The following is a 56,208-nucleotide window of genomic DNA, read 5'->3' as shown; positions in this document are numbered from 1 at the left end:
CAGCGAACTGCGCACCGAGACCGGCAAGTTGATCGGTACGCCGCCCTTCATGGCGCCCGAGCAGTTCCGGCGGCCCCGGGAGGTGGGACCGGCGGCGGACATCTTCGCGCTGGGGTCGGTGCTGGTGCACGCGGCCACCGGGCGCGGGCCGTTCGACTCGGACAGCCCGTATGTCGTCGCCTATCAGGTGGTGCACGACGAGCCCGATCTGACCGGGGTGCCGGAGGGGATCGCCGCACTGGTGCTGCGCTGTCTGGCCAAGGAGCCCGAGGACCGGCCGACGCCCGACGAACTGATGCAGGAACTGCGGTCGGTCGCGGCCTCGTACGACACGCAGGCGTTCATACCGGCGCAGCGTACGGGCGGCTGGGCGGCGGACCCGCGGTCCCCTGCCGAGGAGCGGGCCGGTACCGAGGAGCGGGCCGGTGTCGAAGCGCGGCCCGCACTGGCGGGCGGGAGGCGCGTCGGGCGGCGGGTCGGCAGGAGGGTGGCCGTGGGAGCCGGGGCGCTCGCGCTCGTCGTGGCCGCCGCACTGGCCTCGGTCCAGCTGATCGGGGGCACCGGTCCCCGGCCGGCCGGTACGAGCCCGCACACCAGGGCCGCCGCGTTCAGCTCCTGGCACACCGAGCCGGCGCCCGGGGCCACGGGGATGCCGCAGTGTGCGTACGGGGCGGGGACGGTGCTCTGCGCGCGGACCGGTGCCGCCTTCGCCCTCTCCCCCGGCGACGGAAAGCTCCTGTGGCGCCGTTCCACCGCTGCCGAGCCCGTCTGCGGACCACCGGTGCTCGCCGACTCCCTCGTGCAGTTCTGCACAGCCGGCGCCTCCCTGCTGACGGCACGCGACCCGCGCTCCGGCGACCAGGCGTGGAGTCGGCGTCTGCCGCGCGGAACGACGGTCCGGTACGCCGGCGCCACGGCCCTGATCGCGGGCGCCGACGGGACGGTCACCGGCGTGGACGGCAGGTCGGGCCGTACGACATGGCACCGGCGCCTGCCCGGCTTCAGCACGCCCTCCCTCGCCTCGTTCCCCGGGGATCCGGCGGCGTACGCGACCGGCCTGTCCCTGGACGGGACGCACACGCGCGTGGCCGCCGTGGACCCGGAGACCGGCGCGGTGCGGTGGGAGACGACGCTGAACGGGGTGTTGGAACCCGTGGGCAGCCAGGGCGGCTCCCTGTTCCTCCTGTCCGTCGACACGGCCTCCGCGGCCACGAACGCCGTGGTCCGCTACACCCCGGACGCGAAGACGTCGCGTCGGGTGGCGCTGCCGGTCCCGCGCCTGTCACCGCAGGCCACCGCGTACGGCGACACGGTGTACCTGCTGTCCGCGGGTGGCGCGCTGGAGGCCGTCGACCTGGCCGCGGGCAAGCAGCTCTGGCATCTGGAGACGTCCGTCAGCCGTGGGTCGGCCCCGGTGTCCGACGGCGCGCATGTCTACTTCACCGCGGCCGACGGGCGTCTGCTGGCCGTCGACGCGCGCGGCGGGCGCCTCGTCGGGCAGACTCCGGCGCGGCTCGGCGCCGACGCGGGCGTGGTCACCGCAGACCTGCCGGCGCCTGTGGTCGTCGGCGGTCACGTCTACGCCGGTGCCCCCGACGGAACCGTGTTCGGGGTGGCCGCGCGCGATCCGGCCGGGTGGTGAGCCGTACCGGCATGCGAAGGGGCCGCCCCACCGGGAGCGGCCCCTTTTCCGTGTCTTGCGTACGCGGCCTTTCGTACGGGGCTCAGCCCGGCTCGGTCACGCCAGCTTGGTCACGTCGCGCACCGCGCCCCTGTCCGCGCTGGTCGCCATGGCGGCGTAGGCGCGCAGGGCGGCCGAGACCTTGCGTTCGCGGTTCCGGGGGGCGTAGGCGCCGTTCAACGCCTGCTCGCGGCGGGCCAGTTCGGCCTCGTCGACCAGCAGCTCGATGGTGCGGTTCGGGATGTCGATGCGGATGCGGTCGCCGTCCTGGACCAGGGCGATGGTGCCGCCGGAGGCCGCCTCGGGGGAGGCGTGGCCGATGGAGAGACCGGACGTGCCGCCGGAGAAGCGGCCGTCGGTGATCAGGGCGCAGGTCTTGCCGAGGCCGCGGCCCTTCAGGTACGAGGTCGGGTAGAGCATCTCCTGCATGCCGGGGCCGCCCTTGGGGCCCTCGTAGCGGATGACGACGACGTCGCCGTCCTTGACCTCGTGGGTGAGGATGCGCTGGACGGCCTCCTCCTGGGACTCGCAGACGACCGCCGGGCCCTCGAAGGTCCAGATCGACTCGTCCACGCCGGCCGTCTTCACCACGCAACCGTCGACCGCGAGGTTGCCCTTGAGGACCGCGAGGCCGCCGTCCTTGGAGTACGCGTGCTCGGCGGAGCGGATGCAGCCGCCCTCGGCGTCGTCGTCCAGGGACTCCCAGCGCTCGGACTGCGAGAAGGCCTCGGCGGAGCGGACGCAGCCCGGGGCCGCGTGCCACAGCTCGACCGCCTCCGGGGAGGGCGAGCCGCCCCGGACGTCCCAGGTCTTCAGCCAGTCGGCCAGGGACGGGCTGTGGACCGCGTGCACGTCCTCGTTGAGCAGGCCCGCGCGGTGCAGCTCGCCGAGCAGGGCGGGGATGCCGCCGGCGCGGTGCACGTCCTCCATGTAGTACGTGCGGTTCTTCGCGACGTTGGGAGCCACCTTCGCCAGGCACGGCACCCGGCGCGAGACGGCGTCGATCTGCTCCAGGCCGAAGGGGACGCCCGCCTCCTGGGCGGCGGCCAGCAGGTGCAGGATCGTGTTGGTGGAGCCGCCCATCGCGATGTCCAGGGCCATGGCGTTCTCGAAGGCCTGGAAGGTGGCGACGTTGAGGGGGAGGACGGAGTCGTCGTCCTGCTCGTAGTAGCGGCGGGTGAGGTCCATGACCGTGCGCGCCGCGTCCTCGTAGAGGCGGCGGCGGGCGGTGTGGGTGGCGAGGACCGAGCCGTTGCCCGGGAGGGAGAGGCCGATGGCCTCGGTCAGGCAGTTCATCGAGTTGGCGGTGAACATGCCGGAACAGCTGCCGCAGGTCGGGCAGGCGCTCTCCTCGATGCGGAGGATGTCCTCGTCGGAGATCTTGTCGTTGACGGCGTCGGAGATCGCGTCGACCAGGTCGAGCGTGCGGACCGTGCCGTCGACCAGCGTGGCCCGGCCGGACTCCATCGGGCCGCCGGAGACGAAGACGGTCGGGATGTTGAGGCGCAGGGCGGCCATCAGCATGCCCGGGGTGATCTTGTCGCAGTTGGAGATGCAGACCAGGGCGTCGGCGCAGTGGGCCTCCACCATGTACTCCACCGAGTCCGCGATCAGGTCGCGGGAGGGCAGGCTGTACAGCATGCCGCCGTGGCCCATGGCGATGCCGTCGTCGACCGCGATCGTGTTGAACTCGCGCGGGATGCCGCCCGCCTGCGTGATCGCCTCGCTGACGATCCGGCCGACCGGCTGGAGGTGGGTGTGGCCCGGCACGAACTCGGTGAAGGAGTTCGCGACCGCGATGATCGGCTTCCGGCCGATGTCCGCACCGGGTACACCGGAGGCGCGCATCAGGGCGCGGGCGCCCGCCATGTTGCGGCCGTGGGTGACTGTGCGGGACCTCAGCTCGGGCATCGTCGCTCGCTCCTTCAGTGACCTTCTGGTTCTGCGTCCAGAGAGTGTCCAGAGAGTTCTGGCTGCCTATGAGCCTACGCCGACGCTCCAAGGGATGGACACGGTTGTCCGGAATACGGGACGCCCATTTCACCCGTCGGTGCGTCTCACCCGTTTGTGAGGTGGTGCTGTACGACGGGGGCGACGCGGGCGACGATCTGCTCCAGGTCCGCCGACGCCAGCGGTTCCAGCTTGACCACGTAGCGCATCATCGCCACGCCCACCAGCTGGGCGGCGGCCAGCTCGGCGCGCAGCTCCCGGTCCGGCAGGTCCACCTGGGCGGCGATCCGGCGCATCAGCTGGGTGGCGATCAGGCGGCGGAACACGGCGGCCGCGGTGTCGTTGTTGACGGCCGAGCGGAGGATGGCCAGCAGCGGGGTACGGGACGTGGGGTTCTCCCAGACGCCGAAGACGAAGCGGGTCAGCCGCTCCCCCATCCCCTCCAGGGAGCCGGCGGCCACCGCGTCGGGGGCGTTCAGCGCGGGCGCGAAGGCGACGGCGACGGCCGCCTCGAAGACCTGCTCCTTGGTGCCGAAGTAGTGGTGGACCAGCGCGGAGTCGACGCCGGCCGCCTTGGCGATGCCGCGGACGGAGGTCTTCTCGTAGCCGCGCTCGGAGAACTCCTCGCGGGCCGCGCCGAGGATGCGGTCGCGGGTGCCGGCGGACTCCGTGCGCGGGGGACGGCCCCGTCGGCGGGCAGGCGGTTCGTCCGCCGTGGAGGAGCCGGCGGGAGGTCCGCCGGAGGGGCCGGTGGGAGGTCCGGCGGAAGGGCCGGTGGGGGGCTCGGCCGGGGATCCCGCTGGGGGCTGCTTCTCGCTCATCGCCGGGGCACCCGTACCGCCGAGGCCAGGTGTTTGCGGGTGAAGGCCAGGGCCTCGGCGAGATCGGCCTCGCGCTCGGCGCCGGACATCGCCCGGCGGGTGTTGACCTCGATCACGACATGGCCGTCGAAACCGGAGAGGACGAGGTGTTCCAGCAGCTCGGCGCAGGGCTGGGTGCCGCGGCCGGGCACCAGGTGCTCGTCCTTGGCGGAGCCCCTGCCGTCGGCCAGGTGGACGTGGCCGAGCCGGTCGCCCATGCGGCCGACCATCTCCAGCGCGTCGGTGCGGGCCGTCGCCGTGTGGCTGAGGTCGACCGTGAAGTGCCGGTAGTCGTGCTGGGTGACGTCCCAGTCGGGGGCGTACGCGAGCATCTCGCGGTCGCGGTAGCGCCACGGGTACATGTTCTCGACCGCGAACCGTACGTCCGTCTCGTCCGCCATCCGCCAGATCCCGTCGACGAAGTCGCGCGCGTACTGCCGCTGCCAGCGGAAGGGCGGGTGGACGACGACGGTGGAGGCACCCAGCTTCTCGGCGGCCGCCCGGGCCCGCTGGAGCTTGACCCAGGGGTCCGTCGACCAGACCCGCTGGGTGATCAGCAGACAGGGGGCGTGCACGGCCAGGACCGGGATGCCGTGGTAGTCCGACAGGCGGCGCAGCGCCTCGATGTCCTGGCTGACCGGGTCGGTCCACACCATGACCTCGACACCGTCGTACCCGAGGCGCGCGGCGATCTCGAAGGCCGTCGCCGTGGACTCCGGGTAGACGGAGGCTGTCGACAGCGCGACGGGGACGTCCCTTGGTTCGGCCACGTCGGTCACCTTACGGGGTTCGACCTTGAGGGTGCCGGGTGCCTGTTCGCCGTTGTGAGGTTTGCCATTCGGGCGGGTGCGGGTGTGTGGTGGGTCGCTCGCGCTCACGCGGCGGAGCCGCACATCGGCACAGCCCCGCGCCCCTCACGGGGCGCTATGCGGATCCCATGTGATCCAGGCGTCGCAGGATCACGCCCTCCCGCAGGGCCCACGGGCAGACCTCCAGGCTCTCCACGCCGAAGAGATCCATCGCGCCCTCGGCGACCAGGGCGCCCGCCAGCAGCTGGCCGGCGCGGCCCTCCGAGACTCCGGGCAGTTCGCCGCGCTGTTCCGCGGTCATGGAGGCCAGCCGGGGGACCCAGGCCTCCAGGGACTCGCGCTTGAGCTCGCGCTGGACGTAGAGGCCCTCGGCGCTGCGGGCGGCGCCGGCGATGCGGGCGAGCTGCTTGAAGGTCTTGGAGGTGGCGACCACGTGGTCGGGGGTGCCGAGGCGGCTGAATTCGCCGACGGAGCGGGCGATCTCCGTGCGCACATGGCGGCGCAGGGCGCGGATGTCCTCGGCGGCGGGCGGGTCGCCGGGCAGCCAGCCCGCGGTGAGCCGGCCGGCGCCGAGCGGCAGGGAGACGGCGGCGTCCGGCTCCTCGTCTATGCCGTAGGCGATCTCCAGGGAGCCCCCGCCGATGTCCAGGACCAGCAGCTTCCCCGCCGACCAGCCGAACCAGCGGCGTACGGCGAGGAAGGTGAGGCGGGCCTCCTCGGCGCCGCTGAGGACCTGGAGTCGTACGCCGGTCTCGGCCTCCACGCGCGCGAGGACGTCGTCCGCGTTGACCGCCTCGCGGACGGCGGAGGTCGCGAACGGCAGCAGGTCCTCGACGCCCTTGTCCTCGGCGGCCTGGAGGGCGTCCTGTACGACGGCGACGAGCCGGTGGATGCCGTCGTCGCCGATGGCACCGCTGTCGTCGAGGAGTTGGGCGAGCCGAAGGTCGGCCTTGTGCGAATGCGCGGGCAGCGGGCGCGCGCCGGGGTGGGCGTCCACCACCAGCAGATGCACCGTGTTCGAACCCACATCCAGGACACCGAGTCTCATATACGGAACGCTACTGCCAGATCCGCGGTCGACGGTCCCCGGAGCGGGCGTGGGCCACTTACCCTGGTCATGTGCCAAAGACGAAAAAGGCGAAGGACCCCAAATCCTCCAAGGCATTGAAGGATGAGGAGTCCGCGCAGGCGAAGGCGTCGTCCATGTCGAAGAAGTCCAAGAAGTCCAAGACGTCCGATCAGGCCGCGAAGGCGAGCGACGAGAAGGGGCTCGACTTCGCGCGCGCGTGGGTGGAGTTTCCTGACCCGGCGGACGACGAGCAGATCTTCCGCTGTGATCTGACATGGCTCACCTCTCGCTGGAACTGCATCTTCGGCAGCGGCTGCCAGGGCATCCAGGCGGGCCGCGCGGACGACGGGTGCTGCTCGCTGGGCGCGCACTTCTCCGACGAGGACGACGAGAAGCGGGTCGCCGAGCATGTGGCGCGGCTCACTCCGGACATCTGGCAGCACCACGCCGAGGGCACGCGGAACGGCTGGGTGTCGAAGGACGAGGAGGGCTCCCGGCAGACCCGGCCGTACCAGGGCTCGTGCATCTTCCAGAACCGGCCCGGCTTCGCGGGCGGCGCGGGCTGCTCGCTGCACATCCTGGCGCTGAAGGAGGGCCGGGAGCCGCTGGAGACCAAGCCGGACGTGTGCTGGCAGCTGCCGATCCGCCGGACGTACGACTGGATCGACCGGCCCGACGACACGCGCGTGCTCCAGGTGTCCATCGGGGAGTACGACCGCCGGGGCTGGGGTCCGGGCGGCCATGACCTGCACTGGTGGTGCACCTCGGCGACGTCGGCGCACGGCGCGGGCGAGCCGGTGTACGTGTCCTACCGGCCCGAGCTGACCGAGCTGATGGGCAAGGCGGGGTACGACCGTCTCGTCGAGCTGTGCGAGGCGCGGCTGGCCTCGCAGCTGCCACTGGTCGCCCCCCACCCCGCCGACCCGGCCCCGTAACGCCACCGCCACCCCCTAGCTGCCCGACGGGCTCGGCGTGTCGCTGCCGGAGGCTGTCGGGGGCGGTGACGGCGAGGCCGGGGGCGTCGGTGTGGGGCTCGGGGCCGTCGGAGGGGTGGACGGCGGAGTGGCCGGTGGAGTGGAGGGCGGGGTCGTGGGGGGTGCGGTCGGCGGGGTGGGCTGAGCGGAGGACGGCGGGGGCGCGGGGGGTGTCGGGCGCGTCGGGGCCGTGCCGTAGCCGTCGATCGTGACCACCGTGCCCGCCGGGGCGACCGCCACCTGTGCGTGCCAGTGGCCGGAGGGCTCGCGGAGGTGGTCGACGTAGACCTTGATCGTCGACGTCCCGCCGGGGGCGAGGGTTCCCGAGGACCGGCTGAGGTAGAGCCAGCCGACGGCGGTGGACGCGGACCAGCGGACCGGGGCGGTGCCCGATGCCGCGAGGGTGATCAGCGTGGTGTCGCCGTCGTTGGCGGCGGTCACGTCCAGGCGGCCGGCGCCCTGCCGCCCCGCTCCGGTGACGCTGACGACCTCCACCGAGACGTCCGCCTTGCCGTTCCTGCCGCCGTGGGCGCCGGGCCGCACGCTGGCGTTCCCCGCGTTCTCGTAGCCGCCGCCCGCGTCGTCGGCGAGGGCGTCGGGACCCTGCGCCTCGCTCGTGGAGGGCGAGCGGCCCTCGCCCTCCGCCGTGGGGGCACCCCGGTAGGCGGCCCACAGGGCCAGGACGGGGGCGGCGACCACCGTGGCGACGACCGTCGTCGTCACGGCACGCGCGCGGAGCCGGTCGCGGCGCGCCGCGCGGTCCTTGGGGTCCATCGGGAAGCCGCGCCGGTCGAACCGGGGAACGTCGGCGCCACGCGCGCGTGCGTGGTGCGCGAACGCCCTGTGCAGGTCCGCGCGGGGTGCTTCCAGGACGGGCAGCTCGGCGGGGGTGACCGTGGTGCCGGGCCAGCGCCCGGGGGCGGCGGCGCGCTCGGCGGTGCGGCGGCAGCGCGGGCAGTCGTCGACGTGCCGGACCAGCTCGCGGCGCAGCGCGGTGCTCAGGACGAGCCGGCTGTCGCCGGTGAGGTGGGCCACGCCCGGACAGCCGCCGGCCTCGACCACGGCCAGGGCCGCGCGGGTGCGCTCGACCTCGCAGGCGGCGGAGGCGAGCAGCTCGCGCGCGGCGGCGACCGCCATGCCGAGGACGGCGGCGACCTCGTGGGCGCCGAGGTGGTGGCGGACCGCGAGTTCCAGGGCCTCGCGCTGCTCCGGGGTGGTGCCGGCGGCCTCCGGCCAGGCCAGCAGGGCGAGTTCGCGGCGCCGCTGCTCCTGGGGCTCCGGGGCGAGGGCCGGATCGGAACCCTGTCCCGCCGCCGGGCCGGCGGCCCCTTTCCCCGCGGCTCCTTTCCCCGCGGTCCCGCCGGCTTCGCCCGCGGCCGCCCCGCCCGCTCCCGCCGGCGCCGGGCGGCCCGCCGCGTGGGTGGCCTGACGTTTCTCCTTGGCCTCGGTCAGCCCGCGCAGGCACGCCCAGCGGGCCAGTGCGTACAGCCAGGCCCTGCGGTCGGCCGCGGCCTCCGGGACGCGGTGCGCGCGCCGCTCGGCCAGGGCGAGGACGTCGCGGAGGGCGGCGGTGGCGGCGTCGTGGTCGCACAGCACCGACAGGCAGTAGGTGAACAGTCCGTCCAGGTACGGCTCGTAGCGCGTCGGCATGCGGTGGGCGAGGGTACGCGCGGCGGCACGGTCGCGCCCCTCCCGCTCCTCGCGTGCCTCGCGTGTTTCGCGCGCCGCGTGGTGCGTCCGGTGCGCTCCGGTGGTGCGGGTCGTGGTCTCCGGACTGCTGCTCATCACCTGTGCGACCGTAGGCGGCCCCGGAGTGCCCCTCCTTTATCCTTGAGCTCTTTTAATCCGTACGGGTGAAACGATCCCTCATAAGGGGACAGGAACCCTTTGTTCCGCGACTCGGGGAGGTCCGCGGCCCGGTCCGGAGGCGTCCGTGGCCCGGTCCCGGGACCGGTTGTCAGTGCCGCGGGCTACGGTTTCCGCATGGCTGCCCGTACCAAGACGACCAAGGACCGCCCGTCCTACCGCTGCACGGAGTGCGGCTGGCAGACGGCCAAGTGGCTCGGCCGCTGCCCCGAATGCCAGGCGTGGGGCACCGTCGAGGAGTACGGCGCGCCCGCGGTCCGTACGACGGCACCGGGCCGCGTCACGAACTCCGCGCTGCCCATCGGCCAGGTCGACGGCCGCCAGGCCACCGCCCGCACGACCGGCGTGCCCGAGCTGGACCGGGTGCTCGGCGGCGGCCTGGTGCCCGGCGCGGTCGTGCTGCTCGCGGGCGAGCCCGGCGTCGGCAAGTCCACCCTGCTGCTGGACGTGGCCGCCAAGTCCGCGAGCGCCGAGCACCGCACGCTCTACGTCACGGGCGAGGAGTCGGCGAGCCAGGTGCGGCTGCGCGCGGACCGCATCGGCGCGCTGCACGACGAGCTGTATCTGGCCGCCGAGACCGATCTGGCCGCCGTCCTCGGCCACTTGGACGAGGTGAAGCCCTCCCTGCTGATCCTGGACTCGGTGCAGACGGTCGCCTCCCCTCAGATCGAGGGTGCGCCCGGCGGCATGGCCCAGGTGCGGGAGGTGGCCGGGGCGCTCATCCGTGCCTCCAAGGAACGCGGCATGTCCACGCTCCTCGTGGGCCACGTCACGAAGGACGGCGCGATCGCGGGCCCCCGCCTCCTCGAACACCTCGTGGACGTCGTCCTGCACTTCGAGGGCGACCGGCACGCGCGCCTGCGCCTGGTGCGCGGGGTGAAGAACCGCTACGGCGCCACGGACGAGGTCGGCTGCTTCGAGCTGCACGACGAGGGCATCACCGGCCTGGCCGACCCCAGCGGCCTGTTCCTGACCCGGCGGGCCGAGCCGGTGCCGGGCACCTGCCTGACCGTCACCCTGGAGGGCCGCCGCCCGCTGGTGGCCGAGGTGCAGGCCCTGACCGTCGACTCCCAGATCCCCTCCCCGCGCCGGACGACCTCGGGCCTGGAGACCTCCCGGGTGTCGATGATGCTGGCGGTGCTGGAGCAGCGCGGGCGGATCAGCGCGCTCGGCAAGCGGGACATCTACTCGGCGACGGTGGGCGGGGTGAAGCTGTCCGAGCCCGCCGCCGACCTCGCCATCGCGCTGGCGCTCGCCTCCGCCGCGAGCGACACCCCGCTGCCGAAGAACCTGGTGGCCATCGGCGAGGTGGGCCTCGCGGGCGAGGTCAGACGGGTCACGGGCGTGCAGCGCCGGCTCACCGAGGCGCACCGGCTGGGCTTCACGCACGCGCTCGTGCCGACCGATCCGGGCAAGGTGCCGCCCGGTATGAAGGTCCTGGAAGTGGCGGACATGGGGGACGCGCTGCGGGTCCTGCCGCGCTCGCGTCGCCGAGAGGCCCCGCGGGAGACGGAGGAGCGCCGGTAGACTTTGCCCAGGTCTCGCCCGTCCGTGCGAACAGAGTACGGGTGCGGGGGCGCGTCAGAACCTGCGACCGGAGGAGTGCAGTGGCAGCCAACGACCGGGCAGCAGCTCCCGGAAAGATCGGTGGGAGTGCCGGTTCCGATGGCCTGATGCGCGCCTCGCTGAGCGCCGTGGCTCCCGGTACGGGCCTGCGCGACGGCCTTGAGCGCGTGCTGCGCGGCAACACCGGCGGGCTGATCGTCCTCGGCTCGGACAAGACGGTCGAGGCGATGTGCACGGGCGGTTTCGTGCTGGACGTGGAGTTCACCGCGACCCGGCTGCGCGAACTGTGCAAGCTGGACGGCGGCATCGTGCTCTCGTCGGACCTGTCGAAGATCCTGCGCGCGGGCGTGCAGCTGGTGCCGGACCCGACGATCCCGACGGAGGAGACGGGCACACGGCACCGTACGGCGGACCGGGTGAGCAAGCAGGTCGGCTTCCCCGTGGTCTCCGTCTCCCAGTCGATGCGCCTGATCGCCCTGTACGTCGACGGTCAGCGCCGCGTTCTGGAGGACTCGGCGGCGATCCTGTCCCGTGCGAACCAGGCACTGGCCACGCTGGAGCGGTACAAGCTCCGCCTGGACGAGGTGGCGGGCACGCTGTCGGCGCTGGAGATCGAGGACCTGGTGACGGTCCGGGACGTCTCCGCCGTCGCCCAGCGGCTGGAGATGGTCCGCCGCATCGCCACCGAGATCGCCGAGTACGTGGTCGAACTGGGCACGGACGGCCGCCTCCTGGCCCTCCAGCTGGAGGAGTTGATCGCGGGCGTCGAGCCGGACCGCGAGCTGGTCGTGCGGGACTACGTCCCCGAGCCGACGGCGAAGCGCTCCCGCACGGTCGAGGAGGCGCTGTCCGAGCTGGACGCGCTGACCCACGGGGAGCTGCTCGAACTGGGCACGGTGGCGCGTGCGCTGGGCTACACCGGGTCCCCCGAGACGCTGGACTCGGCGGTCTCCCCGCGGGGCTTCCGGCTGCTGGCCAAGGTCCCGCGGCTGCCGGGCGCGATCATCGACCGGCTGGTGGAGCACTTCGGCGGCCTGCAGAAGCTGCTCGCCGCGAGCGTCGACGACCTCCAGACCGTGGACGGCGTGGGCGAGGCCCGCGCCCGGAGCGTGCGCGAGGGCCTGTCACGGCTGGCGGAGTCTTCCATTCTGGAGCGGTACGTCTGAGTCGCCTGACAGCTCAGCGGGTTCCGCCGGGTCACGGCTACCGGTCCGTCGTGGTTGCGCGCGCCCACGCGGCGGAGCCGCATGCCGACACAGCCCCGCGCCCCTGACGGGGCGCTGCGGGCGCCCTAGTCCGCCGACAGCACGAACGAAGCCTGCCGCTTGCCGAAGCCCGGGGCGCTGGCCTCCAGCAGATACGTGTCCGCCTTCGCCGAGCCCGCCGCAGGCGTCGCGCACTGCGCGGCGCTCGGCTTGCGGTCCCACGTCACCGTGTACGTGATGCTCTGCCCCGCCGGCACCCGGAAGACGAGGCTCGCCGCGCCCTTGGGGCAGTCGGACGACGTCCAGAACGCGTCCCTGCCGGACGACGGCGTGATGGTCAACACCGCGTTCTTCGGCCCGAGATCGATCTTGCAGTCGGCCGATGAGCTGTTCTTCGCGGTGAGTTCGAAGGTCGGCGTCTGGTCCGGCGAGTAGGAGTTGTGCAGGCTCTTCAGGCTCAACGCCACTGCGGAGGACGTGCAGTTGGGCAGCGAGGAGGACGCCGGGAGCGCGTCGCCCGCGACGACCGTACCGCCGCCCGCCGCGCCCGAGGACGAGCCGCCGCCGGACCCCGGGCCGCCGGAGGAGTCCGCGGATCCGGAACCGCCGTCGCCGCCCGACCCGGAGTCGCCCGCGCTGCTGCCGCCGCTCGACTCGTCGCGCCCGCCCGGGTGTTGGCTGATCGCGGGCCCGGACGAGGAAGGGCCCGGCGTGATGGTGTTCGCGGGATTCTTGCCGTTGGACGCGTCGCTGTTCTTCTTGCCGCCTCCGCCGCCGGCGGTGACGACCAGCGTGATCACCAGCGCCAGCACGGCGACCACGGCCAGCATGACGGCCCTCCTTCGCCAGTAGATGGAGGAGGGAAGCGGCCCGACCGGATTGCGCAGAGATCCCACGGCCCAAACCTTACGAGAGAACGGCGCACTGTCTTGTGCCACCCGCCGCTCCGGTACCAACTTTTCCGGATCATCATCCCGGTAACTGCCGTAACAGTCAGGGTTCTTCACCTTTCGGTACGCTCGGTGATCGCGCCGTCACCCACCCTGCCCGCTCAGGCGTGGCAGGATCGGAAGGCCATGACTGAGAAGCTCCACACCCCCGTGATCGCCTGGTTCGACACCCACGCCCGCGACCTCCCCTGGCGCCGCCCGCAGGCGGGTCCGTGGGGTGTGATGGTCAGCGAGTTCATGCTCCAGCAGACCCCGGTCAGCCGGGTGCTGCCCGTCTACGAGGAGTGGCTGGCCCGCTGGCCGCGCCCGGCCGATCTCGCCAAGGAGGCGCCGGGCGAGGCGGTGCGCGCCTGGGGCCGCCTCGGCTATCCGCGCCGGGCCCTGCGGCTGCACGGCGCGGCGGTGGCCATAGCGGAGCGGCACGGCGGGGACGTACCCACGGACCACGCGCAGCTGCTGGCCCTGCCCGGGATCGGCGAGTACACGGCCGCGGCCGTCGCCTCCTTCGCGTACGGTCAGCGGCACGCGGTGCTGGACACGAATGTGCGCCGGGTCTTCGCGCGCGCGGTGACCGGGGTGCAGTACCCGCCGAACGCGACGACGGCCGCCGAGCGCAGGCTCGCGCGCGAGCTGCTGCCGAAGGACGAGGGGACGGCCGCACGCTGGGCCGCCGCCTCCATGGAGCTGGGCGCGCTGGTGTGCACGGCGAAGAACGAGGGGTGCGCGCGCTGCCCGATCGCGGCGCAGTGCGCGTGGCGGCTGGCGGGCAAGCCGGAGCACACGGGGCCGCCGCGGCGCGGACAGACGTACGCGGGGACGGACCGCCAGGTGCGCGGCAAGCTGCTGGCGGTCCTGCGCGAGGCGCACGCGCCGGTGCCGCAGGCGACGCTGGACCGGGTGTGGCACGAGCCGGTGCAGCGGGCCCGCGCGCTCGACGGGCTCGTCACGGACGGTCTGGTGGAGCCGCTGCCCGGCGGCCTGTACCGGCTGCCGCTCAGCTGACGGACAGTCACATCACAGCGACCGCCCCCCGTTACCGAGCACCAATCCCCACAAAGCACCCCATAAAGGGACATAGCGAACACCCCTTTTACCCCCCACCGCCTTCCGTTACACAACCGACGGATAGCCGATTGCTAGCCGAAGGCTGGCTCGCACAGCGCCGTGACAACCACTGCCTAACTTCGTTTCTGTGCCCGGCAGACCACCGGGACACGGGGAACGCAAGACGCAGGACTTCAGGCGCGAGCCGGAGTGAACGGGGAACGGAGGCGGTTGATCATGGCGCAGGGCGAGGTGCTCGAATTCGAGGAGTACGTCCGCACCCGGCAGGACGCGCTGCTGCGCAGCGCGCGCCGACTGGTTCCGGACCCTGTCGACGCACAGGACCTGCTCCAGACCGCGCTGGTGCGCACGTACGGCCGCTGGGAGGGCATCGCCGACAAGCGGCTCGCCGACGCCTATCTGCGCCGTGTCATGATCAACACCCGGACCGAGTGGTGGCGGGCGCGCAAGCTGGAGGAGGTCCCGACCGAGCAGCTGCCGGACGCGTCCGTGGACGACTCCACCGAGCAGCACGCCGACCGGGCCCTGCTGATGGATGTCATGAAGGTGCTCGCGCCGAAACAGCGCAGTGTTGTAGTACTGCGACACTGGGAGCAGATGTCCACGGAGGAGACGGCCGCCGCCCTCGGCATGTCGGCCGGTACGGTCAAGAGCACGCTGCACAGGGCGCTCGCCCGGCTCCGCGAGGAGCTGGAGGCCCGCGATCTGGACGCACGCGCGCTGGAGCGTGAGGAGCGGGAGCGTTGCGCGGCCTGACACAGGCCGGGCCCGAGCGGGCCCCAGGCGGTGCACAGGCGGTGATCACGGTGGGGGCCGTGCTCGCCGCCCTCGCCCTTTTGGTCGCCGCGTGCGGCACGGGGGGCACGGGCGCCCGGGACGAGGGCCCGGCACATGCCTCGGCGGTGGCGGGGGCCGTCGCCTCGCCGTCGGCGAGCCCGTCCGGCACGTACAAGCGGGTGGACGCGGTGACGCTGGTCAAGGACGACCCCCAGGTCTCCACGACGGTCAAGAGCGAGCTGAAGCCGTGCAGCGGCGAGGAGTACCCGGTCGACGTCACCTACGGCCAGCTCACCGGCGGCTCGACGGACGACGTCGTCGTGAACGTGCTGACCTGCGCCGACGCGGTCGGCATCGGGTCGTATGTGTACCGGGACGTGGGCGGGACGTACAAGAATGTCTTCAAGACCGAGGAATCGCCGGTCTACGCGGAGGTCGACCAGGGCCTGCTGACCGTCACCAAGCAGGTCTACAAGAAGGGCGATCCGATCTCCAGCCCGTCCGGCGAGGATGTGATCACCTACGACTGGACCGGGGGCCGCTTCGTCGGACGGCCACCGGTGCACACCGACTACGGCAAGACCGGCGCGGGCACCGAGTCGACACCCCCGCCCGACAACTGACCACGACCACCGACCGCCCACGACCACCGACCGAGCACGAGGACTGAGAGCACCGGGATGGCAGACCAGACCCACGTCCTGTTCGTCGAGGACGACGACGTCATCCGCGAGGCCACCCAGCTCGCCCTGGAGCGCGACGGCTTCGCGGTCACCGCGATGCCCGACGGCCTGTCCGGCCTGGAGGCGTTCCGGGCCGACCGTCCCGACATCGCGCTGCTCGACGTCATGGTCCCGGGCCTGGACGGCGTCAGCCTGTGCCGCCGCATCCGCGACGAGTCGACCGTGCCGGTGATCATGCTGTCCGCGCGCGCCGACTCCATCGACGTCGTCCTCGGCCTGGAGGCCGGCGCCGACGACTATGTGACCAAGCCGTTCGACGGCGCCGTCCTGGTCGCCCGGATCCGGGCGGTGCTGCGCCGCTTCGGGCACGCGGGCGGGGGCGCGCAGGGCGAGCAGCCCGCCGACGAGGTGACCGGCGGTGTGCTCAGCTTCGGCGACCTGGAGATCGACACCGAGGGCATGGAGGTGCGCCGGGCCGGGCAGCCGGTCGCGCTCACCCCGACCGAGATGCGCCTGCTGCTGGAGTTCTCCTCCGCGCCGGGCACGGTGCTCTCCCGCGACAAGCTGCTGGAGCGTGTGTGGGACTACGGCTGGGGCGGGGACACCCGGGTCGTCGACGTGCATGTGCAGCGGCTGCGCCAGAAGATCGGCCAGGACCGGATCGAGACGGTCCGCGGCTTCGGCTACAAGCTGAAGGCCTGAGCGAGGCGCACATGTGGGGGTTCCTTCGGCGACCGATGCTGCGCATGGAGCGCATGGACCTGCGCACCGGGCTCAGATGGAAGCTCAGCGCGGCCATCGCCCTGGTGGCCGGGCTCGTGGCGATCGTGCTGAGCCTGGTCGTGCACAACGCGGCCCGGGTCTCGATGCTGGACAACGCGCGTCAGCTGGCCAACGACCGCGTCCAGATCGCCCAGCGCAACTACGAGCTGAACCGTCGCCCCAACTTCCCCAACATCAAGCTCGACGACCCCGACCTGCCGGACGCGCTGCGCGAGAAGCTCGAAGAGGGCCGGATGGTCAGCGACGTCTCCGACCACGCCGGCCGGGCGGACATCTGGGCGGCCGTGCCGGTCAAGGACGGGCACGTGCTGTCGTACCACAGCCATCTGCCGGATCCCTCGGCCGAGATGCTGAACGATCTCGACCAGGCGCTGATCATCGGCTCGGTCTCGGTCGTCCTCGGCGGCAGCGCGCTCGGCGTGCTGATCGGCGGCCAGCTCTCCCGGCGGCTGCGCAAGGCGGCGGCGGCCGCGAACATGGTCGCCAAGGGCGAGACCGACGTGCGGGTGCGCGAGGCCATCGGCGGGGTCGTACGGGACGAGACCGACGACCTCGCGCGCGCGGTGGACGCCATGGCGGACGCGCTGCGCCAGCGGCTGGAGGCCGAGCGCCGGGTCACCGCCGACATCGCGCACGAGCTGCGCACCCCGGTGACCGGCCTGCTCACGGCCGCCGAACTGCTCCCTCCCGGCCGCCCGACGGAACTCGTCCTGGACCGGGCGAAGGCGATGCGCACGCTGGTCGAGGACGTGCTGGAGGTGGCCCGCCTCGACGGCGCGTCGGAGCGGGCCGAGCTCCAGGACATCATGCTCGGCGAGTTCGTCACCCGGCGTGTGGCGGCCAAGAACCCGGACATCGCCGTACAGGTGGTGCACGAGTCGGAGGTCACCACGGACCCGCGTCGCCTGGAGCGGGTGCTGTTCAACCTCCTCGCCAACGCGGCCCGGCACGGCCGCCCGCCGGTCGAGGTGACCGTCGAGGGCCGCGTCATCCGCATAAGGGACCACGGCCCCGGCTTCCCCGAGGAACTCCTCGCGGAGGGCCCGAGCCGCTTCCGCACGGGCAGCAAGGACCGCGCCGGCCAGGGCCACGGGCTGGGCCTCACGATCGCGGCCGGCCAGGCCCGCGTCCTCGGCGCCCGCCTGACCTTCCGCAACATCCGCCCCGCCGGCTCCCCGCCCCACCTCCCGGCGGAGGGCGCGGTGGCGGTGCTGTGGCTGCCGGAACACGCGCCGACGGCGACGGGGAGCTATCCGATGCTGCCGCTGTCGGGGGGAAGCAGCTGATTCGGCGGTACGGCGCCCCTGGCGACGGGCCGCCGAGCGGAAAGGGAAGCTGAGCGGAAAAGGAAGAAGACCCCGGGGCGGACACCGGCCGGGGTCTTCGGTTCAGGGTGAGGCGGGTGGGATCAGACGGCCTCGACCATCACCGGCGCGGCGGCGTCCTCGCCCTCCGGCGACGGCTTGGCGCCTGCGCCCCGCAGCGGGACCTCCTTCACGAACACCGCCGCGGCCAGCACGAGGACCGCGATCGCCGCGCCCAGCAGGAACGCCGAGTGCGTACCGGCGGAGACGGCGTGCTGGTAGGCCTCCCGGATCATCGGCGGCAGCTTCTGCAGGCTCTTGGCGTCCAGCGCCGCGCTCTTCTCGGTCATGTGCTTGCCGGCCGTACCGGCCCGCTCGGCCATGACGTGCTTGACCCGGTCGTTGAACAGCGCGCCCATGATGGCGACACCGAAGGACGAGCCGAGCGTACGGAACAGGGTGGTGGACGAGGACGCGACGCCCATGTCCTTCATCTCCACGCTGTTCTGCGCGACCAGCATGGTGATCTGCATCAGGCAGCCCATGCCGAGGCCGAGGACGGCCATGTAGATGCCGGAGGTCAGCCGGGTCGTACCGGTGTCCATGGTGGACAGCAGGTACAGACCGACGGCCATCAGGACACCGCCGACGATCGGGAAGGCCTTGTAGCGGCCGCTGTTGGTGGTGACCCGGCCCGCGACCATCGAGGTCACCAGCATCGCGCCGAGCATCGGCAGGAGCAGCAGACCGGAGTTGGTCGCGGACGCGCCCTGCACCGACTGCTGGTACAGCGGCAGGTAGAGCGTCGCGCCGAACATCACGAAGCCGGTGATGAAGCCGATGAAGGACATCAGCGTGAAGTTGCGGTTCCGGAAGATGTGCAGCGGCAGCACGGGCTCGGCGGCCCTGGTCTGCCAGAACACGAACCCGACCAGCGAGGCCACGCCGATGGCGATCAGCTCCATGATCCGCGCGGAGGTCCAGGCGTACTCGCTGCCGCCCCAGGTGGTGACCAGCACGATCGAGGTGATGCCGACGGTCAGCAGGACGACACCGAGGTAGTCGATGCCCGCCTTGGCCCGCTTCTTCGGCAGGTGCAGCACGGCGCTGACCAGCGCGAGCGCGACGGCGCCGAGCGGCAGGTTGATGTAGAAGGCCCAGCGCCAGCCCCAGTTGTCGGTGATGGTGCCGCCGACCAGCGGGCCGCCGATCATCGCCAGCGCCATGACGCCGGCCATCATGCCCTGGTACTTGCCGCGCTCCCGCGGCGGGATCAGGTCGCCGATGATCGCCATGACGCCGACCATCAGACCGCCGGCGCCGAGGCCCTGCACGGCGCGGAAGCCGATCAGCTGCCCCATGTTCTGGGCCATGCCGCTGAGGGCGGAGCCGGCCAGGAAGATCACGATCGAGCTGAGGAAGGACCCCTTGCGCCCGTACATGTCGCCGAGCTTGCCCCAGATCGGGGTCGAGGCCGCGGTGGCCAGGGTGTAGCCGGTGACCACCCAGGACAGGTGCTCCAGGCCGCCCAGTTCACCCACGATCGTCGGCATCGCCGTACCCACGATCATGTTGTCGAGCATCGCGAGCATCATCGCGATCATCAGCGCGAGCAGCACGACCCGCACGCTCTTGGGCTGTTTGCCCTCGATTGCGGGCTGTTGGCCCGCGGTGGCGCTTTCTACGGTGTCCGCCATCTTTCTTTCCATTCCCCCTGCGGCTTCTACTTACTTGCCGCCCGGCTAGTTGACTACACTGTGGAAGGTAGACCTGTCACTAGCCGGGCGTCAAGTAAGTTTCGTGGGAGCGCAAGGAGTACGAGGATGGGCGGCACGATGGACGGCACGAAACAGCAGCGCCGCGGCAACACCCGCCAGCGCATCCAGGACGTGGCGCTCGAACTCTTCGCGGAGCAGGGCTACGAGAAGACCTCGCTGCGCGAGATCGCCGAGCGTCTCGACGTCACGAAGGCAGCCCTGTACTACCACTTCAAGACGAAGGAAGAGATCATCGTCAGCCTCTTCGAGGACCTGACGAAACCGATGGCGGAACTGATCGAGTGGGGCCGGGGGCAGCCGTCCACCCTCGACACGAAGCGGGAGATCATCCGCCGCTACAGCGCGGCCCTCGCCGAGGCGGAGCCGCTGTTCCGCTTCATGCAGGAGAACCAGGCGACGGTACGGGAACTGCGCATCGGCGACATCTTCAAGGACCGGATGCGGGGCCTGCGGGACATCCTCATCGACCCCGGCGCCGACCTCGTCGACCAGGTGCGCTCCGTCAGCGCGATGTTCACGCTGCACGCCGGGATGTTCGCGATGCAGGACCTGGAGGGAGACGTGGAGAAGAAGCGCGCGGCCACGCTCGCGGTCTCCCTGGACCTGATCACCCAGGCCCACGAACACGCCTGCCGGCGCACGTAGGCGGTGTCGCCGCTCAGAAGGTGACGCCCTTGCCGCGCAGGAAGGCGGCGGGGTCGACGGCGGAGCCGTGGTTCGGGGTCGTACGGATCTCGAAGTGCAGGTGCGGACCGGTGGAGTTGCCGGTGGAGCCGGACAGCGCGATGCGCTGGCCGGCCTTGACGGCATGGCCGGCCTTGACGTCGATCCGGGACAGGTGCGCGTACTGCGAGTACGCGCCGCTGCCGTGCCTGATCACGACGGCGTTGCCGTACGCGGGGCCGTCGCCGGCGCCGTTCGGGCCGGCCTTGACGACGGTGCCGCCGTGCGCGGCGGCGACGGCGGTGCCGGTCGGCACGGCGAAGTCCAGACCGCTGTGCTTGGTCTGCCACATGCCGCCGGCCTGCATGAAGCGGGCCGACAGCGTGTACTTCTTCACCGGGTCGACCCAACCGGCCGACGGCGCGGCCGCGCTCGCGACCCCGGTCCCCACGACGGCCAGGGACCCCACCGCGGCGGCCAGGACGGTCACGCGGGCGCGGAGCGAGGACGTACGGGAAGAACGGGACGTGACGCGCTGGAACATCGAAACCTCGTGACCTCGGGGACAGAGCGGCCACCCGGCGAACGGACGTCCCTCCGGGCGGCCACTCCTTGGTAGCCCAGCACCCCGCCCACCCCAGAACGCCTCTCCTACGGCGCCCGGTAGTAGATGCCACCGCCCCGAGGCCGCCGTTCTTTACCCACGAGCTCCGGACATGACGTTCTCTTTGTCGGCCCTTTACCCGTCCGGCCGGCTCCACTGTCCGGGCTAGTAGCGGGCGAATCGCCTGTGCGGCTTATCACCGGGTTCCCCGTCGGCGATCACGTGAATGTGACGCACACCCCCTGGGCGCCTACCGTTCAGTAACCCTACGGTTCCCCTCACGCCACCCTCGCCTCAGATCATGCCCCTGACATTCAGGACCCGTCCGCGTGAGAGGACCCCCACCGATGACCAGAGGCTCCTGGGCTCGCCGTATCTCCGCCACCGCCGTCTCCGTGGCCGCCTTGGCCGCTCTGGCCGCCCCGGCCCAGGCCGCGACCACGAGCAGCACCGCGGCCGACACCACCGCCACCGCGACGGCCACGAAGGTGGACTACGCGACCTGGCAGAAGGACTGCCAGACGGTGATGGACCAGGCCCTGCCGTACCTGAAGGAGCGCATCGCCGCCGCCGAGCCGGGCGAGAAGCAGGCGATCGTCTTCGACATCGACAACACCACGCTGGAGACCGACTACGGCTTCAGCTTCCCCCAGCCGGCCAACAAGCCCGTGCTGAACGTCGCGAAGTACGCCCAGGAGCACGGCGTCTCGCTCTTCTTCGTCACGGCCCGCCCGGGCATCATCGAAGAGCCCACCGAGTGGAACCTGAAGTACGACGGCTACGACGTCTCCGGCCTCTACGTCCGCGGCCTGTTCGACCTCTTCAAGGACGTCGCCGCCTACAAGACGGCCCAGCGCGTCGACATCGAGAACAAGGGCTACACGATCATCGCGAACATCGGCAACAGCGCCACCGACCTCTCCGGCGGCCACGCCGAGAAGACCTTCAAGCTCCCCGACTACAACGGGCAGTTGTCCTGACGACCGTCGGCGCTTGATCTCCGGATGTGCTGAAGGGGCCGGTGCCAAAGGCACCGGCCCCTTCAACTCGGCTGGTCCGCCGGAGGCTTACGCCTCCTTGCTCAGGTTCGGCCCGGCACCGCCGGCCGCCTGCTCGATCGGCGGGACGTCGGGCAGCGCCGACTTCTCCTCACCGCGGAAGGTGAAGGTCTGGGCGTCGCCCTCGCCCTCGGTGTCCACGACCACGATGTGACCGGGGCGCAGCTCACCGAAGAGGATCTTCTCCGAGAGCGTGTCCTCGACCTCGCGCTGGATCGTGCGACGCAGCGGACGCGCGCCCAGCACCGGGTCGTAACCCTTCTTGGACAGCAGCTCCTTGGCGGACTGGGAGAGCTCGATGCCCATGTCCCGGTCCTTCAGGCGCTCGTCCACCTTGCTGATCATCAGGTCGACGATCCGCAGGATGTCCTCCTGCGTCAGCTGCGGGAAGACGACCACGTCGTCGACGCGGTTGAGGAACTCGGGCCGGAAGTGCTGCTTCAGCTCGTCCTGGACCTTGTTCTTCATGCGCTCGTAGTTGGTCTTCGTGTCACCCGAGGCCGCGAAGCCCAGGTTGAAGCCCTTGGAGATGTCCCGGGTGCCGAGGTTGGTCGTCATGATGATGACCGTGTTCTTGAAGTCCACGACCCGGCCCTGGGAGTCGGTCAGGCGACCGTCCTCCAGGATCTGCAGCAGCGAGTTGAAGATGTCCGGGTGGGCCTTCTCGACCTCGTCGAACAGGACGACGGAGAACGGCTTGCGGCGCACCTTCTCGGTGAGCTGGCCGCCCTCTTCGTAGCCCACGTAGCCGGGGGGCGAACCGAAGAGCCGCGAGACCGTGTGCTTCTCGCTGAACTCCGACATGTCGAGGGAGATCAGCGCGTCCTCGTCACCGAAGAGGAACTCGGCGAGGGCCTTGGAGAGTTCGGTCTTACCGACACCGGACGGGCCGGCGAAGATGAACGAACCACCGGGGCGCTTCGGGTCCTTCAGACCGGCACGCGTACGACGGATCGCCTTCGACAGCGCCTTGACGGCGTCGACCTGGCCGATGACCCGCTTGTGGAGCTCGTCCTCCATGCGCAGCAGACGCGAGGACTCCTCCTCGGTCAGCTTGAAGACCGGGATGCCGGTGGCGGTCGCGAGGACCTCGGCGATCAGCTCGCCGTCGACCTCGGCGACGACGTCCATGTCGCCGGCCTTCCACTCCTTCTCGCGCTTGGCCTTGGCGGCCAGGAGCTGCTTCTCCTTGTCGCGCAGGGAGGCGGCCTTCTCGAAGTCCTGCGAGTCGATCGCGGACTCCTTGTCCCGGCGGACGGCGGCGATCTTCTCGTCGAACTCGCGCAGGTCCGGCGGAGCGGTCATCCGGCGGATGCGCATCCTCGATCCGGCCTCGTCGATCAGGTCGATCGCCTTGTCCGGCAGGAAGCGGTCCGAGATGTACCGGTCGGCCAGGGTGGCCGCCTGGACCAGGGCCTCGTCCGTGATGGAGACGCGGTGGTGGGCCTCGTAGCGGTCGCGCAGACCCTTGAGGATCTCGATCGTGTGCGGCAGGGACGGCTCGGCGACCTGGATGGGCTGGAAACGGCGCTCCAGGGCCGCGTCCTTCTCCAGGTGCTTGCGGTACTCGTCCAGCGTGGTCGCACCGATGGTCTGCAGCTCACCGCGGGCCAGCATCGGCTTCAGGATGCTCGCGGCGTCGATGGCGCCCTCGGCGGCACCCGCACCGACCAGCGTGTGCAGCTCGTCGATGAACAGGATGATGTCGCCGCGGGTGCGGATCTCCTTGAGCACCTTCTTCAGGCGCTCCTCGAAGTCACCGCGGTAGCGGGAGCCGGCGACCAGGGCACCGAGGTCCAGCGTGTAGAGGTGCTTGTCCTTGAGCGTCTCGGGCACCTCGCCCTTGACGATGGCCTGGGCGAGGCCCTCGACGACGGCGGTCTTGCCGACGCCGGGCTCACCGATCAGGACCGGGTTGTTCTTCGTACGGCGGGACAGCACCTGCATGACCCGCTCGATCTCCTTCTCGCGCCCGATGACCGGGTCGAGCTTGGACTCACGAGCGGCCTGGGTGAGGTTCCGGCCGAACTGGTCGAGGACGAGGGAGGTCGAGGGGGTGCCCTCGGCCGGGCCGCCGGCGGTGGCGGTCTCCTTGCCCTGGTAACCGGAGAGCAGCTGGATGACCTGCTGCCGCACCCGGTTGAGGTCTGCGCCCAGCTTGACCAGGACCTGGGCGGCGACGCCCTCGCCCTCACGGATCAGGCCGAGCAGGATGTGCTCCGTGCCGATGTAGTTGTGGCCCAGCTGAAGAGCCTCACGGAGCGACAGCTCCAGGACCTTCTTGGCACGGGGAGTGAAGGGGATGTGCCCGGACGGGGCCTGCTGGCCCTGGCCGATGATCTCCTCCACCTGCTGGCGGACCGCCTCAAGCGAAATGCCGAGGCTCTCCAGGGCCTTAGCGGCGACACCTTCGCCCTCGTGGATGAGACCCAGGAGGATGTGCTCGGTGCCGATGTAGTTGTGGTTGAGCATCCGGGCTTCTTCCTGAGCCAGGACGACAACCCGCCGCGCGCGGTCGGTGAACCTCTCGAACATCGTTAATCGCTCCTCAGAGCGGTCAGGCAGTGGGGGGAACTTCCCCTCCCTGTCCTTCCGCAGCTTAGTCCCGCAAGCGGGGACCGCTCATTCCAACTGCCGACACCGTCCTTGGCCTCCTGACCCCGAACGCCGACATCTGTCCCAACCTGATGGTGCGAGACGATGTTCCCGCAGGCCAGGCAGTTACCCTCATCGCCAGTACGCCGATGGCGAACGTGAGACGGGCCGTCCTGCGTGTCGCCCCCTCCCACTAGGCATGTCTTACCCGCGGGGACTGACACTCCATGCCGCAGGGCCCCGTTCCCTCCGCTATGGGCGAACAACCTCGCGCTCCCCCGGACCCCCACACGCCTCCCCTTCCGAAACCATGAGCAACCATTCGAGTACTCAGCGTAACCGTCAGGTCACTCGGCCGGTTGCACCTGGCATGGCTGGCCCGGCCCGGGAGCACCGCATGACTCACCCTGTCCACACCGTCCCCTTTCCCCGCCGGCCCCTCGACCCGGGCGACGGCCTCCTCGACCCTCCTGCCCCGGAATCGGGGCCGTGCTCCGCAGCGGGCGGCCCGGAGGCGCGAATCCGCCACTGGTACGAGAACGATCTGGGGTGGGCGACCGTGCCCGGACGGCCGCTGTGGCTGCTCACCGGGGTGCGGTTCGACGTCCTGGACGTGCCGGCCGAGGCGGGCGCGCGGGCGCTCCGGCATCTCGCGCCGGGCTCTCCGGTGGCGCTGCGGGGCGACCGGATGCAGCTGCTGGTGGCCGCGGGCGGCGCGGAGGAGCTGCCGGGGCTGCTGGACTGGCTGGAGTGGAGCGCCGTCCCCCTCGACCTGCGGGCCCTGGGCGCGGGCGGCGCGGTGGAGGCGCCGGGGCCGCCGCCGGAGGCCGGTGGTGCGCCGGAGGCGCCGAGGTCATCGCTGCCTGAGGCCGGTGCGCCGGAGGCCCGTGTGCCGGATGCCGATGTGCCGACGGCCGGCCTGCCGACGGCCGGTCCGGCTTTCGGCTCCGTGCCTTTCGACTCCGTGCCTTTCGGCTCCGTACGGGGGGCCGCCGTGTGGCTGCGGCCCCCTCGGCCGGGAGGCGAGGCCGAGGCCTCGCTGCCTGCACTGTCGGCGATGGGACGCGAGGGGAGCGCCCCCGATCTCGTGCGACTGGTGGACACGGTGGCAGCGGAGTGTCACCGCGTCCGGCTGCGGCGCGCGTGCGCCGGGCCGTCGCCCGCCGTGCGGCGGGATCAGCCGTTGGCCTTCTCGTAGGCTTCGCGGATGTTCCCCGGAACACGGCCGCGGTCGTTGACCTCGTAACCGTTTTCCTTCGCCCAGGCGCGGATCGCCGCGGTGTCCTGGTTGCCACCGGAAGCGGCGCGGGCCTTTCCGCGTCCACCAGAGGCACGGCCTCCGGTACGACGGCCGCCCTTCACATAGGGCTCCAGAAGCCCACGCAGCTTGTCCGCATTGATGGTCGTGAGATCGATCTCGTACGTCTTGCCGTCCAGCGCGAACGTCACCGTCTCGTCCGCCTCGCCGCCGTCGAGGTCGTCGACAAGAAGGACCTGAACCTTCTGTGCCACCGGATTTCCTTTCATCGATAACGTTGAGGGCCAGGGGTGTGCGGCGTCCGCCGTTTCGCCGCCCCTGTTATATGCAGTACTGCACTACGCCGGAAAGCAAACCGCTTTTGCCGGAAAAACACAAACCCCCGGGAGAGCACCGGTGGACCCCCTAGACCCGGAAACATGCGCGTTTCGGACATAGGGCACTCGGGCAATGGCGATCACAGATGCAGAAGCATCCGGCTGTTGCCCAAGGTGTTCGGTTTCACTCGTTCGAGACCGAGGAACTCGGCGACGCCCTCGTCATAGGAACGCAACAGCTCCGCGTAGACATCCGCGTCGACGGGCGTCTCACCGATCTCCACGAAGCCGTGCTTCCCGAAGAAGTCCACTTCGAAGGTGAGGCAGAAAACGCGGCGAACGCCGAGCCGGCGTGCGGTCTCGACGAGCTTCTCCAGCAACTGATGGCCGACGCCGGCGCCCTTGAGGCCCGGCTTCACCGCGAGAGTGCGGACTTCCGCGAGGTCCTCCCACATGACGTGCAGCGCACCGCAGCCGACCACCTCGGCGTTGTCGTCGCGTTCCGCGACCCAGAACTCCTGGATGTCCTCGTAAAGCGTGACGGTGGCTTTGTCGAGCAGGATGCGGTCACGCACGTAGGCGTCGAGGAGGTGGCGTACGGCCGGGACATCGCTCGTCCGCGCCCGGCGGACGGTGATGTCTTTTGCGGAGACTTCGGGGCGCTCGGCTGACATGAGCGGACGCTATCGCCCGGCGGCGTCCTCTGCCGAGCCGGGGTTCTCCTCTTGGCGAGGTTCGGCGGGTTCCTGTCGCGGAGCTTCCTGTTGCGCGGCTTCCCGTTGCCGGGGTTCGGGAGCTTCGGGGGCTGCGGAAGCTTCCGGGGTTTCCGGTCCTTGGACGATGCGTACCGCGTCGCGGAGGGCGTGCCGCTGTTCCTCGCTCATCATCCCGAAGAAGGCGACGAGAGCGGCGGCCGGGTTGTCGCTCTGCGACCACGCGTCGTTCATCAGGGCGGCGGCGTAGGCGGCCCGTGTCGAGACGGCCTCATATCGATAGGCCCGCCCTTCGGCCTCCCGGCGCACCCAGCCCTTCTGATGGAGATTGTCCAAAACGGTCATCACGGTGGTGTACGCGATCGAGCGTTCCTGCTGGAGGTCTTCCAGGACTTCTCGAACCGTCACCGGGCGGTTCCACTTCCACACCCGCGTCATGACCGCGTCTTCGAGTTCTCCCAATGGGCGAGGCACAGCTCAGAACAATAGTGGGAGATCCCGACAATGGCGTGCCGGACGTGCACTAACCCTGCGAACGCGAACAAAAAGGGCGTACGACTCGGATCCGCACCCCACGGGATGCGGGAGTCGTACGCCCGGGGTGGATCAGGCGTCGCCGCCGGCGGAGGCCTGCCGCGCACTCTCCGCGCGCGCGAGGGCGGCGTCGACGGCCGCGTCCTCCTTGGCCTTGGCGGCACCGCCCTGGGTCTTCACGATCACCCTGACCAAACCGATGAAGAACACGGCCATCACGACCGGAGGCACGAGCGCGGAGACGTAGTCCATGCCTGACAGGGTAGCCACGCGGGAACGGGCGAAAGGTACGGGGTGCGCGAACCACCCGATTGGCCTCCCGACCTGCACGGACACCCCGGCGGGTGGGCGGGTCAGCCCGCGGCGAGCTGGCGGGACTCGGTGTCCTCCGTCGGCGGCACCGGCTTGCGGCGCGGGAAGACCTCGCCCGGCGTCGGGATGGGGCGCTTCGGGGGCGCCGGCTGTGGGGCGGGGCGCTCCGCGGGGGCCGGCCCCGGCTTCTGCGCGGGCTTCTCCGCCGGTTTCGCCGGCTCCCCGGCCTCCTGGACCCCGGACTCGCCCGCGCCGCCGGGAAGGGCCGTCAGGCGCGTCCGTGCGGGCGGTACGGCGGGAGCGGGCACCGTCCGGGCGCCCTGTGCGAACCGGGCTCGTACGTCCTGCTCGGCCAGCGCCTGGCAACGGTCCAGCAGCGCGGCCGCCGCGAGATTGCCGCGCAGCGCCCGCAGCGCGGCCAGGTCGTCCGGCGTCGGCCGGTGCCCGGCGCCCAGCGCCTCCTCCAGGAGGGTGAGGTAACCGGCGGCGGTACCCGGCAGCGCGGCCCGGTACCGGCCGAGGTCGGCCACCAGGAACGCGCGCAGTCTCGCCCCCTCGCACATCGCCTCGTCGAGCGACTCGGCGAGCCGGAAACAGTCCTGGACGTCCCCGGCAGAGGCTTGGCTGGGGTGAAGGGCGAGGGCGAGGGCGCGACGGAGCACACGCAGCTCCTCCACGCCGAACGCCATGCCGCCGCGGGATCCGTATGGCGTGGGCATGCGGCGACGCTATCGCTAATCGGACAAAAGTGACGGACCGGAATGTTGTATCGCCGCGTGTCGCTCCGTGTTTCCCTCGACCGGGGCCACGAACACGCACCCAGGCGCCATATCCGGGCGACATCCGCGCGCGTGGAATGCGAGAACCGGCGCCACCCGGTCGAAAGACCGGCGCCTCCCGGAGAGGGCGCCGGTCGTCTCACATGCGCGACACGTTCCGCTCGTACACCAGGCGCAGCCCGATCAGCGTCAGCCACGGCTGGTGCTCGTCGATCGCCGAGGACTCCCCCAGCACCATCGGCGCGAGCCCGCCCGTGGCGATCACCCGCACGTCGTCCGGGTCCTCGGCCAGCTCCCGGGCCATCCGCTCGACCACCCCGTCGACCTGCCCCGCGAAGCCGTACACGATGCCCGCCTGCATGGCCTCGACGGTGTTCTTGCCGATCACGCTGCGCGGCCGGGCCACCTCGATCTTCCGCAGCTGCGCGCCCTTGACGCCGAGCGCCTCCACGGAGATCTCGATGCCGGGTGCGATGACACCGCCGACGTACTCCCCGCGCGCGGAGACCGCGTCGAACGTGGTCGCCGTGCCGAAGTCGACGACGATCGCCGGGCCGCCGTACAGCTCCACGGCCGCGACCGCGTTGATGATCCGGTCCGCGCCGACCTCCTTGGGGTTGTCGGTGAGGATCGGCACGCCCGTCTTCACGCCCGGTTCCACCAGCACCGCGGGCACGTCGCCGTAGTACCTGCGGGTGACCTCGCGCAGCTCGTGCAGCACCGACGGGACGGTCGCGCAGATGGCGATGCCGTCGATGCCGTCGCCCAGCTCCTCACCGAGCAGCGGGTGCATCCCCATCAGGCCCTGGAGCAGCACCGCCAGCTCGTCCGCCGTGCGGCGCGCGTCCGTGGAGATGCGCCAGTGCTCGACGATGTCCTCGCCGTCGAACAGGCCGAGGACGGTGTGCGTGTTGCCGACGTCGATCGTGAGCAGCATGGCCGTTACTCCGCCTCGCGCAGATCCAGGCCGATGTCGAGGATCGGCGAGGAGTGGGTGAGCGCGCCGACCGCCAGGAAGTCCACACCGGTGTCGGCGTACGCGCGCGCGGTGCCGAGCGTCAGCCGCCCGGAGGCCTCCAGCAGGGCCCGGCCGCCGACGATGCCGACGGCCTCCGCGCACTCGCCGGGCGTGAAGTTGTCCAGGAGGATCAGGTCGGCGCCCGCCTCGACCACCTCGCGCAGCTGGTGCAACGTGTCGACCTCGACCTCGATCGGCACGTCCGGGAAGGCCTCCCGTACGGCCTTGAAGGCCTGTGCGACGCCGCCGGCGGCGACCACGTGGTTGTCCTTCACCAGGGCCGCGTCGGACAGCGACATGCGGTGGTTGACGCCTCCGCCGCAGCGGACCGCGAACTTCTCCAGCGCGCGCAGGCCGGGGGTGGTCTTGCGGGTGTCGCGGACCTTGGTCTTGGTGCCCTCCAGCGCGTCCGCCCACGCGCGCGTGGCGGTCGCGATGCCGGACAGGCGGCACAGGATGTTCAGCGCGCTGCGCTCGGCGGTGAGCAGGTCACGCGTGCGCGAGGTGACCGACAGCAGCTTCTGCCCGGCCTCGACCCGGTCGCCGTCGTCGACGTGCCGCTCGACCTCGAACTCGTCGGTGCAGACCACGGACAGCACAGCCTCGGCGACCCGGAGGCCCGCCACGACGCCCGCCTCGCGCGCGGTGAAGTCGCCGGTGGCGGTGGCCTCCTCGGGGATGGTCGCGACGGTCGTCACGTCCACGCCGCCGTCCAGGTCCTCCTGGATGGCGACGTTGGCGACGTCCTCGACCTCGATGGGGTCGAGCCCGGCGGCGGCCAGCAGCTCGGCGAGCGCGGGGTCGAGCCCGCACTCCAGGTATTCGTGGTCGCCCTCGGCGCCGCAGGCGCAGTCGTCGCCGCAGCCGCCGGCGGAGGCGAGGGGAAGGTCGTCGGTGCTCACGTCTGTCACTGCTCCTGGGGCGCTGGGTTCGCGGGTGTTACCGGGTAGGGGGGAAGTCTGCGGTGTCGGTGGTGCCTACGGCCAGGGACCGGTCCGGGCTCAGCCGTACGACGATGTGGCGCCGCCAGTTGGTGTCGTCGCGCTCGGCGCGGTCCTCGCGCCAGTGGCAGCCGCGGGTCTCCTCGCGCAACCGGGCGGCGGCGACCAGGGCGCGGGCGACGCACAGGAGGTTGGTGGCCTCCCAGGTGTCGACGCCGGGCTCGGCGGTCTTGCCATGCTCCTGGAGCGCGTCGCGGGCCTGCGTGTGCAGCCCCTGGAGCTGTTCGGCGGCCCGGGCGAGGGACTCCCCCGAGCGCAGCACGCCCGCGCCCTCGGTCATGATCCGCTGGATGGCGAACCGGGTCTCGGGGGCGAGCAGCGGGTGGGCGGGCGTCTCGGGGTGCGGGACCGGTGCGGGCACGCGCGCGTGGAGGCCGTTCTCCGCCCGCGCGGCGGCGATGTCGGCGGCGATGCTCTCGGCGTAGACGAGGCCTTCGAGCAGGGAGTTGGACGCGAGCCGGTTCGCGCCGTGCACGCCGGTGCAGGCGACCTCGCCGCACGCGTACAGGCCCGGCACCGTCGTCCGGCCCCGCGCGTCGGTGCGCACGCCCCCGGAGGCGTAGTGCGCGGCCGGGGCGATCGGGATGGGCTCGGTGAGCGGGTCGATCCCGTTGGCGCGGCAGGCGGCCAGGATGGTCGGGAAGCGGTGCTCCCACATGTCGGCGCCGAAGTGCCGGGCGTCGAGGTACATGTGCTCGGCGCCCTGCTCCAGCATCCGCCGCAGGATGCCCTTGGCGACGATGTCCCGGGGCGCCAGCTCGGCCAGTTCGTGCTGGCCCACCATGAAGCGCACGCCGTCGCCGTCGACCAGGTGGGCGCCCTCGCCGCGCACGGCCTCCGAGACGAGCGGCTGCTGCCCCTCCGCGTCCGCGCCGAGGAACAGCACGGTCGGGTGGAACTGCACGAACTCCAGGTCGGAGACCTCGGCGCCCGCGCGCAGCGCCAGCGCCACGCCGTCGCCGGTGGACACGGACGGGTTGGTGGTCGCGGAGAAGACCTGGCCCATGCCGCCGGTCGCGAGGACCACCGCGGGGGCGTGCACGGCGCCCACGCCGTCGTGCTGGCCCTCGCCCATCACGTGCAGCGTGACGCCGGCCGTACGGCCCTCGGCGTCGGTCAGCAGGTCCAGCACCAGGGCGTTCTCGATCGTGCGCAGCCCGCGCGCGCGTACCGCCTCCACCAGGGCCCGGGAGACCTCGGCGCCGGTCGCGTCGCCGCCCGCGTGCGCGATACGGCGCCGGTGGTGGCCGCCCTCGCGCGTGAGGGCCAGTCCGCCCTCGGAGGACTCGTCGAAGTGGGCTCCGGTGTCGATGAGCCGGCGTACGGCGTCGGGGCCCTCGGTGACGAGGATCCGGACGGCGTCCTCGTCGCACAGGCCCGCGCCGGCCACCAGGGTGTCGTCGAGGTGCTGCTCGGGTGTGTCGCCCTCGCCGAGGGCGGCGGCGATGCCGCCCTGCGCCCAGCGCGTGGAGCCGTCGTCCAGGCGGGCCTTGGTGACGACGACCGTCGTGAGCCCGGCGGCCTCGCAGCGCAGGGCCGCGGTCAGCCCGGCCACGCCGGATCCGACGACGACCACGTCCGCGGCGATGCTCCACCCGGGGGCCGGCGCGTGCAGACGTATGCCCGTGTTGGTGGCCGGGTTGGTGCCTGTGCTGGTCACGAGGCGGCTCCGAAGGTCAGGGGGAGGTTGTCGATCAGCCGGGTCGTGCCGACCCGGGCGGCGACGGCGAGGACGGCCTCGCCGGTGAAGTCGTCGCCGATCTCGGTGAAGTCGGCGGGGTCGACCAGGGCGAGGTAGTCCAGCCGGAGCGGCGGGACGAAGCGCGCGGCCTCGTCCAGGACCTGGCGGGCCGCCGCGCGGACCGCGGCCGGACCGCCGGGTACGGCGGTGGCGACGGCGTGCGCGTCGGCCGCCGCGCGGGACTCTCCTATGGCGCTGAGCGCCTCGGCACGCGCGTGCGTGGAGGGCACTTCGCGGGCACGCGCGCGCAGCGCCTCCTGCGCCGCGTGCCGGTCGCGGCCGGCGAACAGCGCGCGGGACAGCGCGAGCGCCGTACCGCGCTCGTCGGGCGAGAGGTAGCGGTTGCGGCTGGACAGGGCGAGCCCGTCCGCCTCGCGCACCGTGGGTACGGCGACGATCTCGACGCCGAAGTTCAGGTCCCGCACCATGCGCCGGATCAGGGCCAGCTGCTGGGCGTCCTTCTGCCCGAACAGGGCCGCGTCGGGGCGGGTGAGGTGCAGCAGCTTGGCGACGACGGTGAGCATGCCGTCGAAGTGGCCCGGCCGCGAGGCACCCTCCAGACGCTCGCCCATCGGGCCGGCGGTGATGCGAACCTGGGGGTTGCCGCCGGGGTAGACCTCGTCCACGGAGGGCGCGAACACCGCGTCCGCGCCCGCCTGTTCGGCGATCTTCAGGTCGGCGTCGAGGGTGCGCGGGTAGCGGTCGAGGTCCTCGCCCGCGCCGAACTGGAGGGGGTTGACGAAGACGGTGACGACGACCTCGCCGTCGCGGCCCGCCAGCTCCCGCGCGCTGCGGATCAGGGTCGCGTGGCCCTCGTGCAGGGCGCCCATCGTCATCACGACGGCACGTCGGCCGCGGCGCACGCGTGCGTGCAGCTCTTCGGCGGTGCTCAGCAGGACGGTGGTCATCAGGCGTTCCCCTTGGTGCCGTTGGTGCCGTTGGTGCCGTTGGTGCCGTTGGATCCGTCGGCCAGCACACCGAGCAGATCCTCGGCGAGCTCCGGCTTCAGCAGGCCGTGGGCGAGGGCCCGGTCGGCGGTGGCGCGGGCCATCGCGAGGTAGCCCGCGACGGTCTGCGGGGCGTGCTTGCGCAACTCGGTGACGTGCGCGGCGACCGTGCCGGCGTCCCCGCGCGCGACAGGCCCGGTGAGCGCCAGGTCGCCGGAGCGCAGCGCGTTGTCCAGGGCGGCGCCGAGCAGCGGGCCGAGCATCCGGTCGGGCGCCGTCACACCGGCCGTGCGCAGCAGCTCCATGGACTGAGCGACGAGGGTGACCAGGTGGTTGGCGCCGAGGGCGAGGGCCGCGTGGTAGAGCGGGCGGTTCTCCTCGCTGATCCACTCGGGCTCGCCGCCCATCTCGATGACCAGGGCCTCGGCGGCCAGCCGCAGCTCCTCGGGCGCGGTGACCCCGAAGGAGCAGCCGGCGAGGCGCTGGACATCCACCGGGGTGCCGGTGAACGTCATCGCCGGGTGCAGCGCCAGCGGCAGCGCGCCCGCGCGCAGGGCGGGGTCGAGGACCCCGGCGCCGTAGCGGCCGGAGGTGTGCACGAGCAGCTGGCCCGGCCGTACGGAACCGGTCTCGGCGAGGCCGGCGACCAGGCCGGGCAGGGCGTCGTCGGGGACGGTCAGCAGCACCAGGTCGGCACGCTGGAGGACCTCGGCGGGCGGCACCAGCGGCACGCCCGGGAGCATGGTCTCGGCGCGCCTGCGGGAGGCGTCGGAGACTCCGGAGACGGCCACCGGGCGGTGCCCGGCGAGCTTGAGGCACGCGGCCAGCGCGGGGCCCACGCGGCCGGCGCCGACGACGCCGACGGTGAGCCGCGCGGGGCGGTCCCTGAGGTCTGGCTGGTGGACTGTACTCACGCGACGGCGGCCTTCCCGTTCCAGTCCGCTCTGGGTACCGGACGATGTACCGGACGATTTCTCGTCATGTTAACGCTATCCGGTCCGGCAGCGGCCGGTCGTCCACAGGCTGTGGGTTTCGCCACGCCGCCGCGAGGGCTCCGCGGCGTGGAAATCCCGGTACCGGGCGGGTGCGGGGCGCGGCATGATCGCCGCTATGACCGATACGGCTGAGCAGGATCAGAGGCGGGCACGGTACGAGCGGCGGGTGGCCGCGTCCAAACGGGCGCGGCGCGTGCTGTGGCGCGCCCCGTTCGAGGGCACGATCCGGGAGCGCCTGGACTGGCTGGCCCGGACGGCACCCGAGGTCCACGACCTCGACGAGCGGGTCGACATGTACGGCGACCGGATCGTGGGCACCCTGGAGGACAGGGTCGCCGCGCTGCTCGGCACGGAGGCCGCCGCGTTCTTCCCGACCGGCACGATGGCCCAGCAGGTGGCCCTGCGCTGCTGGGCCGCCCGCACCGGAGACCCCACCGTCGCCCTGCACGGCCTCGCCCATCCCGAGGTGCATGAACGGAACGCGTTCAGCCAGGTCAGCGGCTTGCGCCCGGTGCGGGTGACCAGCGAGCCCCGGCTGCCCACGGCCGCCGAGATACGCGACTTCGACGAGCCCTTCGGCGCGCTGATGCTGGAACTGCCCCTCAGGGACGCCGGTTACGTCCTGCCCTCCTGGGAGGAGCTGACGGAGGTCGTCGAGGCCGCGCGGGAGCGCGATGCGGTGGTGCACTTCGACGGCGCGCGCCTGTGGGAGTGCACGGAGCACTTCGGGCGCTCCCTGGAGGAGATCGCCGCGCTCGCCGACACCGTCTACCTCTCGTTCTACAAGTCCCTCGGCGGCTTCGGCGGGGCCGCCCTGGCCGGCCCGAAGACGCTGATCGAGGAGGCGAAGGCCTGGCGGCACCGGTACGGCGGCATGATCTTCCAGCAGTTCCCGACCGTGCTGTCGGCCCTCGCCGGACTCGACACGGAACTGCCCCGGCTGCCCGGCTATGTGCGGCACGCGCGCGTGGTGGCCGCGGCGTTGCGCGAGGGGTTCGCCGAGGCCGGCGTGCCGGGAGCCCGCGTGCACCCCGCGGTGCCGCACACCCACGAGTTCCGGGTCTGGCTGCCGTACGCCCCCGACGTGCCGGCCGAGGCGGCGGTGCGGCAGGCGGAGGAGACCTCGGTCCTGCTGTTCGCGCGGGCCTGGGACCACGGCGGGCCGGACCTGGCGTTCACCGAGGTCACGGTCGGCGCGCAGGGCCTGGAGTGGACGGCGGACGACGTGCGGGCGGCCGTCGCCGACTTCGTGACGCGCCTGCCCGCGCCGTGATCGGCGCCCGCGGGACTGTGATCACAGTGCGCGCGGGCGCAGCCGGCGGCGCAGGGCGTACCGCACGCGCCCGCGTGCCGGGCACTCGGCGACGACCGCACTGAAGCGCCGGTACGCGCGCAGTTCGCGCACGGTCTGAAGGTCGTGGCGGCCCGGCGCGGGCGGCTCGGGCTCGCCGAGCGTGCGCGCCCGGTGGATGTCGAGGAGGTACTGCTGGGTGACGCTCATGGCGGATCGCCTCTACAGGATGTTCGGGACGTGGCTGATCTGGACGTGGCTGATCTGTGGGTGATCGGGCTCCGCGGCTGCCCCGGTGCCTTCAGCCTGGTCGAGCCCGGTGCGGATGTCCCGTGGATTGACGACTGCCGTCAATCCACGGGGGCACTGTCAGTGGGCCGGTGCACGATGGGTGCATGAGCGTGACGATCGACATCACCGGACTGCCGCCCGAGCGGGTCCGGGTCGTGCCCTCCCCGCTGGCGGAGCTGGGGATGGCGCTGCACGCGCTCAGCGAGCCCGGCCACCACCCCGATCTCCAGGGCTGGGCGACCGCCGTCTCGTCCCGGCTGGACCCCCGCCTGGCCGACCGGCTCTGCGAGGCCGACTTCCTGTGGCGTACGACGTTCTCGGACGTCTTCGCCCCCTTCGGCGGCGTCCCCGGCCGGCGCACGGTGCCCGGCGCCACCCTCGCCGAGGACCTGGACCTCCTGGACAAGCTGACGGACCAGCAGTTCGTCGACGCCGCCCTGGAGTTCACCTGCCGGCTGCGCTACGACGTCCAGGAGCCGGCCCTGCTGGACGACCCGGAGCTGCGCCGCCGCGCCCTGGAGCTGGCCGCCGCGCGCGGGGCCGTACAGGAGCAGTTCACGCGCCGGCTGCTGGAGGACCCGCCGTTCGTCCGGGCGTGGTTCCGGCAGCTGATGCTCGACTGCGACGAGGCCTTCTTCGCCGACACCTGGGCCCGCATCCAGCCCCAGCTCGCCGCCGACGCCCGGCACCGGACCGAGCTGCTGCGCCGCAAGGGCCTCGGCGAAGCCGTCACATCGCTGTCCGAGGCCGTCTCGCTGGACGAGGAGGCCGGGCTGATCACGGTCGACAAGCTCTCGGTGGGCCGCACCGCCACGGGCGACGGCGGCCTGGTCCTGGTGCCGACCAGCCTCGGCTGGCCGCACGTCATGGTGCTGCACCGCTTCGGCTGGCAGCCGTCGATCACCTACCCCGCGAGCGGCACGCGCCCGCAGGCCCCGTCCGTCGAACAGCTCACGCGCCGCCTGGAGGCGCTGGCCCACCCGGTGCGGATGCGGCTGTGCCGGCATCTCGCGCGCGCCCCGCACACCACGGGCGAACTGGCCGACGCGCACGGCATGTCGGCCCCCGAGATATCCCGGCACCTCGCGGTGCTGAAGAGGGCGGGCCTGATCACGGACTGCCGCCGCGGCCGGTACGTCCAGCACCAGCTGGACCTGTCCGCGGTGGCCCGGCTGGGCAGCGACTTCATCGAGGGCGTCCTGCGCTGACGCCTCCCCGCGGGGGCCGACGGTCCACCCCACCGGAGCCCCGTGTCACCCACGGCGGGCACCGGTCCCGCCCGGTCGGTGCCCGCAGACCCGCCGAGGCCGGCACACCGGCGCCGGCCGACCGTACGACGCCCTCGGCTCCCCGTCGGGCACCCTCGTCAGGCGCCCGCACGCCTCCGGTTGAGCTCGGGTCAGCCGTGCCCGCCCGCGCGGACCAGCCCGGTCTCGTACGCCAGCACGACCACCTGCACCCGGTCGCGCAGGCCGAGCTTGGTCAGGATGCGGCCCACGTGGGTCTTGACCGTGGCCTCGCTGAGCACCAGCCGGGCCGCGATCTCCCCGTTGGACAAGCCCTGCGCGACGAGCACCATCACCTCCCGCTCCCGGTCGGTGAGCCGCTCCAGCTCCTTGTGCTGCGGCTCCTTGCCGCCGGAGGGCAGCATCGGCGCGAAGCGGTCCAGCAGCCGCCGGGTGGTGGAGGGCGCCACGACGGCGTCACCGCTGTGCACGGACCGGATGGCGGCCAGCAGCTCACCGGGCGGCACGTCCTTGAGCATGAACCCGGAGGCGCCCGCCTTCAGCCCGGAGAACGCGTACTCGTCCAGGTCGAACGTGGTCAGGATCAGCACCTTCGGCGCGTCCGGCTCCGCGCAGATCCGCCGGGTGGTCTCCACACCGTCCAGCTTCGGCATGCGGACGTCCATCAGGACGACGTCGACCGGGGTGGTGCGCAGCACCTGGAGCGCCTCGACGCCGTCGCCCGCCTCCGCGACGACCTCCATGTCCGGCTGGGCGGCGAGCACCATCCGGAACCCGGTGCGCAGCAGCACCTGGTCGTCGACGAGCATCACGCGGATCGTCATCGGGCCTCTTTTCAGAAATCGGCTTTCAGGGGGCGGCTTACGGGTGTCGGTCGGGAGCGCGCGAGGACATCAGTGCGCCGGTTTGAGCGGGAGCAGGACGCTGATGCGGAATCCTCCGCCCGGGCGCGGGCCCGCGTCCAGCGTGCCGCCGACCATGCCGACGCGCTCGCGCATGCCGATCAGCCCGTGCCCCTGGCCGTCGGCGCCGCCCTCCTCGTACAGCTCGTGCGGGGCGCCCTTGCCGTCGTCCTCGACCAGCAGGCCGAGCCCGTCGTCGAAGTAGACCAGCCGCACGCTCGCGCCCGCGTTGGGCCCGCCGTGCTTGCGGGTGTTGGTCAGCGCCTCCTGCACGATCCGGTACGCGGTCAGCTCCACGCCGCTCGGCAGCGGGCGCGGGGTGCCCTCGACCTTGAAGTCGACCGGCAGCCCGGAGGCGCGGCACTGCTCGACGAGGTCGTCGATCTGGTCGACATCGGGCTGCGGGACGTACTCCCCGCCCTCCTGGTGCTCCCCGGTGCGCAGCACGCCCAGCAGGCGGCGCATCTCGGCGAGAGCCTGCCGGCCGGTGGAGGAGATCGTCTCCAGGGCCTTCTTGGCCTGGTCGGGGGCGGCGTCGAGGACGTAGGCGGCGCCGTCGGCCTGCACCACCATCACCGACACGTTGTGTGCGACGACGTCGTGCAGCTCGCGCGCGATCCGGGCACGCTCGGCGGCGACCGCGACCTTCGCCTGGGCCTCGCGCTCCTTCTCCAGGCGGGCGGCGCGCTCCTCCAGCTGGGCGAAGTAGGCACGCCGCGTGCGCATGGAGTCACCGAGCACCCAGGCGAGCGCGAAGGGCACCGTCTGGAAGACCGCTATGGCGATGTGCCCGACGAAGCCGGAGTGCGTGGCCGGCCAGCGCATCTGCGCGACGGTCGCCGCGACGAGGCTGACGCAGAGCGCGACCCGCGAGGCCCAGCGCGCGCCGATCGCCGCGACCGTGAACGTGATCACCAGCATCGCGAAGTCGGCGACGGTCGTCTCGACGTCCAGGACCAGCTGGGCCAGTCCGGTCGCGCACGCGACCAGCAGCATCGCCTCCGGGAAACGGCGGCGCAGCGCGACGACCGTGCACAGGACGACGGACACGGCCAGGCCCGCGGCGATCGACCCGTGGTGCCCTGCCGATCCGTGCAGATTGACCACACTCACGCCGGACAGCCCGAACAGGACGACGGCCCAGAAGGTGTCGACCCAGGTCGGGTGGCGGCGGAGGAAGTCGTAGAGGCTCTGCACGTAACCCAGAGTAGGGAAACGGGATGCGTGCGGGGGTCAACCGGAGGGCCGATCCACACCCGGTGCGCGTACTCCGCAAGGTGGAGGAAGTGATCATCTGTGCGCCTAGTCTGTTCCGGTGACGGATGAAACGGCACGGGAAGCGGAACGGGCTTCCGGCGGCCACGGTGACGGCGGTGGCGGCCGGCCGGACGAGCAGGTCCGGCGCGGCTGGCGTGTGGCGGCCGAGGCGGCGCTGTACGGGCCCGGCGGCTTCTACCGGCGCCCGGAGGGCCCGGCCGGTCACTTCCGCACGTCCGTGCACGCCTCCCCGCTGTTCGCGCGGGCCGTGGCCAGGCTGCTGTGCCGGGTGGACGAGGTCCTGGGGCGGCCCGACGCGCTGGACTTCGTCGACATGGGGGCGGGCCGGGGCGAGCTGGTCGCCGGCGTGCTCGCCGCCCTGCCGGCCGACGTGGCCGCACGCGCGCGTGGATACGCCGTCGAACGCGCCGACCGACCGCCCGGCCTGGACTCGCGCATCACCTGGCTGCCCGAGCCCCCGGCAGCGGTCACCGGGCTGCTGTTCGCCAACGAGTGGCTGGACAACGTGCCCGTCGACGTCGCCGAGGTCGACCCCGCGGGGGTGCCCCGGCTGGTGCTCGTCGCCGAGGACGGCACCGAGCGGCTCGGGGAGCCCGTGACGGGCGCGGACGCGGACTGGCTCGCCCGCTGGTGGCCGCTGCGCGCCGAGGAGGGGCTGCGCGCGGAGATCGGGCTGCCCCGGGACCTGGCGTGGGCGTCGGCGGTCGGCCGACTGGTGCGCGGGCTCGCCGTGGCGGTGGACTACGCGCACACCCGCGACACGCGCCCCCCGTTCGGGACGCTCACCGGCTTCCGGGAGGGACGCGAGACGGCGCCCGTGCCGGACGGATCGTGCGACATCACCGCGCACGTGGCACTGGACGCGTGCGCGGCGGCCGGCGCCCTTGACGCCGGGAGTACGGGGCAGTCGCCCCAGGGCACACCGCGCACGTCCCCCGATTCGCCGCCTACGTCTCCCGCGCGCACGTCTCCCGATCGGGCGCGCATGCCCTCCAGCGAGGCGCGCACGCTCCCCGGGGAGGCGCATACGTCCCAGAACACCACCAGCGCGCCCCCGAACACCCCTCCCGCGCCCTCCACGCCTCAGAACACTGCGCGCACACCCCATGACGCGGCGCGGGAGCCCCACGACACGGCGCGCATGCTGTCGCCCGCGCGCCTGCTCACGCAGCGCGCCGCCCTGCGCGCCCTGGACATCACCGGCGCGCGCCCCCCGCTCGCGCTGGCCTCCACAGACCCCGCCGCCTACGTACGCGCCCTCGCGAGCGCCGGAGAGGCCGGCGAACTCACCGCGCCGGGCGGCCTCGGCGACTTCGGCTGGCTGGTCCAGCCGGTCGGCGTCCCGGACCCGCTGGCGGCGGAACCCCCGGCCGCCCCCTAGCCGCCCGGGCTACTTGTCGATGTCGCCGACCACGAAGAACATCGACCCCAGGATCGCCACCATGTCCGCCACCAGCGTCCCCGGCAGCAGCTCGGTCAGCACCTGGATGTTGTTGTACGACGCCGAGCGCAGCTTGAGCCGGTACGGCGTCTTCTCGCCCTTGCTGACCAGGTAGTAGCCGTTGATGCCGAGCGGGTTCTCGGTCCACGCGTACGTGTGTCCCTCGGGCGCCTTCAGGACCTTCGGCAGCCGCTGGTTGATCGGGCCCGGCGGCAGCCCGGCGAGCCGGTCCAGGCAGGCGTCGGCGAGGTCGAGCGCGTTGTGGGTCTGCTCCAGGAGCACCTCGAAGCGGGCGAGGCAGTCCCCCTCGCTCCGGGTCGCGACCTTCAGGGTGTCCTGGAGGTCGCCGTACGCCAGGTACGGCTCGTCGCGGCGCAGGTCGAAGTCGACGCCCGAGGCGCGCGCGATGGGTCCGCTGACGCCGTAGGCGTGCACCGCTTGCGGCGTCAGCGCGCCGACCCCGCGCGTGCGCCCCCGGAAGATCTCGTTGCCGAGCACCAGGTCGTCGAAGACGTCCATGCGCGAGCGCACGGCGGCGACGGCGGCACGCGCGCGTGCGCTCCAGCCGGCCGGCAGGTCCTCCTTGAGGCCGCCGACGCGGTTGAACATGTAGTGCATGCGCCCGCCGGAGACCTCCTCCATCACGTTCTGGAGCACCTCGCGCTCGCGGAACGCGTAGAACACCGGGGTGATGCCGCCCAGCTCCAGCGGATAGGAGCCGAGGAACATCAGGTGGTTGAGCACCCGGTTCAGCTCGGCGAGCAGCGTGCGCGTCCACACCGCCCGCTCGGGCACCTCCATGCCGAGCATCCGCTCCACGGCGATGACCACGCCCAGCTCGTTCGAGAACGCCGACAGCCAGTCGTGGCGGTTGGCGAGCACGATGATCTGCCGGTAGTCGCGCGCCTCGAAGAGCTTCTCGGCGCCGCGGTGCATGTACCCGATCACGGGCTCCGCGCGCACGATGCGCTCCCCGTCCAGCACCAGCTTGAGCCGCAGCACACCGTGCGTGGACGGGTGCTGGGGCCCGATGTTGAGCACCATGTCCGTGCTCTCCGCGGCGCCGCCGATCCCGACGGTGGTCTGGGTCGTAGGAGTCATGGTCCCAGTTTCCCCTACGTACGCTGGCCCCATGGAAACGGGGAGCCCGCACGAGGCGGGGACAGCGGGGACAGCGGGGATACCGGGGATGCCCGGGGACGAGCCGGTGTGGCGGGGGCTGCCGCCCGGCTTGCTGCGGATGCGCCGGCTGCTGCTCGCGGTGTGGACGGCGCTGCTCGCGCTCGCCGCGGGTCTGCTGCCGGGCCTGTTCGCGGGTCCCGCGTGGGCGGCGTTCGCGCTGCTGCCCGTCGCGTGCGCCGCGTGGTGCTGGCGGCTGCTGGGGCGCAACTGGCGCTCGTGGCGGTACGCCGAGCGGGCGGACGACCTGCTGATCAGCCGCGGCGTGCTGTGGCGCGAGCAGACGGTGGTGCCGTACGGGCGGATGCAGCTGGTGGAGGTCACCTCCGGGCCGGTGGAGCGCCGTTTCGGGCTGGCCACCGTGCAGCTGCACACCGCGGCCGCCGCGACCGACGCGACCATCCCCGGCCTGGACCCGGCCGAGGCGGAACGGCTGCGGGACCGGCTCACCGAGCTGGGCGAGGCACGATCGGCGGGCCTGTGAGCGGCCAGGACCACGCCGACGGCACGGACGCCGGGGAGCGCGTACCCGTGACCGAGCGCCGGCTGCACCCGGTCACACCCTTCCGGCGGGCGTGGGCGCCGGTCGCCGTACTCGTCGGCTGGGCGGCGCACGACCCGAACAGCGCGCAGGAGCAGCTCGCGCGGCTGACCGACACCATGCTCCTGCTGGGCCTCGCGGTCCTGGTGCCGGTGGCCGGTCTGTACGGCTTCCTGTCCTGGTGGTTCACGCACTTCGCGGTCACCGGCTCCGAACTGCGCATCCGCACCGGCCTGTTGTTCCGGCGCACCGCGCACATCCGGCTGGAGCGCATCCAGGCCGTGGACGTCTCGCGTCCCCTCCTCGCGCGCGTGGCGGGCGTTGCGAAGCTGCGGATCGACGTCGTGGGCGCCGACAAGAAGGACGAGCTGGCCTTCCTCGGCGAGCAGGAGGCACGCGCCCTGCGCGCGGAACTGCTCGCGCGCGCGGCGGGTTTCGCACCCGAGACGGCGCATGAAGTCGGGGAGGCACCGGCGCACGAGTTGCTGCACGTGCCCCCGCGCGCGCTCGCGCTCTCCCTGGTGCTGACGGCCGCCACCTGGGGCTCGCTGTGCGCCGCGCTCCTCGTGCCGACCGTGCTGTGGCTCACCACCCACAGCCTGTGGACCGTCCTCGGCACCGCCCTGCCGCTGCTCGGCGGGGCCGGCGCGCACAGCGCGGGACGGTTCGCCGCCGAGTTCGACTGGAAGGTGGCCGAGTCCCCGGACGGGCTGCGCATCGACCACGGGCTGCTCGACCGCACGCACGAGACGGTGCCGCCCGGCCGGGTGCAGACCGTGCGGATCGTGGAGCCCCTGCTGTGGCGGCGGCTCGGCTGGGTGCGGGTGGAGCTGGACGTGGCCGGGTCCGCCAACTCGGTGCTGATACCGGTCGCCCCGCGCGCGGTCGCCGAGTCCGTCATCGCGCGCGTGCTGCCGGACGTGACGGTGCCCCAGGAACTGTCCCGCGCACCGGGGCGGGCCCGGTGGTGCGTACCGGTGTGGTGGCGCGGCCGTCGCCTCGCGGTCACCGGCACGGTGTTCGCCACCCGGCACGGCCTGCTGCGCCGCAGCCTCTCGCTGGTCCCGCACGCCAAGGTGCAGAGCGTACGGCTCACCCAGGGGCCCTGGCAGCGCGTGTGGCGGCTCGCCGACGTCCACGTGGACACCGGGGCCGGAAAGACCGTCACCGCCGGGCAGCGGGACGCCGAGGAGGCCGTACGGCTTCTGCGCGAGCAGGCCGAGCGGTCCCGCACCGGACGCCGGGACGCCCGCCCGGACCGCTGGATGACCGCCGGGTGACCGCTGGAGGGCGCCGGAACGACGTACGGCCCGGCTCCCCTCTGGGAAGCCGGGCCCGGTGCCTCGCGGGACTGCGGAGCACGCGTCAGGAAGCCGCGCTGCGCAGCCCCTGGACGTCGATCTGCTCGGTCTCGTCGTGCGCGGTCAGGTCGATGACCTGACCCGCGCCGTCCGCCTGCGCGGCGGCGGGCTTGAACGCGGCCTCGGCCTCGGCCTTGTGCACGGCGAGGGCCTCCTGTCCGACGACGTCGGCGAGGTCCTCGTTCTGCACGGAGTCCAGCGCGGCCTCGGGCGCGGCCTTCTGGGTGCCGAAGAAGTCGAAGCCACCCTCGACCACCGGTCGCCGAGCGGGTGCGGCAGGCACGACGGCCACCGCGGTCGGCACCGTGAAGTGCCCGGCGGGCGGCTGCCCCAGCGGCCGTACCGGTTCGAGAGCCGCGCTCGGCGCGGCGGCCTCGCTCGCGGCGGCACCGGCGCTGTCGGTCACGTCGCCCGTCACAGCGTCCTCGTCGGCCCCGGCTTCGGCTTCGACGGCCTCGGCGCCTTCTCCTTTGGCGACGGAGTCGGCCTCGGTCTCGGAATCGGCACCGTCGGAATCGGTGTCGTCGGAATCGGTGTCGTCGGAATCGGTGTCGTCGGAATCGGTGTCGTCGGAGAGCTCGGCCTCAGGAGCCGCGTCCTCGGCCGCCTCGGGCCCGGCCTTCTCCTCGTCGAGCGCCACAGCCTCGGAGTCGAACGCGGACTCGCCGACGGCCTCGGCCTCGGCCTCGGCTGGAGCCTCCCGCTCGAACCCGGCCAGAGCCGTCAGGGCACGCTTGTACAGCCAGGCGCCCTCGGACGAGAACACCGCGTTCGCCGACTGGGCCTCGCGGTCGGCCTCCTCCGTGACCTCGGCCGCAACCGGCTCCGGCTCCTGCTGGGACTCGGCGCTGCGCGCGGGCGGCAGGGCGAGTGAGGACGAGGGCTCGGCGGCCTCGATCTCCAGCAGCCGGCGGCCCTCCAGGGCGCTCGCGCGCTCGGTCTCCGCCGTGGCGTACCGGCGCAGCAGGGCCGCGTGCTCGTTGCGCAGGCCGGCCAGCTCGGCACGCTTGGCGCGCAGCCGCTGCTCCAGTTTGGTGCGCAGCTCGCGGGATTCCTCAAGGTCGGTCTCCAGTTCGGCGACCCGTTCCTCGTTGCGCCATTCGTCGCTGGCACGCGCGCGCGTGAGTTCGGCGACCTGCTTGCCCGCCTGCGCGTCCCAGCGGCGCATCACGATCGCGCCGACGACGGCGGTCGCCGCGGCGGCCGCGGCCAGTGCGCGCAGCACCGTGGCCCCGGAGAACGCCCAGGGACCCAGCGCGCAGACGACGGAGACACCGGCGATCGCCGAGGGAGGCAACAGCCGGTGCAGAGGTGGGGAATGGCGGTGGCGTCCACGTGGCATGGCCAGAAACTTACCGCGCGTAGGCGAATCGCGGGCCCCCGCCCCGTAAAAACACAGCCACACTGTGCGCTTCACGGGGCATCAGGGCAACGATTTCAGTTGGCGGTCAGCTTCGTGCTGAGCCACTGGAGGGTCGGCGGGATCTCCCGCTTCCAGGTGTTGAAGTTGTGCCCGCCGCTCGGAAGGATGATCGAGGAAATCCTGGTCACGTTCGTGCCCTGCACGGCCTGGATGAATTTCATCGTGTCCTTGTAGTTGTGCTCACCGACCTTGCTGCTGGTCACGAGGAGCGAGGTCTCGGGCGCGGTCAGATGCTTGATCGCCCAGAACAGGTTGGCCCGGTTCTGCAGGTCCTTGTTGCCGTGGAAGAGATCGCCGGTGGTGGGGTCGATCGGCGCCTTGTAGTACGGCGAGAGACCCGCGGCGGCCGCGTAGGAGCCCGGGTGGTGCATGGCGATCTTCAGCGCGCAGTAGCCGCCGGTCGAGTCACCGACGATGCCCCAGCTGGCAGGCGTCTTGTCGACGCGGTACTGCTCCATCACCGAGTTGCGCAGGTCCTTGGCGAAGAAGGTCTCGACCTGCGGGCCGCCCGGAACGTCCACGCACTCGGTGTCCCGCGGCGGCGCCACGGTCGGCCGCAGCATGACCAGGATCATCGGCTGCATCTTGCCGCTCTTGGCCAGCTGCTGCGCCGTGCTCGGGTAGTCCAGCTTGTTCACCAGGGCCTCGGCGGTGCCCGGGTAGCCCGTGAGGACCACGGAGACGGGGAACTTGCGCGCGTGGTTCTGCGGCTGGAAGTACTCCGGGGGCAGGTACACGTAGGCCGGGGTGGCGAGGTGGGTCGTACGGCCGACGATGTCGACCTTCTGGACCTGCCCGGTCAGCTGCGGCATCCCGCCGCCCACGCCCGCGACGTGGGACGTGGAGACCACCTTGATCGAACCGGTCTTACCGCCGCCCGCTATGTGGTCGACGACCACACCCTGGGCGTTCTCCTGGCCGAACAGGTCCGACCAGCTGGCGTAGAACCCGAAGGCCTGGTTGGCAGCGAGCCCGACGGAGGCGAAGATCGCGAGCTGGGTGGTCAGCAGCAGACCGATGCGCCCGCCGATGGACTGCCAGCTCTGCCGTGCCAGTCGCGGCCACAGCCACACCGTGCCGGCGAACAGCACGGCTGCGAACACGATCGCCAGCAACAGCACTTTATTGCTCGTGAGTCCCATGGGCTGCTTCCTGCCTGCGCTCTCCGCCCGGTGCCCACGCCTTATTGCGAGGGCTTGCCCGGGGCTTTCCTTGGCCTTTGACCCGACTTTCCGATGAGGAGTGAACCTCTCCCCCCGAGACACCGTCCTAGAGGGCGCAATGTCGCCGGATGCCCTGATCGGGCCCGGGTTCAAGGTCTCTCGCAGAACTACGGGATGCGATGTCTGTCAGGATAGATGGGGAATTGTCGGGCGAGGTTCCGGGTGGTAAGAGCCGGGCGCGGCGCATACTTCGCGGCCCGCGTCCCGAGGTCGTTCCCACTCTGGTCAGCAGGGCGGCCGCACTCGTGGGCGTCCTGGACATTGCCGCGGGTGTCTTCCCGCGCTTCCGCCACAGTCGCATGCACGCGATCGCCGAGGTGCTGCCGGGCTCGTTCGGGCCCTTCGCGGCAGCGCTCTCGCTGAGCGCCGGCGTGCTGCTCCTCCTGCTCGCGCACGGGCTCAAACGGCGCAAGCGCCGGGCATGGCGGGCCGCGGTCGCGCTGCTGCCGGCGGGTGCCGTGGCGCAGTTCGCGTACCGCCACTCGCTCGTCGGCATGCTGATCGCGGTCGCACTGCTCCTGCCGCTGCTGCGGCACCGGAACGAGTTCGCGGCCCTGCCGGACCCGCGCAGCAGGTGGCGTGCTCTTACCAACTTCGTACTTATGAGTGCGGGTTCCCTCGTGCTCGGCCTCGTGATCGTGAGCGTCCATCCGCACCGGACGATCGGCAACCCGAGCCTGGCCGACCGGCTCACCCACGTCGTCTACGGCCTGTTCGGCTTCGAGGGCCCCGTCGACTACGCGGGCAACGCCTCCTGGACCGTCGCCTTCTCCCTCGGCGCGCTCGGCTGGATCACCGCGGTCACCACGATCTACCTGGCCTTCCGCCCCGAGCACCCGGCCGCGCGGCTCACCGAGGAGGACGAGGCGCAGCTGCGCGCGCTGCTGGCCAAGCACGGGCACCGGGACTCGCTCGGCCACTTCGCGCTGCGCCGGGACAAGGCGGTCGTCTTCTCGCCCAGCGGCAAGGCGGCGGTCACCTACCGCGTCGTCTCCGGCGTGATGCTCGCCAGCGGCGACCCCATCGGCGACGTCGAGGCCTGGCCCGGCGCCATCGAGCGCTTCATGGACGAGGCCAAGGCCCACTCGTGGACCCCGGCCGTCATGGGCTGCTCGGAGACGGGCGGCGAGGTGTGGACCCGCGAGACCGGCCTGGACGCCCTGGAACTGGGCGACGAGGCGGTGGTGGACGTCGCGGATTTCTCGCTCGCCGGACGCGCGATGCGCAACGTCCGACAAATGGTCAAGCGCATCGAGCGGGCCGGCTACGAAACCCGGGTACGGCGCATCCGTGACCTCAGCGACGGCGAGCTGGAGCGCGTCCGGCGCGCCGCCGACGACTGGCGCGGCACGGACACCGAGCGCGGCTTCTCCATGGCGCTCGGCCGCGTCGGCGACCCGGCCGACGGGGACTGCCTGATAGCCACCGCCCACAAGCAGGACGACGAGCCCGGCGAGTACGGCGACCTGAAGGCGATCCTGCACTTCGTGCCGTGGGGCAAGGACGGCGTCTCGCTGGACCTGATGCGCCGCGACCGCAGCGCGGACCCGGGCATGAACGAGCTCCTGATCGTCGCCGCCCTCCAGGCCGCGCCGAAGTTCGACATCACCCGGGTCTCGCTGAACTTCGCGATGTTCCGCTCCGCCCTCGCGCGCGGCGAGAAGATCGGCGCCGGTCCGGTGCTGCGCGCCTGGCGCGGGCTGCTGGTGTTCCTCTCGCGCTGGTTCCAGATCGAGTCGCTGTACAAGTTCAACGCCAAGTTCCAGCCGCGCTGGGAGCCGCGCTTCGTGGTCTACCGCAACTCCGCCGACCTGCCCCGCATCGGCTTCGCGGCCATGCAGGCGGAGGGCTTCGTCCACATCGCCCTGCCGCTCCCGCGCTTCCTGCGCCGGCGCAGGGCGGTCGCCGAGCGCCCCTGCGCGCACACCATGGCGGAACACGACATGCGCGCGGCCTGAACGGCGCGCACGGCACGGCACCGCGCGGCACGACCGAGGACCGGCCCGGACGGCAGCCCCACCTCCTCCAGCAGGGGCTTCCGCCCGGGCCGCCGCGCATTCACGGCCCGCTCCTGGGCCTACGCTGAACGTATGAACAACCTCAGCGGACGCGGCCGGGTGACGGGCCTTCCGGCATGGGACCGGTGCGCGGTCATGGGCGTCGTCAACGTGACCCCCGATTCCTTCTCCGACGGCGGCCGCTGGTTCGACACGACACGCGCCGTCAAACACGGTCTGGACCTCGTCGCCGAGGGCGCGGACCTGGTCGACGTCGGCGGCGAGTCCACCCGGCCCGGCGCCACGCGCGTCGACGAGGCCGAGGAGCTGCGGCGCGTCATCCCCGTCGTGCGCGGCCTCGCCTCCGAGGGCGTCGTCGTCTCCGTCGACACCATGCGCGCTTCCGTGGCCGAGCAGTCCCTCGCGGCCGGTGCAGCCCTGGTCAACGACGTCAGCGGCGGCCTCGCCGACCCCGCGATGATCCCCGTGGTCGCGGCTGCGGGCGCCCCGTTCGTCGTGATGCACTGGCGCGGCTTCCTGGCGGGCGGCAACGTCCAGGGCGTCTACGAGGACGTCGTCGCCGAGGTCGTGGACGAGCTGCACGCGCGCGTGGAGGCCGTTCTGGCGGGCGGTGTCGCCCCGGACCGCATCGTCGTCGACCCCGGCCTCGGCTTCTCCAAGGAGGCCGGGCACGACCTCACCCTCCTCGCCCACCTCGACCGTCTGCGCGTCCTCGGCCACCCCCTGCTCGTGGCCGCCTCCCGCAAGCGGTTCCTCGGCCGGGTGCTGGCCGGCCCGGAGGGGGCGCCCCCGCCGGCCAGGGAGCGCGACGCCGCCACGGCCGCCGTCTCCGCGCTCGCGGCGCACTCCGGCGCCTGGGCGGTGCGCGTGCACGAGGTACGCGCCACCGCGGACGCGGTACGGGTCGCACGGGCCGTGGAAGGGGCGCGTGAAACGGGTCACACGCCGGACGCCGGCGGCGAGCGCGAGGTGGAAGGAGAGCAGTGAGCGCCCCTCACATCGACGTCGAACAGGTGGAGGCCGCCAACACCGCCTTCTACGAGGCGATGGAACGCGGCGACTTCGAGGAGCTGTCCTCGCTCTGGCTCAGCCCCGCCGACCTGGGCGTGGACGAGGAGTACCACGACCCGGCGGACACCGGGGTGATCTCCTGTGTGCACCCCGGGTGGCCCGTGCTGACCGGCCGCGGCGAGGTCCTCAGGTCGTACGCCCTGATCATGGCCAACACCGACTACATCCAGTTCTTCCTCACCGACGTGCATGTGTCCGTCACCGGCGACACGGCCCTTGTGACCTGCACCGAGAACATCCTCAGCGGCGGCCCGGCCCCCGCGGACGGCGGGGAGCTGGGGCCGCTGGTCGGTCAGCTCGTCGTCGCCACGAACGTGTTCCGGCGCACCCCCGCCGGCTGGAAGATCTGGTCGCATCACGCCTCCCCCGTGATGGCGGAGAGCGAGGACGCCGAGGACACCGAGGCCGTCGAGGACATGGACGCCACGGACGACACGCCCGGAACAAACGGCACGAATCCGGACGACGGTCTCCTCGGCTGAGCAGCCGGCGGTTCCCCGGCTGCGAAGAAGTGGTTGGAATCACCTACCCCGGGGTATGAGCGGCTATCAGCCCATGGCGTGGCCGGGTTTCCCGGGGGAAACACGAGATGAACGCTCATGGTCCCCGCGCGGCCCCGTGGCCCCGCGCCCCGGCTGTGTCAGCACCCGCAGGTAGATTCGTCAGAGGCCGGTGTGCCGCCCGCACGCGGTACGGACCGGTCCTTCCCGACGATTGCAGGAGTGATTCGCGTGGATCGTGTCGCGCTGCGCGGCCTCAAGGCCCGCGGGCACCACGGTGTGTTCCCCAAGGAGCGCGAAGAGGGCCAGACCTTCATCGTGGACCTCGTCCTCGGGCTGGACACCCGGCCGGCCGCGGCGGACGACGACCTGACGAAGACCGTGCACTACGGCATCGTGGCCGAGGAAGTCGTGGCCGAGGTCGAGGGCGAGCCGGTGAACCTCATCGAGACGCTCGCCGAGCGGATCGCGCGCACCTGTCTGAAGCACGAAGGGGTCCTGGAGGTGGAGGTGTGCGTCCACAAGCCGGACGCGCCGATCACCGTCCCCTTCGACGACGTGACCGTCACCATCACCAGGAGCCGAGTATGACCCGACCGTACCTCCAGGGTCACAGCGACCCGACCGTCCAGCCGGTGCCCGCCTCGGTCGTCGAGCAGGTCGACGCCGCCGACACGACCTTGCAGAACCCCAAATGGGCCGTCATCTCCATCGGCGCCAACCTCGGCAACCGCCTGGAGACCCTCCAGGGCGCCGTCGACGCGCTGGAGGACACCCCGGGAGTGCGCGTCAAAGCGGTCTCGCCGGTGTACGAGACCGAGCCGTGGGGCGTGGCACCCGGCACCCAGCCGTCGTACTTCAACGCGATCGTGGTCCTGAAGACCACCCTGCCCCCCGAGTCCCTGCTGGAGCGCGCGCACGCCGTCGAGGAGGCCTTCAAGCGGGTCCGGGACGAGCACTGGGGCCCGCGCACGCTGGACGTCGACATCGTCGCCTACGCCGACGTCACCTCCGACGACCCGCGGCTCACCCTCCCCCACCCGCGCGCCCACGAGCGCGCCTTCGTGCTCGCCCCCTGGCACGACGTGGACCCGCAGGCCAAGCTCCCCGGCCGGGGCCCGGTGGCCGATCTGCTGGCGGCCGTCACCCGTGAGGGCGTGACGCCCCGCGCGGACCTGGAACTCCGACTGCCCGAGTAGTCGTTAAGGTCAGGACGGCAAGGTCGGAACGACCACGGTCCGGGCCGGTCCGGGGGAGCTGAAGGGACACCGTGAAAGAGCTGCGCATCAGGGTGCTGGTCGGCGTGTTCGTCGTGGCCGGAGTCCTGTCGTGGGCGGGCGCCCGCCTCTGGAACGCGATCGGGACCCTGCCGAGCGTCCCCCTGGCCGCGCCCATCGTGCTCGCCCTGATCGCCGTGGTCCTGGCCGCGACGGCGCTCTCGCTGCGCGCCCGGCTGAAGGCCCAGCGCGAGCGCCGGCCCGGTGCCAAGGGCGTCGACCCGCTGATGGCCGCCCGCGCGGTCGTCTTCGGCCAGGCCAGCGCCCTGGTCGCGGCCCTCGTCGCCGGCATGTACGGCGGCACGGGCGTGTTCCTGCTGGAGCTGCTGGACCTGCCCACCCGCCGCGACCAGGCCATCTACGCCGGCTTCTCGGTGCTGGCCGGCATCGCGGTGATAGTGGCGGCCCTGTTCCTGGAGCGCGTGTGCAAGCTCCCGGACGACGAGGACCAGAACCACCCGGGGGCGGAACCGGCGGCGTGACCGCCCGGCCGCATCCCGCCGGGTCCGGCGCGCGGTTCAGCGCGCCATGATCAGGCTCATCGCCTCGTTCCGGGTGGCGACGTCCCGCAGCTGACCGCGGACGGCCGACGTTATGGTCTTCGCTCCCGGCTTGCGGATGCCGCGCATGGACATGCACATGTGCTCGCACTCCACGACCACGATCACGCCCCGGGGCTCCAGGATCTCCATCAGGGAGTCCGCGATCTGCGTAGTGAGACGTTCCTGCACCTGCGGGCGGCGTGCGTAGACGTCCACGAGGCGGGCCAGCTTGGACAGGCCCGTGATCTTCCCGGACGTCGACGGGATGTACCCGACGTGCGCGATGCCCCGGAACGGCACCAGGTGATGCTCGCAGGTCGAGTACACCTCGATGTCCTTCACGAGGACCATCTCGTCGTGACCGATGTCGAACGTCGTCGTCAGGACGTCCTCCGGCTGCTGCCACAGGCCCGCGAAGATCTCCTTGTACGCCCGGGCCACCCGCGCCGGCGTCTCCCGCAGCCCCTCGCGGTCCGGGTCCTCACCGACCGCGATCAGCAGCTCCCGCACGGCGTTCTCGGCGCGCTTCTCGTCGAACTCGCCGATGCGTCCCTCACCGTCCAGCGTCACCGGGTCGGTCATCTGGTGCCTCGTTCCTGTCGTCCACATGCGTGCATAAGGAAAATGCCGCGCCCCCCAGGCTAAAACCCTGGGGGGCGCGGCGTGCATTCCGGGCCGCTTGGCCGAAACACGCTCAGCTCTCGGAGCGGTCCTCCGGAGCCTGGTCCGTCACCGGAGCGGACTCCGACGCAGTGGACTTGACCGTGCTGATCGAGGCCGTCGAGCCGTTCGCACCGTTGGTCAGTGCCAGCTCCTTCGGGGAGAGCACCGGCGGGCGGGTGGACGGGGTGCGGCGCGAGGAACCGGTCCACGCGGGCCGCGGCGGGCGCTTGACGATCGGGGCGAAGATCTCGGCGATCTCCTCCTTGCCCAGGGTCTCCTTCTCCAGCAGGTGAAGGACGAGCTGGTCGAGCACGTCGCGGTTCTCGACCAGGATCTCCCAGGCCTCGTTGTGCGCGTTCTCGATGAGCTTCTTGACCTCTTCGTCGACCAGCGCGGCGACCTCTTCCGAGTAGTCGCGCTGGTGAGCCATCTCACGGCCGAGGAAAGGCTCGCTGTTGTCGCCGCCGAACTTGATGGCGCCGAGCCGCTCGGTCATGCCGTACTGCGTGACCATCGCGCGGGCCAGGTTGGTGGCCTTCTCGATGTCGTTCGCGGCGCCGGTGGTCGGGTCGTGGAAGACCAGCTCCTCGGCCGCGCGGCCGCCCAGCATGTAGCCGAGCTGGTCCAGCATCTCGTTGCGCGTGGTCGAGTACTTGTCCTCGTCGGGCAGGACCATCGTGTAACCGAGGGCACGGCCGCGGGACAGGATCGTGATCTTGTGGACCGGGTCGGAGTTCGGCGAGGCCGCCGCGACCAGGGCGTGACCGCCCTCGTGGTACGCGGTGATCTTCTTCTCCTTGTCCGACATGATCCGGGTCCGCTTCTGCGGGCCCGCGACCACGCGGTCGATCGCCTCGTCCAGCGCCTTGTTGTCGATCAGCTTCTGATCGCCGCGGGCGGTGAGCAGCGCGGCCTCGTTCAGCACGTTCGCGAGGTCGGCACCGGTCATGCCCGGGGTGCGGCGGGCCACGGCGGACAGGTCGACGTCGGGCGCGACCGGCTTGCCCTTCTGGTGGACCTTGAGGATCTCCAGACGGCCCTGGAGGTCCGGCGGGTCGACCGCGATCTGCCGGTCGAACCGGCCGGGGCGCAGCAGCGCCGGGTCCAGGATGTCGGGGCGGTTGGTGGCGGCGATCAGGATGACGCCGCCCTTGACGTCGAAGCCGTCCATCTCGACGAGCAGCTGGTTCAGCGTCTGCTCGCGCTCGTCGTGACCACCGCCGAGGCCGGCGCCGCGGTGGCGGCCGACCGCGTCGATCTCGTCGACGAAGACGATCGCCGGGGCGTTCGCCTTGGCCTGCTCGAACAGGTCACGGACACGCGAGGCACCGACACCGACGAACATCTCGACGAAGTCGGAACCGGAGATCGAGTAGAACGGCACGCCCGCCTCGCCGGCGACGGCGCGCGCGAGCAGCGTCTTGCCGGTACCCGGGCGGCCGTAGAGCAGCACACCCTTGGGGATCTTGGCGCCGACGGCCTGGAACTTGGCCGGCTCCTGCAGGAACTCCTTGATCTCGTGGAGCTCCTCGACGGCCTCGTCGCAGCCTGCGACATCGGCGAACGTCGTCTTCGGGGTGTCCTTGGTGATGAGCTTGGCCTTGGACTTGCCGAAGTTCATGACCCGGGAGCCGCCGCCCTGCATCTGATTCATCAGGAACAGGAAGACGACCACGATCAGGACGAAGGGCAGCAGGGAGAGCAGGACGCCGACGAACGGGTTCTGCTTGGACGGCGACACGGTGTAGCCGTCCGGGATCTGCTTGCTCTCGTACTTGGTCTGAAGGTTGCTGGCGAGCTGGGTGCCCTGCTGGTCGCCGATGTAGCTCGCCTGGATCTTCGAGCTGCCGTCGACCTTCTGGCCGTCCTTGAGGGTGACCTTGATGGTCTGCTCGTCACCAGTGGTGATCTTGGCCGACTGGACCTTGTCGGCATTGATCGCTGCAACGACCTGGCCGGTGTCCACCGTCTTGTAGCCGCCGGACGAGCCGACGACCTGCATCAACACGACCACGGCAAGGACGGCCAGCACGATCCACATGACCGGCCCACGGAAGTATCGCTTCACGTCCATCCATACGGAGCGGTGCCGCCCCGTCCCTCCTGCCATAGTGAGTTTGATAAGACAGTTCTTCTGACGGTACCCCAGCGTGGCTGTGTCCGAAGCCGCACGAAGCGTTTCGAAACAGCCGGGAGGCCCGTCTCTGCATGCTTCAACGGCGCGGAACCCGCCGGGGTTCCCGATCGTCCTACAAGGCTTGAGCCGAGTGGCTCAGCCGCCGTAGACGTGGGGCGCGAGCGTACCGACGAACGGCAGGTTGCGGTACTTCTCGGCGTAGTCGAGGCCGTAGCCGACGACGAACTCGTTCGGGATGTCGAAGCCGACCCACTCGACGTCGATCGCGACCTTCGCGGCGTCGGGCTTGCGCAGCAGCGTGCACACCTTCAGCGAGGCGGGCTCGCGCGAGCCGAGGTTGTTGATCAGCCAGGACAGGGTCAGCCCGGAGTCGATGATGTCCTCGACGATCAGGACGTGCCGGCCCTTGATGTCGGTGTCGAGGTCCTTGAGGATCCGCACGACACCGGAGGACTGGGTGCCCGCGCCGTAGGAGGACACGGCCATCCAGTCCATGGTGAGGGGCGTGGACAGCGCGCGGGCGAGGTCCGCCATGACCATCACCGCGCCCTTGAGGACGCCGACGATGAGCAGGTCCTTGCCCGCGTACTCCGCGTCGATCTTCGCGGCCAGCTCCGCCAGCTTCGCGTCGATCTCTTCCTTGGTGATGAGCACCTTCTCGAGGTCGGCACCCATGTCTTTCGCGTCCACCCGCATCACTTTCGGTCGTCCCGCACTTCCCGGCGGCCGGCCGCCCGGACCGCCGGAGGGTCGCTCCGCCGGGTGTCGGGATTCAGCCTTGCCGAATCACCAGTCTGCCACCCTGCCGCTGGGCGACGACTTTGCCCGGGAGATTGATGGCTCCCTGGCCGCGCCAGCCGGTGATCAGACGGTCGACTTCCTCGATGTGACGGGCGAACAGCGCGCCGGCCGGAGCACCGGCCTCGATGGCCGCGCGGCGCAGGATGCGGCGGCGCACGGCGGGCGGCAGGGCGTACAGCTTGGCGCATTCCAGCAGGCCGGCGCCGTCCCGTACGGAACCCTCGGCCTGACGGGCCCAGCTGTCGAGGGCGTCGGCGTCGTCGCGGGAGAGCTGGGCGGTGCGGGCGAGCGCCTCCACGACGCCCTTGCCGAGGGCCTTCTCCAGGGCGGGCAGACCCTCGTGCCGCAGCCGGGAGCGGGTGTAGGCGGGGTCGGCGTTGTGAGGATCGTCCCAAACGGGCAGGGACTGGACCATGCAGGCCTTGCGGGCGGTCTGCCGGTCGAGCTGGAGGAAGGGCCGCCGGTAACGGCCGCCGGCCCCCGAGACCGCGGCCATGCCGGACAGGGAGCGGATGCCGGAGCCGCGGGCGAGGCCGAGCAGGACCGTCTCGGCCTGGTCGTCGCGGGTGTGGCCGAGCAGGATCGCGGTGGCGCCGTGGCGTTCGGAGACGGCGTCGAGGGCGGCGTAGCGGGCGTCGCGGGCGGCGGCTTCGGGGCCGCCCTCGCGGCCGACGGTCACGGCGACCGACTCGACCGGGTCGAGGCCGAGGCCGCGCAGGCGCAGGGCGACCTCGTCGGCGCGGAGGTCGGAGCCGGCCTGGAGGCCGTGGTCGACGGTGACGCCGCCGGCGCGGATGCCGAGGCGGGGCGCTTCGAAGGCGAGCGCGGAGGCGAGGGCCATGGAGTCGGCGCCGCCGGAGCACGCGACGAGGACGAGCGGGGAGGGGGGCCGCTCGGCCGTCCGGCCCGGGATCTCGCCCGAGGTGTGGTCATTGAGGATGTCGTGGAGGACGCGGCGGACCGCCAGGCGTATCGCCGCGACCGCAGGATGGGGACCCATGGTCGGTTCCCTTCATGAAGTTGTCGGGGGGTGGGTCCGAGCTCAGTCACTCAGAGTGTGTAGATGGTGACAGAACCGGGGGGTTCCCCGAGCATTGCACGCCTACGCAAGGCTCACGGTCCCTCGGACGGGTGATTGGAGGGGCGTTCGCCTGCCGCAGGCCGAAT

At 71.9% G+C, this 56,208-nt stretch carries 52 protein-coding genes (1 of these 52 only partly in view); 23 read left to right on the top strand and 29 right to left on the bottom strand.

All coding sequences use genetic code 11. From position 1 onward, the window contains the following. A protein-coding gene (locus AC4OXY_RS28310) for a serine/threonine-protein kinase (protein ID WP_491991296.1) crosses the window boundary here: on the top strand, positions 1-1,642 show its 3' portion. The gene continues 506 nt to the left of window position 1, outside the view; 1,642 of the gene's 2,148 nt are visible here — the last part of the coding sequence; its start codon lies beyond the left edge, outside the window; its stop codon occupies positions 1,640-1,642. 96 nt (positions 1,643-1,738) lie between these two features. Here AC4OXY_RS28310 and ilvD read toward each other — a convergent pair whose 3' ends face one another. The 4 genes from ilvD to AC4OXY_RS28290 all read right to left on the bottom strand — a co-directional run bounded on the left by ilvD (position 1,739) and on the right by AC4OXY_RS28290 (position 6,348). After that, entirely contained in the window at positions 1,739-3,592 is a 1,854-nt protein-coding gene (gene ilvD, locus AC4OXY_RS28305) for a dihydroxy-acid dehydratase (RefSeq protein ID WP_356029141.1), read from the bottom strand. A 146-nt stretch (positions 3,593-3,738) separates the two neighbouring features. Further along, positions 3,739-4,452, bottom strand: coding sequence for a TetR/AcrR family transcriptional regulator (locus tag AC4OXY_RS28300; protein ID WP_491991295.1), 714 nt, complete (start codon positions 4,450-4,452; stop codon positions 3,739-3,741). Beyond that, a complete protein-coding gene (locus AC4OXY_RS28295) occupies positions 4,449-5,261 on the bottom strand; it encodes a sugar phosphate isomerase/epimerase family protein (protein ID WP_356029145.1) in 813 nt (270 codons plus the stop codon). Before AC4OXY_RS28295 ends, AC4OXY_RS28300 begins: the two co-directional genes overlap by 4 nt. A gap of 154 nt (positions 5,262-5,415) precedes the next feature. Then, complete coding sequence (locus AC4OXY_RS28290) at positions 5,416-6,348, bottom strand: Ppx/GppA family phosphatase (RefSeq protein WP_356029147.1); 933 nt, start codon at positions 6,346-6,348, stop codon at positions 5,416-5,418. A gap of 155 nt (positions 6,349-6,503) precedes the next feature. Here AC4OXY_RS28290 and AC4OXY_RS28285 point away from each other — a divergent pair, with 155 nt between their 5' ends. Then, on the top strand, positions 6,504-7,304 hold the full coding sequence (locus AC4OXY_RS28285) for a DUF3109 family protein (protein ID WP_376293823.1): 801 nt from the start codon (positions 6,504-6,506) through the stop codon (positions 7,302-7,304). 15 nt (positions 7,305-7,319) lie between these two features. On the opposite strand, the gene AC4OXY_RS28280 is transcribed toward AC4OXY_RS28285, so the two are convergent. After that, entirely contained in the window at positions 7,320-9,131 is a 1,812-nt protein-coding gene (locus tag AC4OXY_RS28280) for a BACON domain-containing protein (protein WP_491991294.1), read from the bottom strand. A gap of 195 nt (positions 9,132-9,326) precedes the next feature. On the opposite strand from AC4OXY_RS28280, the gene radA reads away from it, so the two are divergent. Together radA and disA are read left to right on the top strand one after the other, a co-directional pair. Next, on the top strand, positions 9,327-10,736 hold the full coding sequence (gene radA, locus AC4OXY_RS28275; protein WP_356029152.1) for a DNA repair protein RadA: 1,410 nt from the start codon (positions 9,327-9,329) through the stop codon (positions 10,734-10,736). Positions 10,737-10,816: 80 nt separating this feature from the next. Beyond that, a complete protein-coding gene (gene disA, locus AC4OXY_RS28270; protein WP_071378492.1) occupies positions 10,817-11,941 on the top strand; it encodes a DNA integrity scanning diadenylate cyclase DisA in 1,125 nt (374 codons plus the stop codon). 125 nt (positions 11,942-12,066) lie between these two features. Here disA and AC4OXY_RS28265 read toward each other — a convergent pair whose 3' ends face one another. Continuing rightward, the gene (locus AC4OXY_RS28265; protein ID WP_491991293.1) at positions 12,067-12,876 is read right to left on the bottom strand and encodes a hypothetical protein; all 810 of its coding nucleotides are present in this window, start codon (positions 12,874-12,876) and stop codon (positions 12,067-12,069) included. Between the two features lie 180 nt (positions 12,877-13,056). Between AC4OXY_RS28265 and AC4OXY_RS28260 the strand changes: the two genes are divergently transcribed. The 5 genes from AC4OXY_RS28260 (at position 13,057) to cseC (ending at position 17,524) form a co-directional block, all read left to right on the top strand. Then, a complete protein-coding gene (locus tag AC4OXY_RS28260) occupies positions 13,057-13,932 on the top strand; it encodes an HhH-GPD family protein (protein ID WP_491991292.1) in 876 nt (291 codons plus the stop codon). Positions 13,933-14,211: 279 nt separating this feature from the next. Continuing rightward, a complete protein-coding gene (locus AC4OXY_RS28255; RefSeq protein ID WP_030751823.1) occupies positions 14,212-14,751 on the top strand; it encodes a SigE family RNA polymerase sigma factor in 540 nt (179 codons plus the stop codon). Beyond that, complete coding sequence (locus AC4OXY_RS28250; RefSeq protein WP_491991291.1) at positions 14,739-15,395, top strand: hypothetical protein; 657 nt, start codon at positions 14,739-14,741, stop codon at positions 15,393-15,395. Before AC4OXY_RS28255 ends, AC4OXY_RS28250 begins: the two co-directional genes overlap by 13 nt. A 57-nt stretch (positions 15,396-15,452) precedes the next feature. Continuing rightward, entirely contained in the window at positions 15,453-16,157 is a 705-nt protein-coding gene (cseB, locus tag AC4OXY_RS28245; RefSeq protein ID WP_071385193.1) for a two-component system response regulator CseB, read from the top strand. 11 nt (positions 16,158-16,168) lie between these two features. Beyond that, positions 16,169-17,524 (top strand): two-component system sensor histidine kinase CseC, encoded by a 1,356-nt coding sequence (gene cseC, locus AC4OXY_RS28240; RefSeq protein ID WP_376293691.1) that lies wholly within the window; start codon positions 16,169-16,171, stop codon positions 17,522-17,524. A 122-nt stretch (positions 17,525-17,646) separates the two neighbouring features. On the opposite strand, the gene AC4OXY_RS28235 is transcribed toward cseC, so the two are convergent. Beyond that, complete coding sequence (locus tag AC4OXY_RS28235; RefSeq protein WP_356029161.1) at positions 17,647-19,239, bottom strand: MDR family MFS transporter; 1,593 nt, start codon at positions 19,237-19,239, stop codon at positions 17,647-17,649. A 126-nt stretch (positions 19,240-19,365) separates the two neighbouring features. On the opposite strand from AC4OXY_RS28235, the gene AC4OXY_RS28230 reads away from it, so the two are divergent. Next, positions 19,366-19,965, top strand: a complete 600-nt coding sequence (locus tag AC4OXY_RS28230; protein WP_356029163.1) for a TetR/AcrR family transcriptional regulator — start codon at positions 19,366-19,368, stop codon at positions 19,963-19,965. 13 nt (positions 19,966-19,978) lie between these two features. Here the strand turns inward: AC4OXY_RS28230 and AC4OXY_RS28225 are convergent, their stop codons facing one another. Next, on the bottom strand, positions 19,979-20,527 hold the full coding sequence (locus AC4OXY_RS28225; protein ID WP_491991290.1) for a M23 family metallopeptidase: 549 nt from the start codon (positions 20,525-20,527) through the stop codon (positions 19,979-19,981). A 407-nt stretch (positions 20,528-20,934) separates the two neighbouring features. On the opposite strand from AC4OXY_RS28225, the gene AC4OXY_RS28220 reads away from it, so the two are divergent. Then, positions 20,935-21,567 carry an HAD family acid phosphatase gene (locus AC4OXY_RS28220; protein ID WP_356029167.1) on the top strand — a complete coding sequence of 211 codons (633 nt, stop codon included), beginning with the start codon at positions 20,935-20,937 and terminating at the stop codon, positions 21,565-21,567. Between the two features lie 87 nt (positions 21,568-21,654). Here AC4OXY_RS28220 and AC4OXY_RS28215 read toward each other — a convergent pair whose 3' ends face one another. Next, positions 21,655-24,180: an ATP-dependent Clp protease ATP-binding subunit gene (locus AC4OXY_RS28215; protein WP_356029169.1), complete on the bottom strand. Its 2,526-nt coding sequence runs from the start codon at positions 24,178-24,180 to the stop codon at positions 21,655-21,657. A gap of 457 nt (positions 24,181-24,637) precedes the next feature. On the opposite strand from AC4OXY_RS28215, the gene AC4OXY_RS28210 reads away from it, so the two are divergent. Next, complete coding sequence (locus AC4OXY_RS28210) at positions 24,638-25,438, top strand: SCO3374 family protein (RefSeq protein WP_491991289.1); 801 nt, start codon at positions 24,638-24,640, stop codon at positions 25,436-25,438. Here the strand turns inward: AC4OXY_RS28210 and AC4OXY_RS28205 are convergent. From AC4OXY_RS28205 to AC4OXY_RS28160, 10 genes are all read right to left on the bottom strand, one after another. After that, a complete protein-coding gene (locus AC4OXY_RS28205; RefSeq protein ID WP_356029389.1) occupies positions 25,417-25,752 on the bottom strand; it encodes a histone-like nucleoid-structuring protein Lsr2 in 336 nt (111 codons plus the stop codon). The genes AC4OXY_RS28210 and AC4OXY_RS28205 overlap by 22 nt on opposite strands. 203 nt (positions 25,753-25,955) lie before the next feature. Then, entirely contained in the window at positions 25,956-26,489 is a 534-nt protein-coding gene (locus tag AC4OXY_RS28200) for an amino-acid N-acetyltransferase (protein WP_356029173.1), read from the bottom strand. Between the two features lie 9 nt (positions 26,490-26,498). Beyond that, positions 26,499-26,966, bottom strand: coding sequence for a BlaI/MecI/CopY family transcriptional regulator (locus AC4OXY_RS28195; protein ID WP_376293702.1), 468 nt, complete (start codon positions 26,964-26,966; stop codon positions 26,499-26,501). Between the two features lie 168 nt (positions 26,967-27,134). After that, positions 27,135-27,314: a hypothetical protein gene (locus AC4OXY_RS28190; RefSeq protein ID WP_071373304.1), complete on the bottom strand. Its 180-nt coding sequence runs from the start codon at positions 27,312-27,314 to the stop codon at positions 27,135-27,137. A gap of 101 nt (positions 27,315-27,415) precedes the next feature. Beyond that, positions 27,416-28,063 carry a hypothetical protein gene (locus AC4OXY_RS28185; RefSeq protein WP_491994653.1) on the bottom strand — a complete coding sequence of 216 codons (648 nt, stop codon included), beginning with the start codon at positions 28,061-28,063 and terminating at the stop codon, positions 27,416-27,418. A gap of 229 nt (positions 28,064-28,292) precedes the next feature. Next, positions 28,293-29,090, bottom strand: a complete 798-nt coding sequence (locus AC4OXY_RS28180) for a type III pantothenate kinase (protein ID WP_356029179.1) — start codon at positions 29,088-29,090, stop codon at positions 28,293-28,295. A 5-nt stretch (positions 29,091-29,095) separates the two neighbouring features. After that, the gene (nadC, locus tag AC4OXY_RS28175) at positions 29,096-30,073 is read right to left on the bottom strand and encodes a carboxylating nicotinate-nucleotide diphosphorylase (RefSeq protein WP_356029182.1); all 978 of its coding nucleotides are present in this window, start codon (positions 30,071-30,073) and stop codon (positions 29,096-29,098) included. A gap of 37 nt (positions 30,074-30,110) precedes the next feature. Continuing rightward, on the bottom strand, positions 30,111-31,832 hold the full coding sequence (locus AC4OXY_RS28170) for an L-aspartate oxidase (protein ID WP_356029184.1): 1,722 nt from the start codon (positions 31,830-31,832) through the stop codon (positions 30,111-30,113). Beyond that, the gene (panC, locus tag AC4OXY_RS28165) at positions 31,829-32,821 is read right to left on the bottom strand and encodes a pantoate--beta-alanine ligase (protein ID WP_362821662.1); all 993 of its coding nucleotides are present in this window, start codon (positions 32,819-32,821) and stop codon (positions 31,829-31,831) included. Before panC ends, AC4OXY_RS28170 begins: the two co-directional genes overlap by 4 nt. Continuing rightward, positions 32,821-33,774: a Rossmann-like and DUF2520 domain-containing protein gene (locus AC4OXY_RS28160; protein ID WP_491991288.1), complete on the bottom strand. Its 954-nt coding sequence runs from the start codon at positions 33,772-33,774 to the stop codon at positions 32,821-32,823. Before AC4OXY_RS28160 ends, panC begins: the two co-directional genes overlap by 1 nt. Positions 33,775-33,970: 196 nt before the next feature. Here AC4OXY_RS28160 and AC4OXY_RS28155 point away from each other — a divergent pair, with 196 nt between their 5' ends. After that, positions 33,971-35,128 (top strand): threonine aldolase family protein, encoded by a 1,158-nt coding sequence (locus AC4OXY_RS28155; protein ID WP_402068668.1) that lies wholly within the window; start codon positions 33,971-33,973, stop codon positions 35,126-35,128. 21 nt (positions 35,129-35,149) lie between these two features. Here AC4OXY_RS28155 and AC4OXY_RS28150 read toward each other — a convergent pair whose 3' ends face one another. Then, a complete protein-coding gene (locus AC4OXY_RS28150; RefSeq protein WP_402068666.1) occupies positions 35,150-35,356 on the bottom strand; it encodes a hypothetical protein in 207 nt (68 codons plus the stop codon). A 185-nt stretch (positions 35,357-35,541) separates the two neighbouring features. Here AC4OXY_RS28150 and AC4OXY_RS28145 point away from each other — a divergent pair, with 185 nt between their 5' ends. Beyond that, on the top strand, positions 35,542-36,645 hold the full coding sequence (locus AC4OXY_RS28145; protein WP_491991287.1) for a DUF5937 family protein: 1,104 nt from the start codon (positions 35,542-35,544) through the stop codon (positions 36,643-36,645). 191 nt (positions 36,646-36,836) lie between these two features. Here AC4OXY_RS28145 and AC4OXY_RS28140 read toward each other — a convergent pair whose 3' ends face one another. Together AC4OXY_RS28140 and AC4OXY_RS28135 are read right to left on the bottom strand one after the other, a co-directional pair. After that, positions 36,837-37,508: a response regulator transcription factor gene (locus AC4OXY_RS28140; protein ID WP_356029198.1), complete on the bottom strand. Its 672-nt coding sequence runs from the start codon at positions 37,506-37,508 to the stop codon at positions 36,837-36,839. 69 nt (positions 37,509-37,577) lie between these two features. Next, entirely contained in the window at positions 37,578-38,783 is a 1,206-nt protein-coding gene (locus AC4OXY_RS28135) for a sensor histidine kinase (RefSeq protein ID WP_491991286.1), read from the bottom strand. Between the two features lie 118 nt (positions 38,784-38,901). Here AC4OXY_RS28135 and AC4OXY_RS28130 point away from each other — a divergent pair, with 118 nt between their 5' ends. Further along, positions 38,902-40,245, top strand: coding sequence for an SAM-dependent methyltransferase (locus AC4OXY_RS28130; protein WP_491991285.1), 1,344 nt, complete (start codon positions 38,902-38,904; stop codon positions 40,243-40,245). 9 nt (positions 40,246-40,254) lie between these two features. Here the strand turns inward: AC4OXY_RS28130 and AC4OXY_RS28125 are convergent, their stop codons facing one another. Continuing rightward, positions 40,255-41,406, bottom strand: coding sequence for an NADH-quinone oxidoreductase subunit D (locus AC4OXY_RS28125; protein ID WP_356029205.1), 1,152 nt, complete (start codon positions 41,404-41,406; stop codon positions 40,255-40,257). A gap of 31 nt (positions 41,407-41,437) precedes the next feature. On the opposite strand from AC4OXY_RS28125, the gene AC4OXY_RS28120 reads away from it, so the two are divergent. Both AC4OXY_RS28120 and AC4OXY_RS28115 read left to right on the top strand, forming a co-directional pair. After that, positions 41,438-41,968, top strand: a complete 531-nt coding sequence (locus tag AC4OXY_RS28120; RefSeq protein ID WP_356029208.1) for a PH domain-containing protein — start codon at positions 41,438-41,440, stop codon at positions 41,966-41,968. Then, complete coding sequence (locus AC4OXY_RS28115; protein ID WP_356029211.1) at positions 41,965-43,305, top strand: PH domain-containing protein; 1,341 nt, start codon at positions 41,965-41,967, stop codon at positions 43,303-43,305. Before AC4OXY_RS28120 ends, AC4OXY_RS28115 begins: the two co-directional genes overlap by 4 nt. A gap of 85 nt (positions 43,306-43,390) precedes the next feature. On the opposite strand, the gene AC4OXY_RS28110 is transcribed toward AC4OXY_RS28115, so the two are convergent. After that, positions 43,391-44,728 (bottom strand): hypothetical protein, encoded by a 1,338-nt coding sequence (locus AC4OXY_RS28110; protein ID WP_491991284.1) that lies wholly within the window; start codon positions 44,726-44,728, stop codon positions 43,391-43,393. 95 nt (positions 44,729-44,823) lie between these two features. Further along, on the bottom strand, positions 44,824-45,951 hold the full coding sequence (locus tag AC4OXY_RS28105) for an alpha/beta hydrolase (RefSeq protein WP_376293725.1): 1,128 nt from the start codon (positions 45,949-45,951) through the stop codon (positions 44,824-44,826). 224 nt (positions 45,952-46,175) lie between these two features. On the opposite strand from AC4OXY_RS28105, the gene AC4OXY_RS28100 reads away from it, so the two are divergent. From AC4OXY_RS28100 to AC4OXY_RS28075, 6 genes are all read left to right on the top strand, one after another. Continuing rightward, positions 46,176-47,990, top strand: a complete 1,815-nt coding sequence (locus AC4OXY_RS28100) for a phosphatidylglycerol lysyltransferase domain-containing protein (RefSeq protein WP_356029216.1) — start codon at positions 46,176-46,178, stop codon at positions 47,988-47,990. A 132-nt stretch (positions 47,991-48,122) separates the two neighbouring features. Continuing rightward, positions 48,123-49,037, top strand: coding sequence for a dihydropteroate synthase (gene folP / locus AC4OXY_RS28095; RefSeq protein WP_356029219.1), 915 nt, complete (start codon positions 48,123-48,125; stop codon positions 49,035-49,037). Next, entirely contained in the window at positions 49,034-49,603 is a 570-nt protein-coding gene (locus AC4OXY_RS28090) for a nuclear transport factor 2 family protein (RefSeq protein ID WP_356029221.1), read from the top strand. The genes folP and AC4OXY_RS28090 overlap by 4 nt, the downstream gene beginning before the upstream one ends. 249 nt (positions 49,604-49,852) lie before the next feature. Further along, positions 49,853-50,212, top strand: a complete 360-nt coding sequence (folB, locus tag AC4OXY_RS28085) for a dihydroneopterin aldolase (RefSeq protein ID WP_356029223.1) — start codon at positions 49,853-49,855, stop codon at positions 50,210-50,212. Beyond that, positions 50,209-50,820 (top strand): 2-amino-4-hydroxy-6-hydroxymethyldihydropteridine diphosphokinase, encoded by a 612-nt coding sequence (folK, locus tag AC4OXY_RS28080; RefSeq protein WP_356029226.1) that lies wholly within the window; start codon positions 50,209-50,211, stop codon positions 50,818-50,820. The genes folB and folK overlap by 4 nt, the downstream gene beginning before the upstream one ends. Positions 50,821-50,891: 71 nt before the next feature. Next, positions 50,892-51,380, top strand: a complete 489-nt coding sequence (locus tag AC4OXY_RS28075; RefSeq protein ID WP_362821669.1) for a DUF3180 domain-containing protein — start codon at positions 50,892-50,894, stop codon at positions 51,378-51,380. 36 nt (positions 51,381-51,416) lie between these two features. Here the strand turns inward: AC4OXY_RS28075 and folE are convergent, their stop codons facing one another. The 4 genes from folE to tilS all read right to left on the bottom strand — a co-directional run bounded on the left by folE (position 51,417) and on the right by tilS (position 56,041). After that, on the bottom strand, positions 51,417-52,022 hold the full coding sequence (folE, locus tag AC4OXY_RS28070; RefSeq protein WP_356029230.1) for a GTP cyclohydrolase I FolE: 606 nt from the start codon (positions 52,020-52,022) through the stop codon (positions 51,417-51,419). Positions 52,023-52,134: 112 nt separating this feature from the next. Beyond that, positions 52,135-54,177: an ATP-dependent zinc metalloprotease FtsH gene (ftsH, locus tag AC4OXY_RS28065; RefSeq protein WP_356029232.1), complete on the bottom strand. Its 2,043-nt coding sequence runs from the start codon at positions 54,175-54,177 to the stop codon at positions 52,135-52,137. 198 nt (positions 54,178-54,375) lie between these two features. Beyond that, complete coding sequence (gene hpt, locus AC4OXY_RS28060; RefSeq protein ID WP_356029235.1) at positions 54,376-54,915, bottom strand: hypoxanthine phosphoribosyltransferase; 540 nt, start codon at positions 54,913-54,915, stop codon at positions 54,376-54,378. A 97-nt stretch (positions 54,916-55,012) separates the two neighbouring features. Further along, positions 55,013-56,041, bottom strand: a complete 1,029-nt coding sequence (gene tilS, locus AC4OXY_RS28055) for a tRNA lysidine(34) synthetase TilS (protein ID WP_356029237.1) — start codon at positions 56,039-56,041, stop codon at positions 55,013-55,015. Between the last annotated feature and the right edge of the window lie 167 nt (positions 56,042-56,208).

Source organism: Streptomyces sp. HUAS MG56 (assembly GCF_058673395.1).
This window is presented reverse-complemented; position numbering and strand designations above follow the sequence as displayed.

Coding starts and splice junctions, on each gene's coding strand:
- AC4OXY_RS28190 (WP_071373304.1), bottom strand. CDS start 27,314: ATGGACTACGTCTCCGCGCTCGTGCCTCCGGTCGTGATGGCCGTGTTC.
- AC4OXY_RS28180 (WP_356029179.1), bottom strand. CDS start 29,090: ATGCTGCTCACGATCGACGTCGGCAACACGCACACCGTCCTCGGCCTG.
- AC4OXY_RS28225 (WP_491991290.1), bottom strand. CDS start 20,527: ATGTTCCAGCGCGTCACGTCCCGTTCTTCCCGTACGTCCTCGCTCCGC.
- folP (WP_356029219.1), top strand. CDS start 48,123: ATGAACAACCTCAGCGGACGCGGCCGGGTGACGGGCCTTCCGGCATGG.
- radA (WP_356029152.1), top strand. CDS start 9,327: ATGGCTGCCCGTACCAAGACGACCAAGGACCGCCCGTCCTACCGCTGC.
- ilvD (WP_356029141.1), bottom strand. CDS start 3,592: ATGCCCGAGCTGAGGTCCCGCACAGTCACCCACGGCCGCAACATGGCG.
- AC4OXY_RS28110 (WP_491991284.1), bottom strand. CDS start 44,728: ATGCCACGTGGACGCCACCGCCATTCCCCACCTCTGCACCGGCTGTTG.
- AC4OXY_RS28290 (WP_356029147.1), bottom strand. CDS start 6,348: ATGAGACTCGGTGTCCTGGATGTGGGTTCGAACACGGTGCATCTGCTG.
- AC4OXY_RS28185 (WP_491994653.1), bottom strand. CDS start 28,063: ATGGCGTTCGGCGTGGAGGAGCTGCGTGTGCTCCGTCGCGCCCTCGCC.
- AC4OXY_RS28155 (WP_402068668.1), top strand. CDS start 33,971: ATGACCGATACGGCTGAGCAGGATCAGAGGCGGGCACGGTACGAGCGG.
- AC4OXY_RS28105 (WP_376293725.1), bottom strand. CDS start 45,951: ATGGGACTCACGAGCAATAAAGTGCTGTTGCTGGCGATCGTGTTCGCA.
- AC4OXY_RS28140 (WP_356029198.1), bottom strand. CDS start 37,508: ATGACGATCCGCGTGATGCTCGTCGACGACCAGGTGCTGCTGCGCACC.
- cseC (WP_376293691.1), top strand. CDS start 16,169: ATGTGGGGGTTCCTTCGGCGACCGATGCTGCGCATGGAGCGCATGGAC.
- hpt (WP_356029235.1), bottom strand. CDS start 54,915: ATGGGTGCCGACCTCGAGAAGGTGCTCATCACCAAGGAAGAGATCGAC.
- AC4OXY_RS28215 (WP_356029169.1), bottom strand. CDS start 24,180: ATGTTCGAGAGGTTCACCGACCGCGCGCGGCGGGTTGTCGTCCTGGCT.
- tilS (WP_356029237.1), bottom strand. CDS start 56,041: ATGGGTCCCCATCCTGCGGTCGCGGCGATACGCCTGGCGGTCCGCCGC.
- AC4OXY_RS28260 (WP_491991292.1), top strand. CDS start 13,057: ATGACTGAGAAGCTCCACACCCCCGTGATCGCCTGGTTCGACACCCAC.
- AC4OXY_RS28255 (WP_030751823.1), top strand. CDS start 14,212: ATGGCGCAGGGCGAGGTGCTCGAATTCGAGGAGTACGTCCGCACCCGG.
- AC4OXY_RS28150 (WP_402068666.1), bottom strand. CDS start 35,356: ATGAGCGTCACCCAGCAGTACCTCCTCGACATCCACCGGGCGCGCACG.
- AC4OXY_RS28200 (WP_356029173.1), bottom strand. CDS start 26,489: ATGTCAGCCGAGCGCCCCGAAGTCTCCGCAAAAGACATCACCGTCCGC.
- AC4OXY_RS28125 (WP_356029205.1), bottom strand. CDS start 41,406: ATGACTCCTACGACCCAGACCACCGTCGGGATCGGCGGCGCCGCGGAG.
- cseB (WP_071385193.1), top strand. CDS start 15,453: ATGGCAGACCAGACCCACGTCCTGTTCGTCGAGGACGACGACGTCATC.
- AC4OXY_RS28145 (WP_491991287.1), top strand. CDS start 35,542: ATGAGCGTGACGATCGACATCACCGGACTGCCGCCCGAGCGGGTCCGG.
- AC4OXY_RS28220 (WP_356029167.1), top strand. CDS start 20,935: ATGACCAGAGGCTCCTGGGCTCGCCGTATCTCCGCCACCGCCGTCTCC.
- folE (WP_356029230.1), bottom strand. CDS start 52,022: ATGACCGACCCGGTGACGCTGGACGGTGAGGGACGCATCGGCGAGTTC.
- AC4OXY_RS28285 (WP_376293823.1), top strand. CDS start 6,504: ATGTCGAAGAAGTCCAAGAAGTCCAAGACGTCCGATCAGGCCGCGAAG.
- AC4OXY_RS28235 (WP_356029161.1), bottom strand. CDS start 19,239: ATGGCGGACACCGTAGAAAGCGCCACCGCGGGCCAACAGCCCGCAATC.
- AC4OXY_RS28230 (WP_356029163.1), top strand. CDS start 19,366: ATGGGCGGCACGATGGACGGCACGAAACAGCAGCGCCGCGGCAACACC.
- AC4OXY_RS28210 (WP_491991289.1), top strand. CDS start 24,638: ATGACTCACCCTGTCCACACCGTCCCCTTTCCCCGCCGGCCCCTCGAC.
- AC4OXY_RS28300 (WP_491991295.1), bottom strand. CDS start 4,452: ATGAGCGAGAAGCAGCCCCCAGCGGGATCCCCGGCCGAGCCCCCCACC.
- AC4OXY_RS28195 (WP_376293702.1), bottom strand. CDS start 26,966: ATGACGCGGGTGTGGAAGTGGAACCGCCCGGTGACGGTTCGAGAAGTC.
- AC4OXY_RS28120 (WP_356029208.1), top strand. CDS start 41,438: ATGGAAACGGGGAGCCCGCACGAGGCGGGGACAGCGGGGACAGCGGGG.
- panC (WP_362821662.1), bottom strand. CDS start 32,821: ATGACCACCGTCCTGCTGAGCACCGCCGAAGAGCTGCACGCACGCGTG.
- ftsH (WP_356029232.1), bottom strand. CDS start 54,177: ATGGACGTGAAGCGATACTTCCGTGGGCCGGTCATGTGGATCGTGCTG.
- folK (WP_356029226.1), top strand. CDS start 50,209: ATGACCCGACCGTACCTCCAGGGTCACAGCGACCCGACCGTCCAGCCG.